Source organism: Streptomyces sp. NPDC014734, from assembly GCF_043083325.1.
GTDB lineage: Bacteria > Actinomycetota > Actinomycetes > Streptomycetales > Streptomycetaceae > Streptomyces.
Map to the genome: position 1 here is coordinate 33,314 of NZ_JBIBYN010000002.1, position 57,671 is coordinate 90,984.

A 57,671-nucleotide genomic window follows, 5' to 3' on the forward strand; every position below is an offset into this window, starting at 1 on the left:
CAACGACGGACGGTCGTTGTCCCGACGGAAACCACCGGACGAACGGTCATCACGACGCTGGAAACCACGGTCCCCACCACGGTCGTCACGACGGTCACCACCGCGGTCGTCGCGACGGTCACGGTTGAACGACGGACGGTCGTTGTCCCGACGGAAACCACCGGACGAACGGTCATCACGACGCTGGAAACCACGGTCCCCGCCACGGTCGTCACGACGGTCGTTGCCACCGCGGTATCCACCGCGGTCGCCGCCGCGGTTGTCGCGGCGCTCGAAGTTTCCGCGGTCGTCGCGGCGGTCGTCCCGGGCCGCGGGCTGCTCGGGCACGGAGACGGCGGCCTCGACCGCGGCCTCCGCCTCGGCGACAACCTCGGCGACGGCGACCTCGGGGTCCTCGCCACGCTCACGCGCGGCACGGGCGACGAGACGGTCCGCCTCCTCGCGCAGCTCACCGGCGCGACGCTGGACGCGCTCCAGCTGCTTGGTCAGCTCGGCGACCTCGCGCTCGGCCTGCTTGGCGGCGTTGGCGGCGGAGTCGGCCTGGACCTCGGTCAGCGAACGGGCGCCGGTGATCTCGGCGACCTCCGGGTCGAAGGCACCCGCGCCGCCCACGATGTGACGGGAGGCGTCGACGCCCGCGTCCTCCATGAGGCGGAAGATCTGACGGCGCTGGTGCGGCAGCGCCAGCGAGACCACGACACCGGACTTGCCGGCGCGGGCGGTACGGCCCGAGCGGTGCAGGTAGTCCTTGTGGTCACCGGCCGGGTCCACGTTCAGCACCAGGTCGATCCCGTCGACGTGAATGCCTCGGGCGGCGACGTCGGTCGCGACGAGCGCGTTGACGTAACCGTCCTTGAAGTCGGCGAGCACCCGGGTACGGGCGCCCTGCGTCATGCCGCCGTGCAGCGCGTCCGCCTTGACGCCCGCCTCGACGAGCTGCTCGGCGATGCGGTCGGCCCCCAGCTGGGTGCGGACGAAGATGATGGTGCGGCCCTTGCGGGCGGCGATGGCGGAGGTGACCGGCGCCTTGTCCTTCGGCTTCACGACGAGGACGTGGTGCGTCATGGTCGTGACGTTGCCCTGGGCACTGTCGACCTCGTGGCTCACCGGGTTGTCCAGGTAGCGCTTGACCAGCGTGCCGATCTCGTTCTCCATCGTCGCGGAGAAGAGCATGCGCTGGCCGCCGGCCGGAACCTGGTCGAGCAGCTCGGTGACCTCGGGCAGGAAGCCCAGGTCGGACATCTGGTCGGCCTCGTCGAGGACGGCGACCTGGACGTTCTCCAGGGAGCAGGCGCCCCGGTTGATGATGTCGCGCAGTCGGCCCGGGGTGGCGACGAGGATGTCGACACCACGCTCCAGCGCGTAGATCTGGTTGCCCATCGACGTACCGCCGCAGACGACCTTCATCCTCAGGCCGAGCACGTCGCCGTACGGCTGAAGGGCGTCCGCCACCTGCATGGCGAGCTCACGGGTCGGGGTGAGGATGACCGCGCGGGGCTTCTTCTTCTCGGTGTGGCCGTCGGCAAGGGCGGCCAGGGTCGGCAGACCGAAGGAGAGCGTCTTGCCGGAGCCGGTACGGCCGCGGCCCAGGATGTCCTTGCCGGCCAGGGCGTCCGGGATGGTCGCGGCCTGGATCGGGAAGGGCTCGGTCACACCGTTCTGCGCGAGCTTGCGGACGATGCCGTCGGGCAGCCCCAGATCGCCGAAGGTGACCTTCGGCTCGGCCTTCTCCTCGGCCTCGGCCTCTTCGTCGGTGGAGACGGAGTCGGTCCGCTCCCCGCGAGGGGCGTCGTCCTTCACGGAGTCGCCGAGGTCCGCGGCGGACGTGGACCCGGTGGAGGACGTGGGGTCGGTGGACTCCACGGACCTCGTCGGCTCGGCCACGACGGTTGCCGCGACCTCGACCAGCTCGTCGTTCTCGGACATGACGGTGCGGTCAGAACTGGAAATTGACATGCGAAATGCGAAACCTTCCGGAGTCTCGGCACGCGCCCGTAACTCCGTGATTCGCAATTTCGACCGCCTCAATGCGGTCCAGCCACGGCAAGGGAGAGTACGCGCCACACGGCGCGCTTCTGTTTCGGCGCCGGGCAATGGGATCAAACGATCTACCACCATACGCACTCACCCCCACCTTGCGCAAACCGGCCCCACCCGGCCGCTGGTCTCCCCCCGATCAAGCGGGCTCCACCTGCGGCGATGCCTCCGGTGTCCGCAGCGCCGCCGGACCGCCCGGCAGGCTCATCGCGTAGGCGCGGAACTCGGCCGCGGGCGAGGCGGACGGCTGCGGTGACGGGCCCGCGGGCCCCTCGGGATCCGGGGAGGCCGGGGGCTCGGGGGCGGGCGGCTCGGACGGCGACGGCGACTCGGGCCGCTGCGGAGTCCCCGGGCCCGGCTCCACGGCCGAGGGCTCCGGCCTCCCGCCGCCGTGTCCCGGGCCCGGGACACCCGGCTCCGCCGGCTCGCCCGCCTCGCCGTGTTCCGTCCGGGGATGCGCCTCGGACGGAACCGAGGACGCCTTCGACTCACCGGGGTCGGGGGACTCGGCCGCCTCCCGTTCGGAGTGCGCCTCGGCACGGCCGCCGCCCGACCGGACGGTGCCCGTGCCGGACACGGTGCCTCCGTCCGGTACGGCCGCGCTCCCCCTCGGCTCGGCCGTCGGCGTCCTCGGCGGTTTGTCGCCGTCGTCGCCGACGCTCATGCAGCCTGCGGACGCGGCGGCCGTCACTGCGACGACGGCCGCCCATCGGACGGGAACGGACAACTGGCGCACGGACAGCACCTCCGGGGCACGGGGAGAGGCGAAGCGGGGAAGCGACGTGATGACGTACCCAACTCCCGTTGCCCCGCCGGGGACACGCCCGATCCGGTCCGCGCGCCTCCAGCGCCGCCCTCCGCTCCCGCTCACGCCCCCGGCTCTCCCGGGCAGATCTCCCCCGGCGAACCGGCGGACCGGCGGACCGGAAGGCCGGCGAACTGGCGGACCGGCGGACCGGGGGACCACCAGAAGGACCGGAGTACCGGCGCGGGATCATCCGTAGCCGAGTGCGTGCAGCCTCTCGTCGTCGATGCCGAAGTGGTGGGCTATCTCGTGAACGACCGTGATCTCGGTCTCCGCGACGACGTCCTCGCGCGACTCGCACATCCGCAGTGTCGGCCCGCGGTAGATGGTGATCCGGTCCGGCAGCACCCCCGCGTACCACTCGCCGCGCTCGGTCAGCGGCGTTCCTTCGTACAGGCCGAGCAGTTCCGGATCGGCTGGATCCGGTTCGTCCTCGACGAACACCGCGACGTTGTCCATCAGCCGTGTCAGTTCCGGCGGAATCCGGTCCAACGCCTCGGCGACCAGTTCCTCGAACTCCTCGCGCGTCATCTCCAGCACCCCGCCATTGTCCCGTACGCCCGCCCGGGCCGCCCCGGGCCGCCCCGATGCGAACGAACGGCCCGAACACCCCTCCGCCGACCTCGCCGTAAACCGTTTTGGCGATACCCGCCGCCATCCCATATGCTTCTCACGTCCCCGACGCGCTGGAAAGCGCGCAGGTGGGCCCTTAGCCCTCATCGTCTAGTGGCCCAGGACGCCGCCCTTTCAAGGCGGTAGCACGGGTTCGAATCCCGTTGGGGGCACGCTTTACCGTGTGCGAGACTTGTCTCGCACATTAGCTTGGTCCTGTGGAGCAGTTTGGAGTGCTCGCCACCCTGTCAAGGTGGAGGCCGCGGGTTCAAATCCCGTCAGGACCGCTGCAGCCCTTGTGAGCTGCGTGGCTGGGTAGCTCAGTTGGTACGAGCGATCGCCTGAAAAGCGATAGGTCGCCGGTTCGATCCCGGCCCCAGCCACCACCCGAAGGCCCCGTCCGGTGGACGGGGCCTTCGTCGTATCAGGTCTCTTCCCGGTCCACCGCGTTCGCATCGGCGACGACGGCGGTGTCCGCCGCATCGTTCGAACCGTGCGGAGCGCTCTGGCCGTTCGGGGCGTTCGAACCGCTCCCACCGGGCGTGCCCCTGCCACGCCACGCCCGTACCGCCAGGACCAGCAGCACCACCGCGACCACGGCCACCAGGGCCGTCGCGTCCGGCACGTGCTCCCCGACCCGCTGGGCCCACTGCTCGACGGCGAACGATTCGTCCACGCCCAGCAACCCGGGCAGCGCGGTCGTCCCGTCGTACACCAGGAACAGGACACCGAGTCCGATGAAGAAGAGCCCGGACAGCAGCGTCGTGGTGTGCAGTTCGAAACGGCCGAGCCGGAAGGCACGGCCGCGCAGCCAGGCGCGGCGGCCCAGGTCGAAGCGTTCCCAGAGCAGGGCGAGAAGGAAGAGCGGGACCGCCATGCCCAGGGCGTAGACGGCGAGCAGCAGTCCGCCGTAGACCGGGCTGCCGCTGACCGCGGCCACGGTGAGGACGCTGCCGAGGATGGGCCCCGCGCAGAAACCGGCCAGTCCGTATACCGCGCCCAGCGCGTACACCGACACGGCGGTGGTCGGGCGGATCCGGCCGCTGAGGGCGGCGATCCGGCGCGAGGCGAAGCCCAGGCCGACGATCTGCGCGATGCCCAGCGCGATGATCAGCCATCCCGCGCCGAGGACGAGCGCGTCGCGGTGGCTGTAGAAGAGCCGTCCGGCGTACGAGCCGGCGGCGCCGAGCGGGACCAGGGTGGTGGCGAGGCCCGCGTAGAAGATGCCGGTGCGGGCCAGAAGGCGCGAGGTGGAGTCGATGGAGTACGCGAAGAAGGCCGGCAGCAACAGGGCACTGCACGGACTGACCAGGGCGAGCAGGCCTCCGAGGAAGGCCGCGAAGTAGCCGATGTCAGCCGTCATTTCGGGCCGCCCCTGCGCCGTCGGACTTGCTGCCGTCCGGCTCGGCACCATCGGCCGCGGTGCCGGCCCCGGGGCCGGCCTTCCCGGTTCCGGTGCCGGTTTCGCCCTTGCCGGCGCCGGCCGTTCCGGTGCCGTTCCTCGCGTCCTCGGTGGCCCGGGCCTTCTCCGCCGCCGTCTCGATGGCCCGGGTGAAGGTGTCCGTCGACTGGGCCCCCGCGATCGGGCGGCCGTTGATCAGGAACGACGGGGTGGAGGTCGCTCCGATGCCGTACCCCTGTTCCTGGTCCTTGCTCACCGCGGCGGAGGCGGCCGGGCTGTCCGCGTCACGGACGAACCGGTCGAGGTCCGCGACGCCGGCCTGCTGGGCGAGCTCCTTCAGCCGGGCCTTGCCGAACCCCTTCTCCTTGGCCCCGTCGGCGTACGCGGCACGGTGGAACTGCCAGAAGCGGCCCTGTTGTCCGGCCGCCCACGCCGCCCGGGCGGCGGCTTCCGATTCGGCGCCGAAGATCGGGAAGTTGCGCCATTCGATGCGCAGGGTGCCGTTGTCGACGTACTTCTTCACCAGGGCGGGCTCGGTGTCGCGGGCGAACTTGCCGCAGTAGCCGCACTTGAAATCGGCGTACTCGATGAGGACGACGGGCGCGTCCGCCCGGCCCTGGGCGAGCGCGTCACCGGCGTCGCGGCGGGCGAGCTTCTCCAGCTCGGGGTAGACACCGGCGTCCGGTTCCGCCGTGACGTCGGCGGCCGACGAGGAGGCGGACGACGAGGAGCCCGAGTGGTCGGGGGCGGTGGCCCGGTAGGAGACGAAACCGAGCGCCGCCGCGGCGAGCACGACTCCGGCCCCGTACAGCAACGGCTTCCTGGACGACGGCGTGCGCGACGACGCCCCGGACGCGGGAACGGATGTGGCGGTGCGCTTGGGCTTGGACGTGGCCGTGGGCTTGGGCTTGGGCTTGGGCTTGGACATGCGGGACTCCGTACTGGTGGTGCGGAAGAAGGAAGGAGAAGGGGTGAGGACAGCCGGTCGGGCAGCCTCTACACCCTCAGTACGGAGAGCTCCGTCAGACTGGGCGCGGCGGCCGCCGGGCCCCGCGGTTCCATCCGGACGGGCGGGTGGAACAGGGCCGGTCCGGTGACGGCGGGCAGCCCCCACCCGGCGAGACCGGGTGCCTGGTCGTGGGCCGTACGGGCCCGTCCCGGCAGGGCGGGCTCGCCGTCCTCGTGCTTCCTGCTCTTGCCGCAGCCCGGGACCGAGTGCGGGTCCGGGGCTGTGGCCAGGGCCGGGACCGGGACGTAATGCCGTACCGCCGTCAGGGCCGGGGCCTGGACGTCCGGCCGCACGGTGTCGGCCGCGGTGGCCCCGTCGGCCACTCCAGCCGCACCGGACCTTTCAGCCCCGTCAGCCCTGTCAGCCCCGTTGACCGCACCGGGCCTTTCAGTCCCGTCAGTCCCGTCAGCCCCGTTGACCGCACCGGGTCTTTCAGTCCCGTCAGTCCCGTCAGTCCCGTCAGTCCCGTCAGTCCCGGCGGACGGTCCGATGGGACCCTCGCTCGCGAACGCCACCGCCGTCGCACGCGCACCACCGGCCGACCCCATCGTCCCCGGTCCGCAGAACAGCCCCAGCACCACCCCGAGCACCGCCAGCAGGCAGCACCACTGCGTACGGGACACGGACACGGCGACCGGCCTTCCGGGAAAGGAGCGGCGGACAGGGACGGCGGACAGGGCAACAAACGGTGCAACGAGAACGGTGCGACAAGCGGGACAACGGGTGGGCGACAAGTGGAACGGACGAGCCCGGCCAACGGCGGGCGACGAACCTGGTGCTGCGGACGGACGACGGTTGGCCGGCTGCCCGAAATGGTACGTGCTGTGATCCCGCGCATCCGTGCGGTGCCTCCGGAGTGACCCGGACCGCACGAAATGGGTTCGCCGTTCCTCGGGCCCGGGTGAGATCCTGGGGTCCGTATGTCTACTTCCTTCGCCGATCTCCAGTCCCGGCTCGAAGAGCTCTCGCTCCGTGATGCGCACCGGCTCGGCCGCCGCCTCGAAGGGGCGCGCCGCATCCGCAAGCCCGAGGCCCGGCAGGCCGTACTGGACGAGATCGCCACCGAGGCCGGAAGGGCCGCCGAGCGACTCGCGCTGCGCGCCGAGCGGGTGCCCGCCGTGTCGTATCCGGAACAGCTCCCGGTCAGTCAGAAGAAGGACGAGATCCTGGAGGCGATACGCGACCACCAGGTCGTGATCGTCGCCGGGGAGACGGGCTCGGGCAAGACCACGCAGATCCCGAAGATCTGCATGGAGCTGGGGCGCGGCGTCCGGGGCATGATCGGGCACACCCAGCCGCGCCGGATCGCGGCCCGCACGGTCGCGGAACGCGTCGCCGAGGAGCTGAACACGCCGCTGGGCGAGACGGTCGGCTGGAAGGTCCGCTTCACCGACCAGGTGAACCCCGACGCGACGTTCGTGAAGCTGATGACGGACGGCATCCTGCTCGCCGAGATCCAGACGGACCGCGAGCTGCGCGCCTATGACACGATCATCATCGACGAGGCCCACGAGCGTTCGCTGAACATCGACTTCCTGCTCGGCTACCTGGCGCGGCTGCTGCCCCGGCGACCGGACCTGAAGGTCGTCATCACCTCGGCGACGATCGATCCCGAGCGGTTCGCCCGCCACTTCGGCGAGGCCCCGATCGTCGAGGTCAGCGGGCGCACGTACCCGGTGGAGGTGCGCTACCGCCCGCTGCTGGAGGAGGACGGCGACGACGCCGACCGGGACCAGATCACCGCGATCTGCGACGCCGTCGACGAGCTCCACTCCGAGGGCCCCGGCGACGTCCTGGTCTTCCTCTCCGGCGAGCGCGAGATCCGCGACACCGCGGACGCGCTGAACAAGAGGAACCTCCGCCACACCGAGGTACTCCCCCTCTACGCCCGTCTCTCGCACGCCGAGCAGCACCGTGTCTTCCAGCGCCACACCGGTCGGCGGATCGTGCTGGCGACGAACGTCGCCGAGACCTCGCTGACCGTCCCCGGCATCAAGTACGTGATCGACCCCGGCACCGCCCGGATCTCCCGCTACAGCCACCGCACCAAGGTCCAGCGACTGCCGATCGAGCCGGTCTCGCAGGCCAGCGCCAACCAGCGCAAGGGCCGCTGCGGCCGTACCTCGGACGGCATCTGCATCCGTCTGTACTCCGAGGACGACTTCCTGACCCGTCCGGAGTTCACCGACCCCGAGATCCTGCGGACCAACCTCGCCTCCGTCATCCTCCAGATGACCGCGGCCGGCCTCGGTGACATCGAGAAGTTCCCCTTCATCGACCCGCCGGACCACCGCAACATCCGCGACGGCATCCAGCTCCTCCAGGAGCTCGGCGCTCTGGAGCGGGGCGACCAGCGCTCTCCCGACGGGCATCCCGGCGAGCAGCCGGAGGAAGGCGTCGGCGAGAGGCCCGCGGAGGGCGCCGGGGAGAGGCCCCGGGACAGGTCCGGGAAGAGACCCGCGGAGAAGTCCGCCGGCGGGCCCGCCGGGAAGAAGGGGCAGCGGCTCACCCCGCTCGGCCGGAAGCTCTCTCAGCTTCCCGTCGACCCGCGCCTGGCCCGCATGGTCATCGAGGCCGAGCGCAACGGCTGCGTCCGCGAGGTCATGGTCATCGCCGCCGCGCTCTCCATCCAGGACCCGCGCGAGCGGCCCTCCGAGAAGCAGACCCAGGCCGACCAGCAGCACGCCCGTTTCAAGGACGAGACCTCCGACTTCCTGGCCTTCCTGAACCTGTGGCGGTACATCCGCGAACAGCAGAAGGAGCGCGGCTCCTCCAGCTTCCGCCGGATGTGCAAGCAGGAGTACCTGAACTTCCTGCGCATCCGCGAATGGCAGGACATCTACGCGCAGCTGCGCACGGTCGCCAAGCAGATGGGCATCGAGGTCAAGGAGTCCTCGGCGGACACGGACGTGCCCGAGCAGTCGGTGCACGTCTCGCTGCTGTCCGGGCTGCTCTCGCACATCGGTCTGAAGGACACGGACAAGAACGAGTACCTGGGCGCCCGCAGCGCCAAGTTCGCGATCTTCCCCGGGTCGGCGCTCTTCAAGAAGCAGCCGCGGTTCGTGATGTCGGCCGAGCTGGTCGAGACGTCACGGCTGTGGGCCCGGGTCAACGCCAAGGTCGAGCCGGAGTGGATCGAGCCGCTGGCCCAGCACCTGCTGAAGCGCACCTACAGCGAGCCGCACTGGGAGAAGGACCAGGCGGCGGTGATGGCGTTCGAGCGCGTCACGCTGTACGGGGTTCCGATCGTCGCCCAGCGCAAGATCAATTTCGGCCGTATCGACGCCGAGACCTCCCGCGACCTGTTCATCCGCAACGCCCTTGTCGAGGGCGACTGGCGGACGCACCACCAGTTCTTCCACGACAACCGCAAGCTGCTCGGCGAGGTCGAGGAGCTGGAGCACCGCGCCCGGCGCCGCGACATCCTCGTGGACGACGAGACCCTCTTCGACTTCTACGACCAGCGCATCCCCGCGCACGTGGTCTCCGGTGCGCACTTCGACTCCTGGTGGAAGCACAAGCGCCGGGACGAGCCGGACGCGCTGGACTTCGAGCGCTCGATGCTCATCAACGAGAAGGCCGGGGCCGTCACCAAGGACGACTACCCGGACTCCTGGCGGCAGGGGCAGCTCAAGTTCCGGGTGACGTACCAGTTCGAGCCCGGTGCCGACGCGGACGGCGTGACCGTCCACATTCCGCTCCAGGTGCTCAACCAGGTCACCGACGAGGGCTTCGACTGGCAGATCCCGGGCCTGCGCGAGGACGTGGTCACCGAGCTGATCCGGTCGCTCCCCAAGCCGATACGCCGGCACTACGTCCCCGCGCCGAACTACGCGGAGAAGTTCCTGGACCGGGCGGTCCCGTCCGCCTCCGGCGGCCCGGTGCCACCGCAGGAACCGCTGACGGTCACGCTGGCGCGCGAGCTCCAGCGGATGGTCGGCGTGCCGGTCACCGCGGCCGACTTCGACCTGAGCCGCATCCCGGACCACCTGCGGATCACCTTCCGGATCGTCGACGAACGGCGCCGCAAGGTGGCCGAGGACAAGGACCTGGAGGCGCTGAGGCTCCAACTCCGCCCCAGGGCCCGTCAGGCGCTCTCCAAGGCCGCCGCGGCCGGTGCGGGCCCCTCGGGCGAGTCCATCGAGCGTTCGGGCCTCACGGACTGGACGATCGGCACACTGAACCGGGTCTTCGAGACGCGGCGGGCCGGACAGCCGGTGAAGGCCTATCCGGCCCTGGTGGACCAGGGCGACAGCGTCGCCGTTCGCCTCTTCGACACCGAGGCCGAGCAGCAGCGGGCGATGTGGCTCGGCACCCGGAAACTGATCATGCTGAACGTGCCGGTGAACCCGGCGAAGTTCGCCTCCGACAAGCTGACGAACCAGCAGAAGCTCGCGCTGTCCCGCAATCCGCACGGCTCCATCCAGGCGCTCTTCGAGGACTGCGCCACTGCCGCCGCCGACCGGCTGATCGGCGCACACGGCGGCCCCGCCTGGGACGAGGAGTCGTTCCGGAAGCTGTACGACAAGGTCCGCGCCGACCTGGTGGCGCTGACCGAGCACGCGGTCAAGCAGGTGCAGCAGGTGCTGGCCGCCTGGCAGTCCTGCGAGCGGCGGCTGAAGGCGACCAACAGCCTGGTTCTGGTGGACAACGTCACCGATGTGCGCGACCAGCTCGCGGCCCTGATGCCGTCGGGCTTCGTCACGTCCACCGGGCTGCGCAGGCTGCCCGACCTGATGCGCTATCTGGTCGCCGCGGACCGCAGGCTCCAGCAGATGCCGACGGCCGCCCAGCGGGACACCACGCGCATGGAGAAGGTCCACGAGATGCAGGACGAGTACGCCTGGCTGCTGGAACAGCTGCCGCAGGGCAGGCCCGTTCCGCAGGAGGTCCTGGACATCCGCTGGATGATCGAGGAGCTCCGGGTCAGCTACTTCGCCCACGCCCTGGGAACGGCATACCCGGTCTCCGACAAGCGCATCGTGAAGGCGATCGACGCCGCGGCACCCTGAATCGGGGGCGCCCCGCGGCCTTCCCGGGGCTCTCCGGGGCCTCCTCGGCGGGCGTTGGGCGCGTGACGGTGCGGCCACCTTCGGTGAAGTCGACCGCACCCTCCGACCTGCTGTACAGTCTGTCTTCGCAGCCAGCCGCAAGGCGAAGCAGCGAAAACCTGGTCCTGTGGAGCAGTTTGGAGTGCTCGCCACCCTGTCAAGGTGGAGGCCGCGGGTTCAAATCCCGTCAGGACCGCAGTGAAGAAAGCCCGGATCCAATGGATCCGGGCTTTCGCGCGTCTCGGCCCGAAGCAACCGCCGACGCGCGAGCGGGCGACAACGCGCGAACTCCGCCACCAGCAGCAGCACGCGGCAAGCGGCGCACAGCAAGCGGCAGCGGCGCACGGGAACCGGCACCCGACCTCCGCCACGCGGCAGTCGGGCGGACACTCGCCCGGTACGCCGTCAGCGGGCCGCGCCCGTCCACGACGAGGGCCGCACGCCCCTTTCCCCTCGCCGGGCAGGCGACCCGCACGCCCGGCCGCCGCCGCACGACCGACCGGCCGCCGCCGCACGACCGACCGGCCGCCGCCGCACGACCGACCGACCGACCGACCGACCGACCGGCGAACGGCAACCACCGCGGACGGCAACCGCCTCCGCCGGCCGCCCCCGTGCCCGGCGACCGCCGTTCCGGACCGCCGCGCCGCCTTTTGCCACGGCCCCGCCCCCGCTCCCCACGAGGGCGACCCGCCATCGACCCGCAGGAACCCCCAGGGACCCCGCTCCGGGGGCGCCCACGGGCCACGGAGCGCTTCGACGCCCCGAAACCGTCCGCCGCGCGCACGAGGCGTCAGAGAGGCGCCCAGGACCTCCGGGGGGCAACCGTCCGGGAAGCGAGGCAGGGACGAAAGTCCCTTGCCCGAGTGACCAACGGCGCACCATTCCGTGTTCCGCGAGTGGCAGGGTCGTACTTGGCAAGACTCGAACCGTGTGACGGGAGTCACTGAAGAAGTTTTATGAAGTGGTGACTTTACACCCTTCCTACAACTGGCGAATTTAATATGTGCAATTGCACCACCCTGACGGGAGCACCGAAGGAGGACCGCGAACGCGGTGCGGAATCCACTCGGGAGCTGGTGCGGGATACCCCGGCCTTCCGGATCCCTCCCCCCGGGACAGCGCGGAACGATTCCGTCCGGATAGGGTGAGCCACCCCGGACGGAGCCGCCGGAGCCAACCGGACGCCCGGTTTCCAACGCTCCTCCGGACCCCCGGGACAGCGCACGAAAAAGCGCGCTCCCGCCCCGGTGGAGGACCTCGGGGCGGGAGCGCGTCAAAACAAGATCGTGCCGGACCCGGCGGAGTGCGGCACGATCGCACGACGTACCCGTATCGCACAGGTGCGGCGCCCGTTGGGGCAGGCGCCCGTCATGTGGAGCTATGGGTGGGCATGTGCGGGTTGGGGGACCCAAAAGCCCAGTTGTTGCGCGACGACAGGGGTGTCAGGCCTCGCTGCGCTGCTGCGGAATACCCGCAAGTAGTGCGCGGACCTCTGCCTCGCGATACCGGCGGTGTCCACCGAGTGTGCGGATGGACGTGAGCTTGCCCGCCTTTGCCCAGCGGGTAACCGTCTTCGGGTCCACGCGGAACATCGTGGCAACCTCAGCCGGGGTCAGCAGCGGCTCGGCATCAGGTGTGCGAGCGGTCATGAGCGGCCTCCTCGGGAGAACCGAACCATCTCGGTTCTTTCCTCTAAATTCTGCACCTTGACCCACGTTGCCCGAAATGGCGGACGCGGGCCGAGTCGGTTATAGGACGAACGGCTTGTCCTCGGCACTACAACTACACCATCCGTCCAGCCACGTCGGCCAAACCGATGGAATTGCCCTCCCAGGTGTTCATCAGCGACGGAAGCCGATGGACCATGCCATAGCGGACAGTCACACCGCCGTGACGATCAGTCACAGAGCGATCAGGAGTCACCAGACCCCCCATAGCGTGCAATACTGAGCAATCCGCCCTTAGTTGGACGGATGGAGTCCTCCCGGGACTCCTTGTCCTATTTTGGCACGAGGAGTAGGGAACGGCGCAAGAGCCCCGTTAGTGCTATCCGTCACGCTTGAGGCAAAGGCCCGGTTCGGGACGTAGGTCCTGTCGCCTTCTGGAGTACGCTTCCGCCTCTTCATTCCCACGTGTCGCACAGCACACGGGTTCAGAATTCCCACGTGTCGCATCAGCACACGGGGTCTGACGCGAACAAGACCCCGGTCAGTTCGCGAACTGACGGTCTCTTACCGCCCGCCAGCGCTCCGCCAGCCGACCGTACGCCTCACTCGCCCGGTCGGCGTCCCCGGCCCGCAGCGCCTCCAGCCCCTCGGCCACGTCGGCGGCCGAACGGTCGGCGGCGAGCCGCTCCGCCGGCAGCGCGTGCACCAGGCCGGCGTAGTCGAGTTCCACCAGTGCCCTCGGGTGGAACTCCTCCAGCCAACGCCCCACCTCCACGAGCCCCTCGGTCAGCGGGCCCTCGTCCACCGACTCGCGCAGCGTCCGCAGGCCCCGCGCCAGTCGGCGCCGGGCCTGGACCATCGGCGTCCGGTAACGCAGCACCGGCGGCCCGCCCTCCCCGCCCGCCTCCGCGAACTCCCGCTCCTCGTCGGAGAAGAGCACGAACCAGCGCACCGGAACCTGCCACAGCGCGGTGATGATCCAGGGCCTCGCGTCCGGATTGCGCTCCGCCCACCGCTCGTGGTCCGCGAGTACCTGGCCGCGCACCACCGGAGGCAGCACCGCGTCGAGCACCGCTCCGGGGAACATCTCCGCCAGCCCGTCCAGGGCCAGCCAGCCGCGCAGCCTCGTCCGCCACGGGCAGACACACGTCACGCCGTCCGCCTCGGCGACGAACGCGTCCCCGCTCTCGTGCGCCGGCACCGCGACCGGTGGCGTGGCCACCAGGTCCGCGAGCGAACGGCGCAGTTCGTCCTGGGCCGTGGGCAGGTGCGGGCGCCCGGCGTAACGGGCCCAGTGGCTCCGTTCCGGCTCCGGGAAGGCGGCGAGCGGTTCGTACACCCGGAGGTAGGACGCGTAGGGGACGAGCAGCGAAGACACCACCGACATGCAGCGAATCGTGTCATGCCCCTACGCCGCCGGGGGGTGATCCTCGGCACCCGGCCGGATCTACCTCCGCGTAGGACTTACGCTCATGCCGTCGGACCCGCCTGCCGGCCGGTCCACGGCCCTCCCCACCTTCAGGAGGGTCCTCCGCCGCTTCGTACTTGGGAGTCACCACAGTGACCGATGTGACAGACGGCGTCCTGCACACCCTGTTCCGCTCGGATCAGGGGGGACACGAGCAAGTCGTGCTCTGCCAGGACCGTGCCAGCGGCCTCAAGGCCGTGATCGCCATCCACTCGACCGCCCTGGGCCCGGCCCTCGGCGGCACCCGCTTCTACCCGTACGCCTCCGAGGAGGAGGCCGTCGCGGACGCGCTGAACCTGTCGCGCGGTATGTCCTACAAGAACGCCATGGCCGGACTCGACCACGGCGGCGGCAAGGCCGTGATCATCGGCGACCCCGAGCGCATCAAGTCCGAGGAACTGCTGCTGGCCTACGGCCGGTTCGTGGCCTCGCTCGGCGGTCGCTACGTGACGGCCTGCGATGTCGGCACGTACGTCTCCGACATGGACGTCGTCGCCCGCGAATGCCGCTGGACCACCGGCCGCTCCCCCGAGAACGGCGGCGCCGGCGACTCCTCCGTGCTCACCTCGTTCGGTGTCTTCCAGGGCATGCGGGCCTCCGCGCAGCACCTCTGGGGCGACCCGACGCTCCGTGGCCGAAAAGTAGCGGTGGCCGGGGTCGGCAAGGTCGGCCATTACCTGGTCGAGCACCTCCTCTCGGACGGCGCCGAGGTCGTGATCACGGATGTCCGCGAGGAATCGGTCCGCCGGATCACCGAGAAGCACCCCGAGGTCGCCGTCGCAGCGGACACCGAGGCCCTGATCCGCACCGAGGGCCTGGACATCTACGCCCCGTGCGCGCTCGGCGGCGCCCTGAACGACGCGTCCGTCGCCGCGCTCACCGCCCGGGTGGTGTGCGGTGCGGCCAACAACCAGCTCGCGCACCCCGGGGTGGAGAAGGACCTCTCGGACCGGTCGATCCTGTACGCACCCGACTACGTGGTGAACGCGGGCGGTGTCATCCAGGTGGCGGACGAACTGCACGGGTTCGACTTCGAGCGGTGCAGGGCCAAGGCGACGGAGATCTTCGACACCACGCTGGCCATATTCGCACGTGCGAAGGCGGATGGTATTCCGCCCGCGGCCGCGGCCGACCGGATCGCCGAGCAGCGAATGGCCGAAGCGCGCCGGAGCTGACCGTGACGGGGGCGTCACACGGCACCCCCGTCACACACGGGCCCGCGACCCGCCGTCCGGCGAGAGAAGACTCACGCCGGACGGCGGGTCGTATGCCGAGAAGAGGTTAAAATCGCAGTTGACCAGCGAGGACAGGGCGTCTCGCCGGTCCTCTTCCGGGGCGTGTGATGCGGGCGGCGTACCGTATGGCCGCGGAAGCAGGTACCGTTAAAGCCCTACGGGCACGGTCTCTCCGATGAGAGTCCGTCCTGAAACATGAACGCGTGTCAAGACTCTGGGGCCGTCGAGCCCCGTCACCGAGGGGGTCGAGCCATGGGGCGCGGCCGGGCAAAGGCCAAGCAGACAAAGGTCGCCCGCCAGCTGAAATACAGCACCGGCGGGACTGACCTGTCGCGTCTGGCCAATGAGCTGGGCGCATCGTCTTCAAGTCAGCCACCGAACGCTGAGCCGTTCGAGGACGAGGAAGACGACCCGTACGCACAGTACGCGGATCTGTACAACGACGACGAGGACGAGGACGAGGACGGCAAGTCCGGTCCTGCGTCAAAGCGCCGCGGCGCTTGACCTCGCGCTGACACATCAACCCGGTCCGGGCCCGCCCCGGACCGGGTTCTGTGCTGTCCCGATCCGGTCCGCTCGTTCGGCGTTGGCGAGGAGACGCGTCTCCTCGCCGCACCTGCTGGGCTTCGCCGCGGCCACGGGCCCTCACCGCACCCATGGGTCCTCGCCCCACTCCGCAGACCTTCGCCGCATCCCGTGGTGGGCGGGGCGAAGAGGTGGCCGGGGCGCCCCGGCCACTCGTCCGCTCCCGCACCGGTAGCTGTGAACGGGAAGGTTCGCCGGGAAGCTCGCGGCGTCCGGTGTGGTGCGTCGCGAGCCGGTGAACCTTCCCGGTCGCAGCACCAGTGCCGCTCCCGGCACTAGCGTGCGTAGTCACCCACCAGCTCCGCGCCGGAGGCCCGCTCCCCGCGCTCGGTGATCTCACCCGCCACCCAGGACTCGACGCCCCGGTCGGCCAGCGTCGTCAGGGCCGCGTCCACGGACTCGGCGGGGACGACCGCGATCATGCCGACGCCCATGTTCAGCGTCTTCTCCAGCTCCAGCCGCTCGACCCCACCGGTCCTGCCGACCAGGTCGAAGACCGCGCCGGGCGTCCAGGTGGAGCGGTCGACCGTGGCGTGCAGCCCGTCGGGGATGACCCGGGCCAGGTTGTTGGCGAGGCCGCCGCCGGTGACGTGGCTGAAGCCGTGCACCTCGGTCGTGCGGGTGAGGGCCAGGCAGTCCAGCGAGTAGATCCTGGTGGGTTCCAGGAGTTCCTCGCCGAGCGTGCGGCCGAACTCCTCGACCTGGCGGTCGAGCGACCAGCCGGCCCGGTCGAAGACCACATGGCGGACGAGCGAGTACCCGTTGGAGTGAAGGCCGGAGGATGCCATGGCGATCACCACGTCACCCTTGCGGATGCGTTCCGGGCCGAGGAGGCGGTCGGCCTCGACCACGCCTGTACCGGCGCCCGCGACGTCGAAGTCGTCCGGGCCCAGCAGGCCCGGGTGCTCGGCGGTCTCGCCGCCGACCAGGGCACAGCCCGCCAGGACGCAGCCCTCGGCGATGCCCTTCACGATGGCCGCGACCCGCTCGGGGTGCACCTTGCCGACGCAGATGTAGTCCGTCATGAAGAGCGGCTCGGCACCGCAGACGACCAGGTCGTCGACGACCATGCCGACGAGATCGTGGCCGATGGTGTCGTACACGCCCATCTTGCGGGCGAGGTCGACCTTGGTGCCGACGCCGTCGGTGGCGGAGGCGAGCAGCGGACGCTCGTAGCGCTTGAGTGCCGAGGCGTCGAAGAGGCCGGCGAAGCCGCCGAGGCCGCCGAGGCCCTCGACCTCGGGGCGGCGGGTCTTCTTCACCCACTCCTTCATCAGCTCGACGGCGCGGTCGCCGGCCTCGATGTCGACGCCCGCTGCCGCGTAGGAAGCACCTGTTGTCTCAGACATGGCCTGGGATCTTTCGTGTGGAGATACGGGGCTGGTGGGCCTGGGGTACGGCCGGAACGTCACGGCCGACGCAGGGCGTCGGACGCGGCGGTCGCCGCAGGGCCTGCCGCCAGCTCGGTCTCCAGCAGTTGCTTGCCGAGCAGCTCCGGATCCGGGAGTTCCATCGGGTACTCGCCGTCGAAACAGGCGCGGCAGAGATCCGGCTTGGCGATCGTCGTCGCCTCCACCATCGCGTCGAGCGAGATGTAGGCGAGCGAGTCCGCGCCCATCGAGGTGCCGATCTCCTCGACCGACATGCCGTTCGCGATCAGCTCGGCACGGGTGGCGAAGTCGATGCCGAAGAAGCAGGGCCACTTCACCGGCGGGGACGAGATCCGGATGTGGATCTCGGCGGCGCCCGCCTCGCGCAGCATCCGGACCAGCGCGCGCTGGGTGTTGCCGCGGACGATCGAGTCGTCGACGACCACCAGGCGCTTGCCCTTGATGACTTCCTTCAGGGGGTTCAGCTTGAGGCGGATGCCGAGCTGGCGGATCGTCTGCGACGGCTGGATGAAGGTCCGTCCGACGTACGCGTTCTTGACCAGACCGGCGCCGAACGGGATGCCGCTCGCCTCCGCGTAGCCGATCGCCGCGGGGGTGCCGGACTCCGGCGTCGCTATGACCAGATCGGCCTCGACGGGCGCCTCGGCGGCCAGCCTGCGCCCCATCTCCACCCGGGAGAGGTAGACGTTGCGCCCGGCGATGTCGGTGTCGGGCCGGGCCAGGTAGACGTACTCGAAGACACAGCCCTTGGGCTTCGCTTCCGCGAAGCGCGAGGTGCGCAGCCCGTTCTCGTCGATGGCGACCATCTCACCCGGCTCGATCTCGCGGACGAAGCTGGCGCCGCAGATGTCGAGGGCGGCGGACTCCGAGGCGACCACCCAGCCGCGCTCCAGGCGGCCGAGCACCAGCGGGCGGATGCCCTGCGGGTCGCGAGCGGCGTAGAGGGTGTGCTCGTCCATGAAGACGAGGGAGAAGGCGCCCCTCACATCGGGGAGCACCTTCGCGGCGGCCTCCTCGATGGTGAGCGGCTTGCCGTCGTCGTCGGTCTGGCCGGCGAGCAGCGCGGTCACCAGATCGGTGTCGTTCGTCGCGGCGACCTGGGTGGCACGGCCGTCCTTGCGAGGCAGGTCGGCGACCATTTCGGCGAGCTGGGCCGTATTGACCAGATTGCCGTTGTGGCCCAGGGCGATCGAGCCGTGCGCGGTGGCACGGAACGTCGGCTGCGCGTTCTCCCACACCGAGGCGCCGGTGGTGGAGTAGCGGGCATGACCGACCGCGATATGGCCCTGGAGGGATCCCAGAGACGTTTCGTCGAAGACCTGCGAGACCAGTCCCATGTCCTTGAAGACCAGGATCTGGGACCCGTTGCTCACTGCGATGCCCGCGGACTCCTGTCCACGGTGCTGCAGGGCATACAGTCCGAAATAGGTGAGCTTGGCGACCTCTTCGCCCGGAGCCCAGACGCCGAAGACGCCGCAAGCGTCCTGGGGGCCTTTCTCTCCGGGGAGCAGGTCGTGGTTGAGTCGTCCATCACCACGGGGCACGCAACCGAGTGTAGGCGAGGTCGACCACTGGTCCGAATTCGGGATCGCGGATCGGGGCACTGCGGACGTGCTTCCGGAGGCGGCGCGGGGGCCGACTCCGGCGACTCCATGGAGTGACGAATTCCGCTTAATGGCCCGCCCTGGATGTACTGCGGATCGGCTGCGGAACGGCTGCGGAACGCCCGTGGAGGGGTCCCGAAACGGGGAACAGGGCGGGCACGGGGCCGCGACGGCCCGGATCGGCGGCCGGGGACCGAATGATTCCGGCCATTCGTCGTGCCGGGACGGCCGGACCGGACGGTGGCGCTCGGTGAACTGGTCACCGCCCCCGCGCACGTTCCGGCCGAACAGCTGTTTCGTGGCGAGCCTCACATCGAGGACGCCCGGTATGAGGCTTCTCCACACCTGCGGCGGCGCGGCGGGCGCCAGGCAGTGGACGGCGGGCAGTGAACGGCGGGCGCTGGGCGTTCAGCGCATCAGGGGCAGCAGGGAGGCGAGATCGGCGCGCTCGCCACTGGCGGCGACCTTCGCCTCGTCGACCGCCCGCGCCCAGTCCGTGCGTCCGGTGGCGAGCCGCATCCAGGTGAGCGGGTCGGTCTCCACGACATTGGGCGGCGTACCGCGGGTGTGCCTGGGGCCCTGGACGCACTGGACGACCGCGAACGGCGGGACGCGCACCTCGACCGATCCGCCGGGGGCCTTCTCCGCGAGGGAGTCGGCGAGCAGCCGGGTGCAGGCGGCGAGCGCCTGCCTGTCGTACGGGACGGCGGCCCCGGTCGCCTCGTTCAGGTCGTCGGTGTGCGCGACGAGTTCGATGGTCCGGGTGACCAGGAAGTCCGCCAGCCTCATGGCACCGGCCCGGGTCGTCAGCAACCGCTCCCCGGGGGCATCCGTGACACGTTCCCGGAACCGTGCGGCGACCTCCCCGTACAGCGTGTCGAGGTCCGTGCGGTCCGCGGCCCGCGCCCTGGTGTCGGCGTCGATCGCGGCGGCCCGGTCCGCGAGTGAGAACGGCCACCGCAGGAGGCTCGGGCCGGACTCGGACTCGGCGGGTTCGGGCAGTTCCAGGCCGTGGCTGACGTGGGAGAGCGCCATGGCGAGGTGGACGGCCAGTTCGCGCACGGTCCAGTCCCCGAGCCGGGTCGGCAGCGCGAGTTGTTCGGGCGTCAGTGCGCGGACGGCCGCGTGGACGTTGGCGAACTGGGCCAGAACGGCGTCGCGGGTCCGGGCGGGGTCGTAGTGGCGGGCGCGTTTGCGGGACGGCGGCATGCCCGGGAGCCTACGACCTCGTTCACGACGGTCGGCACGGCGCGGTGGAGCGGAGTGGGGTGGAGCGGGGTGGGGTGGAGCGGGGTGGAGCCCGGTGGAACGCGACGCGGGGGGAGTGGGGAGTGGGTAGTGGGCGCAACGAACGGGGCGTGGTGGTGCCGGACCAGACGGCGGGCGCTCCCGGCTCAGGGCCGGATGGCGAAGTCTCCGAGCCCCTGGTCGAGCAGGCCGAAACCGCGCTCGGCGAGCGCGGCGGCGGCCGGCGCCACCTCGTCCGCCGGCTCGCCCGCCAGCAGCCGGCCCTGGTTCGACGCGATCAGGGTGTTCCGGGTGGCGATCAGCTGGGCGGCCGCGATCCGGGCGACCGGCGGTTCCTCCCCCTCCTCGACCAGGACCTCGGCGAGCAGGTCGAAGGAGCGCAGCGCGAGCGCCTGGGCCCGGAGAAGCAGCGACGGGGTCTCCTGGATCAGCCTGCGCAACGCCAGCACCACGGGCGCGTCGCTCAGCCCCACGGAGGGGTCGCGCGCCTCGACGGCGGACAGGAACTGGCGGCGCACCGCGGCGGACACGGACTCGCCGGGAGCCCGCTCCCGCACCACCCGGGCGACATCGCCGATGTGCTCCTCCATGGGGGCGAGGACCAGGTCCTCCTTGCTCGCGAAGTAGTTGAAGACGGTCATCTTCGAGACCTCGGCCGCCTCGGCGATCTCGGCGACCGAGACCTTGTCGAAACCGCGCTCGGAAAAGAGCTCGGTGGCCGCGGCCAGCAGGCGCCTTCGCGTCTGTGCCTTCTTCCGTTCGCGCAGGCTCATCCCCTCGGTCATGGCGGCACTGTACCAGGATGAACATTAATACCGGATATAATCTTTACCCAGTACATTTATGGGCAGGGCGGCATCGCCGCCCGCTCCCGCACGTACGCCGACAGCACGGGCCGCACGTGAGGCGGACGGCGGCACCGGCGCGCATGTACACGCACGGTGGTGAGACGCGTGCGGTCCCGCCCGGTAGACCGGACGGGACCGCACCACGCGGAACCAGTACGCGCCCATCAGGGCACCGGCACCTCAGCCGAGCAGACCCGGGATGGTCTCCTCGTGCGCGGCGCGCAGCTCGCTCAGCGGAATGCCGAACTCGCCCTGGACCTCGATCTCCTCGCCGTCCACGACACCGATCCTGGCGACGGGCAGACCCCGCGCCCCGCACATGTCGTTGAAGCGGAGCTCCTCGCTGCGCGGCACGGAGACGACCGCGCGCCCCGCCGACTCGGAGAAGAGGAAGGTGAACACGTCGAGACCGTCCGGCACGACAAGCCGGGCACCCTTCCCGCCGCGCAGGCAGGACTCGGTGACCGCCTGGATCAGACCGCCGTCGGAGAGGTCGTGCGCGGCGTCGATCATGCCGTCGCGGGAGGCCGAGATCAGGATCTCGCCGAGCAGCTTCTCGCGCCCCAGGTCGACCTTGGGCGGCATGCCGCCGAGGTGGCCGTGGACGACCTCGGACCAGGCCGAGCCGCCGAACTCCTCGCGCGTCTCGCCCAGCAGGTAGAGGAGCTGCCCCTCCTGCCCGAAGGCGACCGGCGTACGCCGGGTGACGTCGTCGATCACACCGAGCACCGCCACGACCGGAGTCGGGTGGATCGCCGTCTCGCCGGTCTGGTTGTACAGCGACACGTTGCCGCCGGTGACCGGGGTGCCCAGCTCCAGGCAGCCGTCCGCGAGGCCACGGGTCGCCTCGGCGAACTGCCACATGACGTCCGGGTCCTCGGGCGAACCGAAGTTCAGGCAGTCCGAGATCGCGAGCGGCTTGGCGCCGGTGGCGGCGACGTTGCGGTACGCCTCCGCCAGCGCGAGCTGCGCGCCGGTGTACGGGTCGAGCTTGGCGTACCGGCCGTTGCCGTCCGTCGCCATGGCCACGCCCAGGTTCGACTCCTCGTCGATCCGGACCATGCCGGCGTCCTCGGGCATCGCGAGAACGGTGTTGCCCTGCACGAACCGGTCGTACTGGTCCGTGATCCAGGACTTCGACGCCTGGTTCGGGGAGGAGACCAGCTTGAGGACCTGCTCGCGCAGCTCGGCACCGTTCGCCGGGCGGGCCAGCTTCCCGGCGTCGTCCGCCTGGAGCGCGTCCTGCCAGGACGGACGGGCGAACGGACGGTGGTACGTCGGGCCCTCGTGGGCGACGGACCGCGGCGGCACGTCCACGATCTGCTCGCCGTGCCAGAAGATCTCCAGCTGCGAGCCCTCGGTCACCTCACCGATGACGGTGGCGATGACGTCCCACTTCTCGCAGATCTCCAGGAAACGATCGACGTGCTGCGGCTCGACGATCGCGCACATGCGCTCCTGCGACTCGCTCATGAGGATTTCCTCGGGCGAGAGGGAGGAGTCGCGCAGCGGCACGGTGTCCAGTTCGACGCGCATGCCGCCGGAACCGGCGGAGGCAAGCTCGGACGTGGCGCAGGAGAGCCCGGCGCCGCCGAGGTCCTGGATGCCCGCGACGAGCTTCTCCCGGAAGATCTCCAGGGTGCACTCGATGAGGAGCTTCTCCTGGAACGGGTCGCCGACCTGGACCGCGGGGCGCTTGGCCGGGCCCGTCGACTCGAAGGTCTCCGAGGCGAGCACGGAGACGCCGCCGATGCCGTCACCGCCGGTGCGGGCACCGTAGAGGATCACCTTGTTGCCGGGGCCGGACGCCTTGGCGAGGTGGATGTCCTCGTGCTTCATCACACCGATGCAGCCGGCGTTGACCAGCGGGTTGCCCTGGTAGCAGGCGTCGAAGACGACCTCGCCGCCGATGTTCGGCAGGCCCAGGCAGTTGCCGTAGCCGCCGATGCCCGCGACGACGCCCGGCAGGACGCGCTTCGTGTCGGGGTGGTCGGCAGCGCCGAACCGCAGCGGGTCGACGACGGCGACCGGACGGGCACCCATGGCGAGGATGTCGCGGACGATGCCGCCGACGCCGGTGGCCGCGCCCTGGTAGGGCTCGATGTACGAGGGATGGTTGTGCGACTCGACCTTGAAGGTGACCGCGTATCCCTGGCCGACGTCGACCACGCCGGCGTTCTCGCCGATGCCGACGAGCATCGCGTCGTTGGCGGGGACCTTCTCGCCGAACTGCTTGAGGTGGACCTTGCTGCTCTTGTAGGAGCAGTGCTCGGACCACATCACGGAGTACATGGCGAGCTCGGCACCGGTGGGACGGCGGCCCAGGATCTCGCGGATCCGGGCGTACTCGTCCTCCTTGAGGCCGAGCTCCTTCCAGGGCTGCTCGACGTCCGGGGTCCCGGCCGCGTGCTTGACCGTATCCAGGCTCATGCGTTGACCAGCTTCTTGATGATCGAGGTGAAGAAACCGAGACCGTCGGTGCGGCCGGTTCCGATCAGCGGCTCGACGGCGTGCTCCGGGTGCGGCATCAGGCCGACGACGTTGCCCGCGGCGTTGGTGATGCCGGCGATGTCGCGCAGCGAGCCGTTCGGGTTCATGTCCAGGTAGCGGAAGGCGACCCGGCCCTCCGCCTCCAGCTCGTCGAGCACGCGCTCGTCGGCGACGTACCGCCCGTCCATGTTCTTGAGCGGTACGGAGATCTCCTGGCCCGCGGAGTAGTCCGAGGTCCAGGCGGTCTCCGCGTTCTCGACCCGGAGCTTCTGGTCGCGGCAGATGAAGTGCAGGTGGTTGTTGCGCAGCATCGCGCCGGGCAACAGGTGCGCCTCGGTCAGGATCTGGAAGCCGTTGCAGATGCCGAGGACCGGCATCCCCGCACGGGCCTGGTCGATGATCGTCTCCATGACCGGCGAGAAGCGGGAGATGGCTCCGGCCCGCAGATAGTCGCCGTAGGAGAAGCCCCCCGCCAGAATGACCGCGTCGACCTGGTGTAGGTCCTTGTCGCGGTGCCACAGCGGCACGGGCTCGGCGCCGGCGACCCGTACGGCCCTCAGGCTGTCCTGGTCGTCGAGCGTGCCGGGAAAGGTGACGACCCCGATCCGGGTGTTGCCACGGCCCGAAGGGCCTCCCTCACGGGTGGTGGCGGGAGACGGGCGGGAAGTCACTTCGACTCCTCGGCCTTCTCCACCTTCACCGTGAAGTCCTCGATGACGGTGTTGGCGAGGAAAGTCTCGGCCATCTCGTGAATGCGGGCGAGGGCGGCGTCGTCAACCGGTCCCTCGACCTCCAGCTCGAAACGCTTTCCCTGACGTACGTCCGCGATTCCCTCGAAGCCGAGACGGGGCAGTGCGCGCTGCACCGCCTGTCCCTGCGGGTCGAGGATCTCGGGCTTGAGCATGACGTCGACTACGACGCGTGCCACTGGCACTCCCGTGTGGTGTGGTGCGACTGGTTCTCCGGAGGGCTCCCCTGACCTCCGCAGCTTCACTCAGCCTACCTGGCCGGAAATTCTACGCGGGTAGATATCAACCGTCCGGATCACGGCGAGATATCGGACTCGGTACGCGGCCGGGAAAAATCTACGAAAAAATTCATCACCGCAGACACACATAGAAGGCTGACACGCGGAGACAATTGACCGGACTTCACAATACGGCGTCAACCGCTGTACAAATGATTACCAGGGAATGCAGCATTGCCCCTAAACCGTCGACACCCGGTCGACTCGCATCCGCGCCCACAGCCGGAAGGCCGACATCGGAGCATGTCAGACGTGCCGATGCCGTAGGAAAGGATCGATATCCGTGGCTCAGCGCGTAGTGGTCACGCTCTCCGACGACATCGACGGAGGAGCGGCGACGGAAACGGTCGCCTTCGCCCTGGACGGGAAGTCGTACGAGATCGACCTCAATGCATCCAATGCAAAGAAACTGCGCAAGGCCCTGGCGCCGTACATGTCGGCGGGCCGTAAGCAGACAAATCACAGCAAGCGCGGCAGGACTCCCACGTCGTACCGGCACACCTCGCTCGAACCCGACCCGGCGGCAGTACGCGCCTGGGCCCGGTCGCACCGAATGGAGGTGCCGGCCCGCGGCCGGATCCCGAAGAAGGTCTACGAGGCGTTCCGCGCCGCCCGTTGAGCGGTCCGCCGAGCAGTCCCGACGGCGCCGGGCCGGGACCCGCCGGGACCCGCCGGGACCCGCCGGGGCAAACCTCCGGACGAACCTCCGGGGGGCCTGAACGGGGTACGGACGGTGTGCGGACGAGGTGCGGACGAGGACCCGACGGCGGCTTCCCGGACCCCCGGACGACACCCGGAGGCCACCGACTTGCGCTGCACCCCTGCAGGTCGGCTAAAGTCTGGAGCACGCCGAAGGGCAAGGCCGCAAAGCCAAACCCCAAGCAGCGTGCGGGTGTAGTTCAGTAGTAGAACATCCCCCTTCCAGGGGGAAGGCGCAGTGTGCAATTCCTGTCACCCGCTCTGCATCGCTCTTACCGATCATTACGACGTTCGGGTAGAGTGGTGCTCGCACCGCTCGAAAGAACTCCTCCTGGGAGTACAATCGACGGCAGCAATGCGGACGTGGCTCAGTTGGTAGAGCATCACCTTGCCAAGGTGAGGGTCGCGAGTTCGAATCTCGTCGTCCGCTCTTGATGAGAATGAAGGCCCTGATCGATATCGGTCGGGGCCTTCGTCGTATACACGCGTCTCTGCTCTCCCCCTTCTTGATCGTCCCCTTCCTCCCCTGCTCCGCCTTCTCACTGTTCTCTTCCTCTCCTGCTCTTCCTCTCCTGCTCTTCCCCCTCGGCTCTTTCCCCTCGGCTCTTTCCCCTCGGCTCTTTCCCCTCGGCTCTTTCTCCTCTCGGCCGACTGTTCCTTCGGCCGAACCGTCCCCTTGAGCCGACTCGCACCATGACGTTTGTCATGAGCAGTGGTGACAGCTCGCACTGCCTGCGGCGGCGGACCGACGGAAATCTGTAGGCATGAGCAGCGACGACAATCCCGGCGACCGCACGGGCGGCGCCGTGGCGGACATCACAACCGGTTCGGCGCCGGATCCGGCCTACGGCTCCTCCCCCGACCTCGACCACGCCCCCACGACCACGACCGATTCCGCGACTGCGACCGCGACTGCGACTGCTTCTGCGACTGCGACCGCTTCTGCGGTCATGACCGGCTCTGCGGCCGCGGCCTCCCACGATCTCGCGCACGATTCCGTCATCGAGGCGAACGGGGTGAGGCGACGCTATGCGGGCGGGTTCGAGGCCGTCACCGGCGTCTCGTTCTCGGTCGCGCGCGGTGAGCTCTTCGCCCTGCTCGGCACGAACGGCGCCGGAAAGACGTCCACCGTCGAGCTCCTGGAGGGACTGGCCCCGCCCGACGGCGGCACCGTACGGGTGCTCGGCCATGACCCGTACCGCATGCGTGCCGCCGTCCGGCCGCGGATCGGGGTGATGCTCCAGGAGGGCGGCTTCCCGCCCGAACTCACGGTCTCCGAGACCCTTCGGATGTGGGCGGGCTGCACCAGCGGGGCGCGGCCGACCGGCGAGGCCCTGGAGCTCGTCGGGCTCTCCCACCGAGCACGCGTGCGGGTCAAACAGCTCTCCGGCGGGGAACGACGCCGCCTCGATCTCGCACTGGCTCTGCTCGGCCGGCCCGAGGTGCTGTTCCTGGACGAGCCGACCACCGGGCTCGACGCCGAGGGCCGGCGCGACACCTGGGAGTTGGTGCGTGAGCTTCGGGACGCCGGCACCACCGTCCTGCTCACCACGCACTACCTGGAGGAGGCCGAAGCGCTCGCCGATCGGCTGGCGATCATGCACCGTGGGCGGATCGTGACGGCCGGCACCCCCGCAGAGGTGACGGCGGCCCGCCCCGCCCGTATCCGCTTCGAACTCCCCGAGGGTGTCCCGGCGGCCCGGCTCCCGCTGCGGCTGCGGGCCGCGGCCGAGGAGGGCAGGGTCGAGATCCGCACCCACCGGCTCCAGGATTCGCTGACCGAACTGCTGGTCTGGGCAGGGGAATCGAACGTGGAGCTGCACGGACTCGACGCCCGGTCCGCCTCGCTGGAAGAGGCATTCCTCGACATCGCGCAGAACGCGTCGGAACCGGACACCCGAAAGGCGGACGTCGCATGACCGACACCACCACGCCCCGCGCGACCGGCACGCCCCGCACGACCGGCGCATCCATGACCGGCCCGACGGCCATGACCAGTCCGACGGCCGGTCCGGCAGGCGCGGAACCGAAAAGGGGCACGACGGTCGCAGGACGACTGCGGGCCCTCGGCCGCGCCGAGCTCACCCTTCTCGCCAGGAACCGGACCGCTGTCTTCGTGGCGCTTCTGGTGCCGCTGGCGATGGTCGTGGCGATGAAGACGTCGCTGGACCGGATCGACCTGGGCGGAACCGGGCTGACCGTGGCGGGGGCGGCGCTCACCGGGGGCATCGGCATGGTCCTGATGCAGGTCGTGTACATGAACCTGGTCGCCGCGTATGTGGCACGGCGCGAGGAGCTGGTCCTGAAACGGCTGCGCACCGGCGAGGTCACCGACCGGGAGATCCTCGCCGGAACGGCTCTGCCGTCGGCCGCGCTGGCACTGGCGCAGACCGTTCTGGTGGTCCTGGCCGGTGCGGTGTTCTTCGGTCTCGGCGTGCCGCAGCGCCCGGAACTGCTGGTCATCGGACTGGTGCTGGGAGTGGTGTTGCTGTCCGCGCTGGCCGCCGTCACCTCCGTGGTGACCCGGACCGTGCAGACCGCGCAGATCACCACGATGCCCCTGTTCCTCGTCTCGATGATGGGCTCGGGCCTCTTCGTGCCGCTGGAGATCCTGCCGGACCGGGTGGCGTCGGTGTGCGAACTGCTTCCGGTGACCGGTGTGATGACCCTCGTACGGGCCGGGTGGCTCGGCAGCGCGGACGGGTACGACATGCTCGGGGCCGGTCTCAACGCACTGGCCTGGACCGTTCTCGCCGTGTTTGCTGTGCAGCGGTGGTTCCGCTGGGAGCCCCGACGCTGAGGAGGGCGTGGGCATGGGCACGAGCAGCACCGGGGTCACGGGCGGGGACACGGCCCTCGTGCCGAGGAGATGTCGTGGCTGAACGAGGACGTACCGCGCGGGCGCGCATGCGGCGGCGCAGGACGGGCTGGCGCGGACGCAGCGGGTTCGACAAGGTCAATCTGTACACGCGCGGCACCTTGTACGCACTGGTGTGGTTCGCCATGGTGATCCAGATCCTGATGTCCGTGACCCGGCCCGTGCGCGAGGCGGCACCCGCCGCACTGATCGCCTCGGCGGTCCTGCTGGCCGTCGCGCACGGGATCTGCGGAACGATGCTGACCGCCAGGGGGCTGGTGTACTACCTGGGCCGGGGCGCCGTGGACTGGCACCTCATCGCCGTCGGCGGGGTGCTGCTGGTGGCGAACCTGACAGCGGTGCTGGCTCTCGCCCGGTACACCGGCATGCACGAGTTCCCCGAGCCCTCGTACGTGTTCAGCGCCTGCGTGGTGCCCTTCACCTGTGCGCTCGTGCTCGTCGTGCCCAGGTGGGTGTCGGTGCTCCAGCAGGCCGCCGTCGCCGTCGGTACGGGCACGGCCGTGTGGCTGCTCGGCGGTGGCCCGGGGCTGACCATCGGTCTGGCCCTCTCCACGGCGTTCGTGGGCGCGCTGATGTCGGGCACCACCCGGACGTCCGCCTGGTCGCTGGGCGTGATGTGGAAACTGCACGAGGCACGCGATGTGGAGGCGCGGCTGGCCGTGGCCGAGGAGCGGCTGAGGTTCGGGCGGGACATGCACGACGTGCTGGGCCGCAACCTCGCCGTGATCGCGCTGAAGAGCGAGCTGGCGGTGGAACTGGCCCAGCGCGGCAAACCGGCGGCGATGGACCAGATGGTCGAGGTGCAACGGATCGCGCGGGCCTCCCAGCAGGAGGTGCGCGATGTCGTACGGGGGTACCGGAAAGCCGACCTGAGTACGGAACTCGCGGGCGCCCGAGGGGTGTTGGAAGCAGCCGGGATCAGGTGCGAGGTGGTCGGCGACGGAGGCGGCGAGCTGCCCGTCTCCGTGCAGTCGGCGCTGGGCTGGGTGGTGCGGGAGGCGGCGACCAATGTGCTGCGGCACGGCGACCCCCGGTACTGCACGATCCGGCTGCGCGCATCCGCGGACGTCGCGGTGCTGGATGTGGAGAACGACGGGGCGCCGCCTCCCACCGACGGGCCCCGCTCCGTCGACGGGTCGGGGGGCTCCGGGTTGACCGGGTTGCGGGAGCGGCTTCGCGCGCTCGACGGCTCGCTGGACGCGGGCCCGGCGGAGAAGGGACTGTTCCGGCTCACGGCGACGATCCCCCTGCCGACCGGAACCGTCGCGGGCACAGATACGGACATCGACAGGAACACCGACGCGGGTATCGACACGGGTGTCGACGCGGGTATCGACACGGGCGTCGGCGCAGGTACCGGCACAGGTACCGGCACAGGCGTCGATGTGGGCGTCGATGTGGGTACGCCGTCCGGCCCGGAGCCCCGGGGGACCTGGGGGACCTGGGGGACCTGGGGGACCTGGGGGACTCGGGGTTCCCGGGAGGCTCGGAGGTCCCAGGTTGCCCAGGGGTCCCGGGAGGCTTGGGGGTCCCAGATTGCCCAGGGGTCCCGGGAGGCCTCCGACGATGTCGGCCCGGGGCGCGCGTCACGGCCCCGCCCACCCTCGCGTACGCCGCCGCCCGGCACCGATGCCCCAGCGGCGTCGGACGCGACATCATGTACGCCTCTTCAGGAGAAGTGACCATGGCAGCTGTACGGGTACTCCTCGCCGACGACGAGCATCTGATCCGTGGCGCACTGGCCGCGCTGCTCGCGCTGGAGGACGATCTCGTGGTCGTCGCGGAGGCGGCGACCGGCCCGGAGGCACTGGCCATGGCGCGGGCCCATCGCCCCGATGTGGCGGTCCTCGACCTGGAGATGCCGGGCGCCGACGGTGTGAGAGTCGCCACATCCCTGCGGGCCGAACTGCCCGGCTGCCGCACGATGATCGTGACGAGTCACGGTCGCCCGGGACACCTGAAACGCGCACTCGCGGCCGGCGTCCGGGCCTTCGTGCCGAAGACCGTCAGCGCGCGTCAGCTTGCCGGGATCATTCGCACCGTTCACGCCGGAAACCGTTACGTGGACCCGGAGTTGGCGGCCGACGCGATCTCTGCGGGGGACTCGCCGCTCACCGCGCGCGAGGCCGAAGTGCTGGAGCTGGCGGCCGACGGGGCGCCGGTCGCGGAGATCGCGGAGCGGGCGTCGCTGTCGCAGGGAACGGTACGCAACTACCTCTCGGCGGCCGTCTCGAAGCTCGGTGCGGAGAACCGTCATGCCGCGGCGCGTCTCGCACGCGAGCGGGGATGGGTATAGTGGTGCCTGCGCTTCGGCGCTTGCGGACGTAGCTCAGTTGGTAGAGCGCAACCTTGCCAAGGTTGAGGTCGCCAGTTCGAACCTGGTCGTCCGCTCGGTTCAGCAAGAAGCCCCGGCCTTTCGGCCGGGGCTTCTTCGTGTTTCCGGTCTCCCGGGCCGACTGCTACCAGCGGGTGCCGGTGAGGAGTTCGTACGCCTCCAGGTACTTCGCCCGGGTCACGTCCACGATCTCCTGCGGCAGGGCCGGGGGCGGCTGCTCGCTCCTGCGGTCCCAGCCGGAGGCCGGCGAGGTCAGCCAGTCGCGCACGAACTGCTTGTCGTACGAGGGCTGGGCCCTGCCCGGCTCCCAGGTGGCCGCGGGCCAGAAGCGCGAGGAGTCCGGGGTCAGCACCTCGTCCGCGAGGATCAGTTCCTCACCGCCGTCGGCCGTGGGAGCGAAACCGAACTCGAACTTCGTGTCGGCCAGGATGATCCCACGCTCGCGTGCGATGTCGCGGGCCCTGCCGTACACGTCGAGCGTGACGCGGCGCAGCCGCTCGGCGGTCTCCGCGCCGACCTGTCGGGCCGCCTCCTCGTAGCTGACGTTCTCGTCGTGGTCGCCGACCGCCGCCTTGGTGGCGGGGGTGAAGATCGGCTCCGGGAGTTCGGAGCCGTCGACGAGGCCCTCGGGGAGCGGGAGACCGCAGACCGTGCGGGAGGCCTCGTACTCGACGAGACCGGAGCCGGTGAGGTAGCCGCGGGCGACGCATTCGACCGGGACCATCCGCAGCGATCTGCAGATCAGGGTGCGGCCCGCCCAGTCGGCGGGGGCTCCGGCGGGGAGTTCCGTGGACAGGACGTGGTTCGGCACGAGGTCGGCGAGCTGGTCGAACCACCACAGCGACAGCCTGGTGAGCACGCGGCCCTTGTCCGGGATCTCGGTCGGCAGGACCCAGTCGTACGCGGACATCCGGTCGCTGGCGACCATGACGAGGTCGCCCGCCTCGTTCCGGTACAGGTCGCGCACCTTGCCGGTGTGGAGGTGGGTGAGCCCCGGGACCTGCACTGGTTCGGGCTTTTCTACAAATCCGGACACGCTGCCTCCGCGTAGGTTGATCCAGGAGTCGTTCCGATTCTCCCGTATCGGGGGCGGTGGGGTGGGAGCGGGGGCTTCAGTCCCGTTTGCAGATGCGGTCCAGGAGGTTGGCCGTGGCGCGCTGAATACGGGGATCCACATGGCCGGGGCGGTCCAGGGCCGGGGACCAGGCGAAGGTACCGGAGGCGAAGACGAGGGCGCCGGACGGCGCCCGGTACAGGGAGGTCTCCTGGTGGCGGGGGGCGCCCTCGCTGTCCTGGTACGGGGAGTGGGCGAGCAGGATGCGGCTCTCGTGGTCGGGGAGCGCGATGCGCGGGAAGTAGCGGTCGGCCTCGCCCGCGACCAGTCCGTCGATCTCGTCCCCCTCACGGGCGCCCGTCGCCTCCCACAGCCAGTGCTCGGCGTTCCGTACGACCAGGGGGTGCGGGTCCGGGACCCGGCCCGCGTACTGGATGCCGAGCAACTGCTGCTCGGCCCGGTCGATCTCGCGCCAGAGCGCGGGGCGCCCCGGGCTTCGACGCTTGCGGCAGGTGAGCAGCCGGTCCGGAACGCCGGACGGCGACGGAGCGAGGCTTACCTGCCAGTACATGGTGTTGGCGGAGAGGAAGACGAGCGAGGTGCCGCCGTCGCGGGCGCTCTCCACGGCGTTGCGCATGGGAACCGACCAGTACTCGTCGTGGCCGGGGAAGACCAGGCCCCGGTAGCGGCTCGGGTCGACCCGGCCCGCGTGCAGGTCGCGGGTGTCGGCGTACGCGACGTCGTAGCCGTACCGTTCGGCCCAGCGGATGAAGTCGTAGGCGTGACCGACGTGGAGCGGCAGGCCCGCACCCGCGTACGGGCGGTCGAAGGACACCGTGACGGCGGCGTCCTGCTCCCCCAGGAGACGGCCCTGCTCGTCCCAGGCGTGGTACAGGCTGGCGCCGGTGTGACCGTCCTCCGGGTAGAGGTTGTACGCCTGCCAGGTGATGTCGGGCAGGACCAGCAGCAGATCGGCCGGGTGGTCGTCACGAACCGTGAACGGGACGTGTGAGCGGTGCCCGTCGGCCGTGGTGAGCACGGCGACGTAGGCGCCGATGGACCAGTACGTCGGGATCTGCAGCCGCCACGACTGCCACCAGTGATGGCAGGAGACCGTGCGGTCGGCGGTGAGCGGGGCGGGCTGGACGATGCCGGAGAGCCGCGGGCTCGTGGTGATCTTGGCAGCCCCGTCGCCCCCGTAGTGGCCGATGCGGTAGATGTCCACGGAGAACTGCTGGGGCGGATCCACGGTGATGTGGAAGTCGATCGCCTCGCCGGGGGCGGCGGCGCCCGTCGAGATGAAGCCCTTGATCTGGCGGTGCACGTCGTCGGCCGTGCGGGTTCCGCCGTCGGAGGAGCGGGCGAGGGTGGGATCCGCGTACCAGGGAACGACATGTCCGGTGTCGTCGAAGTAGTTCTCACTGCCACGCAGCCAGGGCAGAGGCCCCTGGCCGAAGGGATCGGAGACGGCATGCGCCAGGGCACCCGACTCCCATCGACGAATCTGCTCCGCCCCCATACCGCTCCCCTCCCTCGGTCCCCCGCGACAGCAGTGATGCAGTCGTCGACCGGTGATCGCCGATGCCGTTCGCCGGGGTGATCATCGGCGTCGGCCGCTTGCGGCCGTGCGCCATCGGTGCACCGACAGCGACGCGCCGACTGTCAGCGTCGATCCACAGCACATCACATAACGCATGCACTCCGTCACCGTTCGTCGCGAATTGACGTGAACGGAACGTACCCTTCCGGACATTGGGGTGTCGAGGGGCACGGCCGTGTTGCCTCCGTCGACGACCGCGCCGCCCGCCCTCGACAACCGCGTCGCTCCTCCCTCGGCGACCGCGCCGCCCCTCCCTCGGCAGCCGTGTCACCCTTCCCTCGGCAGCCGTGTCACCCTTCCTCGACGACCACGCCGCCCCTCCTTCGGCGACCGCGTCGCCCCCTTCGTCCGCGCGTCGGCCCCTCGTGCGTCGGCCCCTCGTGCGTCGGCCTCTGCGCGTCGGCCCCGCGCACCGCGTCTCGACCCCCGGCGCGACGTCGGCTCGTGCGCGGATGCCTCTGCTCCGAGCGGGCCGGACGGGTCTGATGAGTCGGACAGGTCCGACGGGTCCGACGGGTCCAAGGGGTTCGACGGGTCCTACGGGTCCGACAGGTCCGACAGGTCTGACGGGTCCGACGGGTCCGACGGGTCCGACGGGTCCGAGGGTGGTGCCGAGAGGTCGGACGGATCGGACAGTGGTGCCGAGAGGATCGAGTGAGTCGGACAGATGTGCCCGGTGGATCAGACGAGTCGGACTGGCTTGTCCGTACGCACGCCGACCGACGCCAGCCAGGAACGCAGCGGTCCCGCGTCGCCGTCCTCGATCAGGGTGAGAACGGGGACTGCCAGATCGGCCCGGCGCTCGCCGTCGACCAGCAGAGCCGGGCCGTCGAGCCAGTCCAGTCCGGGGGTCGCACCCGCCGTGTCGACGGCGGCGCAACAGACCATCGCCGCCACATGATCGGCGAGCAGTTCGGTTCCCGTGCGGGGCGGCAGGAGAGGAAAGATCGGAAGGGGAACGGGTCCCCAGAAACCAAGCACGTCTCCGCCCACGTTGACGGCGCCCGGAGCGCCCGGCGCATCGCCGTGCGGCGCGCTGCGCCGTTCCGCCGCCTCCCGGGCCACTTCGGCGCTGATCCCGGCCGCGAGCTCCTCGCCGCCCCCGCTCCGGCCCGCCAGATGCTCGACGACGCGGGCCAGCGTGGGCACCTCGGAGTCGGTGGGAAACGCGATGCCGCCGGAACCTGAACCTGAACCGTAGGAGACGGCATCGCCGGTGCTGCCGACGCCATCGGTACTGCCATCTCTGCCGGAACTGCCGTCTCTGGCAGTACCGGCAGAGCTGCTGATGCTGTCAGTGAAATGCGCGGGTGCCGTCCGCATCGAGTCGAGAACGCGGTGCAGACGAGTCGCCTCGGTGCGCCATTTCCGGTCGACCACTTCTTCCGGGTACTGCTGCCAGTCGACCGGCGACCAATCCGGTCCGGGCTTCGCCGGACCGCCGTGGAAAAGCCGGGCAGCCAGCAGGGATGTCGCCTCGTCGGCCGCGCCCGGCTCCTCCAGGAGGTCGCAGGCGGGACGCTCGCCGAGCCGTGAGGCGAAGCCGTCGGCGAGCCGGTCGCGCCGGGAGAGTTCCGTGAGGGCGGACACGACGCCCGCGTCCAGTCCGGAGGGCCAGCGGCCCATCTGCCAGGCCGGCAGCGCGACCCGCGTGAGCAGCCGGTCCCATCCGGCGTATGCGAGGCCCACCTGCTCCTGGGCGACAATCCGGAGGCCGTAGTCCACGCCCTGTGCACGGACGGACGCGGCGGCGGCGACGCCTCGTTCCATCTCCGCGGCGTGGCTCCGGCAGCTGCGCAGCAGCAGCCGGGCGATCCAGCCGACGAAGGCGCGCGGCGCCCCGCGTACCCCGGGCAGCGGCCCGGGCAGCGGTGCGGCCGCGTCGGCGACCACTCCGTCGAGTCCTCGGACGAAGCGACGCGCCGCAGCTATGTCGGGGTGCGCGGAGGGCCCGGTGCCGGCGACGACCGGGGCGAGCACCGCTCGTAGCTCCGCCACTCGCATCCACCACAGGAAGGGCGAACCGATGACCAGCACGGGCGAAGCCTGTGCTCGACGTCCTCCCCGCCCCCCGGGAGGCGCACCCTGACCCGCTCGCCCCGTTCCGTCGGCGCCACCGGCACCACGCCCGTGCCCGTCCCCGGCACCGGGGACGGGCTGCGCCGAGGGGTGTGTACGGTCCTCCAGCCAGCTGTCGCAATCGGGGGTGAGAGCTATCGCCGAAGGAGCGGGAACCCCGAGCCGGTCGGCAAGATCCCTCACCAGCCGGTAGAGGTCGGGGGCGGCTTCCTCGGCGAGCGGAACGGTCGGGCTGACCGCCGGCCTGGTCCGCACGATCGCGACGGCGACAGCGGCCGCGATCAGCAGCACAACGATCGCGCAGGCGGTGACGGTCCAACGCGCCACGTCCCAACCGCTGCCGACGGCATGGCCCTGCGCACCCGCGACGAGCAGCACGACGGCGACCGCCGTCGGCAGAATGGCAGCCGCGGTCGCTCTGTTGCGGATACGCAGCAGAGCGAGGGCTTGGGCGCGCGCACTCTGCGCACCCGGCTCCTCACTTGTACCGATACCGGACACGGCCGGACGTCACCCCCTCTGCCCCCGCGGCGGTGTTGTTCACTCCCCCACTGTGGCACCCGTCACTGACATCGCAATGTCAGTGGGCCAAGTGCCGGAATGCTTGCGCCGCACCCTAGTTGGGACGTCGGCAAGCGTCATCCGGATGGCTCAGTCGCCACTCGATGGAATGGCTTTGGGCAAAGGTGCTGACGCGCCGCCGTTCCTGGAGGCAGTGGCGCGTCGGCCAAGGACTGTCCCGTGACGAGGCGAAGCCAGGAACGAGCAAGGGGCGAAGCCGGGAACGAGCACGGATCGGAGCCGGGAACGGGCACGGGGCGAAGCCGGGAACGGGCACGGGGCGAAGCCGGGAACGCGCACGGGGCGAAGCCGGGAGCGGGTCGGAACCTGTCCCCGGTCATGAATCAACCCATGACCGGCCCATGACCGCCCCGGCCCCGTCTCCCGCTCTGCTCCTGCGGGCGGGCCCGTCGACCTCTGCCGACGGATCCGTCCGGATCAGACCTCCGCGGCCTTCCGGGCAATGTCCGTACGGAACTGCGAGCCGTCGAGCCGGATCCGGGCCGCCGCCGCGTAGGCGCGCTCCCGGGCGACCGCGAGGTCCTTTCCGGTTGCCGTCACGGACAGCACCCGACCGCCCGCGCTGACGACCCTGTCGCCCTCCTTCCGGGTACCGGCGTGCAGGACGTACGCATGCGGGGCATCCTGCGCCGCCACGTCGTCGAGCCCTCCGATCGGGTCTCCCGTCCGCGGCGTACCCGGGTAGTTGTGCGAGGCGATGACCACGGTGACAGCGGCCTCGTCGCTCCACTTGAGGGGCGGCAGTTCGTCGAGAGTGCCGTTGGCGGAAGCCAGCAGCACCCCGGCGAGCGGGGTCTTCAGACGGGCCAGGACCACCTGGGTCTCGGGATCACCGAAACGGGCGTTGAACTCGATCACCCGGACACCGCGCGAGGTGATCGCGAGACCCGCGTACAGCAGGCCGGAGAACGGAGTGCCGCGACGGCGGAGCTCATCGACGGTCGGCTGGAGCACCGACTCCATGACCTCGTCGACCAGCTTGGGGTCGGCCCACGGAAGCGGGGAGTACGCGCCCATGCCGCCGGTGTTCGGGCCCTCGTCGCCGTCCAGGGCGCGCTTGAAGTCCTGCGCGGGCCTCAGGGGCAGCACGGTGGTGCCGTCCGTGATCGCGAACAGGCTGACCTCGGGGCCGTCGAGGAACTCCTCGATGACCACGCGGTCGCAGGCCAGGGCATGGGCACGGGCCGCCTCGACGTCCTCGGTGACGACGACACCCTTTCCGGCCGCGAGACCGTCGTCCTTGACGACGTACGGGGCACCGAAGGCGTCGAGGGCCTCATCGATCTCGGCAGGGGTGGTACAGACGTAGCTGCGGGCGGTCGGGACGCCGGCGCCCGCCATCACGTCCTTGGCGAACGCCTTGGAGCCCTCCAGCAGTGCCGCCTCACCGGAGGGGCCGAAGCAGGGGAGGCCCGCGGCGCGCACGGCGTCGGCGACACCGGCGACGAGCGGCGCCTCCGGACCGACGACCACCAGTTCGGCGCCCAGGTCGGTGGCGAGGCGCGCGACGGCGTCGCCGTCGAGGATGTCGACCGGGTGGAGTTCCGCCACCTCCGCGATGCCGGCGTTGCCGGGAGCGCAGTACAGAGCGGTGACGTCGGGGTCGAGGGAGAGAGAGCGGCACAGGGCGTGTTCGCGGGCGCCGCCGCCGATGACGAGGACCTTCACACGGTGCAGCCTAGCCGCCGGGGCGTGGCGGCCTTGACGTACGCCAGTCCCTGGACACCCGCCCACGGACGCCGGCACCCGGACCCCCCGCGCGTGAACGGCCGACCCACGAACACCACGGTCCGCGAACACCGCCCCCGTACGCCGACCCGCGAACACCCACTCGTGCTCACCGGTCCGCGAACACCGCCTCTTTCCACCGGCCCGCGAACACCACCCCTGCACACCCACCCGTTCACGTCGGCACGTTCACGTCGGCACGTTCACGTCGGCACGTTCACGTCGGCACGTTCACGTCGGCCTGTTCGCGTCAGCCCGTGGACAGGCCGGGGCCGCGGCGCGGACGGACGGCCGCCCGCGCGTCTACTCGTTGGTGAACTCCTCCAGCACCGTGGCACCCAGCTCCCGGACGATCAGGTCGTGCCCGGAGAGCGCCGAGTCGACGAGGTCCGGATCGTCCGCCTCGGGGACGTCGTCCTCGGGCGCGACCGAACGCGGAGGTTCGGGCGCGGCGGAGCGGGGCTGCGACGCGGCGTAGGAGGACGGGGCCGACGCCGCGACGGGTGCCGCGCTCGGTTGCGGCGCCGATGGGGACGGGGCGGCGGGCCGGGGCTCGTAACTCTGCTGCGGCGCGGGCGCGGCGGCCGGGCGCTGCGCCGCGGGCGGGACGGCGGCGGACCGTCCGCCACCGCTCTGCGGCGGCGCGCCCGCGCCGCCCGAGGGGTCGACGATCGCCTCGATCTTCCACTGCGCGTTGAACCGTTCGGCGAGAGCCTGCTTCAGCACGTCCTCGCTGCCGCTGCTCGTGAAGTTGTCGCGCGCGCCCGCGTTCAGGAAGCCGAGTTGCAGTGTGGTGCCGTCGAAGCCCGTGACCTGGGCGTTCTGGCTGAGCAGGATCCAGGTGAAGCGGCGACGGTTCTTCACCGCCTCCAGGATGTCCGGCCACATGTTCCGCACCTGGCCGGCGCCCTGTGTCATGCCCGCCCCCTGTGCCGCTCCCGGGCCCGGCTCGACGGCGGGCGCCGGTGCCTCGGGGGCGGTCCGGGCCGGTGCGGTCTGGGGTGCGGGCGACTGGCCGGGGGCGGAAGCGGTCGGCCAGCCACCGGGGCGGCGGCCGGATTCCGGCGCGGCGGTGGGCCAGGCACCGGGGCGCTGACCACCCGCGGGAGCCCCACCGGGCGGTGCGGCCGACGGCTGCGGGGCAGCGGGCGCCGTCGACTGCGCGGGAGGTACGGGCGGTGCGGGAGGTGCGGGCGGCGCCTCGGCGGGCGCGGACGCCTCTCCGCGCGCAGCGGCTCGCGCGGCAGCAGGCCCGCCCCCCGGCTGTACGGCCGGTGCGACCGGGGCGGGGGCGTGCGCCAGGGCCTCCGGCCCCGGCACGTACCCCATGGCGGGCCCCGGCCCGGCAGTCGCGAAGGACGCGCCGCGCTCCAGCCGGTCCAGCCGGGCCTGGAGGGAACGTTCGTCGTCGAAGGCCGCGGGCAGCAGCACCCGAGCACAGATCAGCTCGGCCTGGAGGCGCGGCGCCGTCGCCCCGCGCATCTCCGTCAGCCCCTCGTTGACCAGGTCGGCGGCGCGGCTCAGCTCGGCGGCGCCGAAGACGGACGCCTGTGCCTGCATCCGCTCGACGACATCCGCGGGCGCGTCGATCAGTCCCTTCTCCCCGGCATCCGGCACGGCGGCCAGAATCACCAGGTCACGCAGCCGCTCCAGCAGATCGGCGACGAAACGGCGCGGGTCGTTGCCGCCCTCGACCACCCGGTCCACGACCTCGAACGCCGCCGCCCCGTCACCGGCCGCGAAGGCGTCCACGACGGAGTCGAGCAACGAGCCGTCCGTGTAACCGAGCAGCGCGGTCGCCATGGCGTATGTCACACCGTCGTCGGCAGCACCCGCCAGCAGCTGGTCCATCACCGACATCGAGTCACGCACGGACCCGGCACCGGCCCGCACGACGAGCGGCAGCACCCCGTCCTCGACGGGGATGCCCTCCTTGCCGCAGACCTCCGCGAGATAGTCGCGCAGGGTGCCGGGCGGAACCAGGCGGAACGGGTAGTGGTGGGTGCGCGACCGGATGGTGCCGATGACCTTCTCGGGCTCGGTGGTCGCGAAGATGAACTTGAGGTGCTCCGGCGGCTCCTCGACCACCTTCAGCAGGGCGTTGAACCCCGCCGACGTGACCATGTGCGCCTCGTCGATGATGTAGATCTTGTAACGACTCGACGCGGGCCCGAAGAACGCCTTCTCCCGCAGATCACGGGCGTCGTCCACGCCACCGTGCGATGCGGCGTCGATCTCGATCACATCGATCGATCCCGGCCCGTTGCGCGCGAGGTCCCGGCAGGACTGGCACTCCCCGCACGGCGTGGGCGTCGGCCCCTGCTCGCAGTTCAGGCAGCGGGCCAGGATGCGTGCGCTGGTCGTCTTGCCGCAGCCGCGCGGTCCGCTGAACAGGTACGCGTGATTGACCCGGTTGTTCCGCAGGGCCTGCTGCAGCGGGTCAGTGACATGCTCCTGCCCAATGACCTCGGCGAACGACTCGGGGCGGTAGCGGCGGTACAGCGCAAGGGACGACACACATACGAGGTTATCCGGGCGCACCGACAACCGGCCCCGCCCGACCGAACCCGCACCCGCCTCGCCCGCGCCCCACCGGGAAACGCCCGCCGGAAACACAAGGGCCCCCCACGCACCCGCCAGAGCCAACCTACCCTTGCTGCCTTCCGGCCCTGGGGGAGTTCAGTCAGATAGCGCCACGTGAGGGGCTGAAGCCCACCTTAGCCGATCCCCACCCCTCCCGGTCCACTCCCCTCCCTCCCGATCCGCCCCGATCGAGCCCGCCGCGGATCTTGAACGGAACAGGTTCGCGAGCACTCCCCAACGTCTTGTATTGTTTGCGGCGGAGGATTCGCCTAGTGGCCTAGGGCGCACGCTTGGAAAGCGTGTTGGGGGCAACCCCTCACGAGTTCGAATCTCGTATCCTCCGCCATTGCTCTCACCGGGCAATACGTCGAAGGCCCCCGCAGCTTGCTGCGGGGGCCTTCGACGTTGGTGGTCTCAGTTTTGGTCTCAGTTGGCCTCGCGCCCGGATCGTGGACCCTCCCATCACGGTGGCCACCCGGGAGGAACGGGCGAGGCAGGTACGTAGCAGCAGGTCACTGTCGAGGTTCTCCGTCGTCTTCACGGGGACTCCGTCAAGATGGACAACGTCATCTCCACACCGCAAGGGATCGCTGCATGGCCTCGAACTCGACGCCCCGACACCAGGGCCGTCTCGAACTGACCTGGACCGACAAGGACAAGACGCTCTTGTCGACCGGGGACGGCAAGTACGACTACACCTTCGTCGACCCGACGGACTACCGGGTCTCCGAGGTTCGTCTCCTCCACGAGGTCGAACGGGTCGAGGCGCCGACGCCGGACAATCGGCCGGAGGAACTGCCACAGCCGACCACCGACAACCTCCTGATCACCGGCGACGCGATGCACGCGCTGGATGCCCTTGCCAAGATCCCGACGTACTCCGAGAAGTACGCCGGGAAGGTCAAGCTGGTCTACATCGACCCGCCCTTCAACACCGGCCAGGCGTTCACCCAGTACGAGGACAACATCACGCACTCGATCTGGCTCACGCTCCTCCGGGACCGGATCCGGCAGATCAGGCCGTTGCTCGCGAAAGAGGCGTCTGTGTGGGTACACCTCGACCACATGGAGTCGCACCGATGCCGCGTCGTCCTCGACGAGGAGCTCGGGGAGAACAACTTCGTCGCTGAGGTCGCCTGGCAGAAGGCGGACTCGCCACGGAACGACACCAGGCTGCTGTCGACCTCGCAGGACACGATCCTGGTCTATCGAAGTTCCGAGTCTTGGATCCCGAACAGGATGCCCAGGCTTGCCGCCTCGAATACAAGCCGGTACCAGCAGCGCGACGGGGACCCTGTCCCGTGGCGTGACGGGGATGCAACCGCCGGCAAGGCATCAACGAACCATCCGATGGTTTACGCGATCCAGCACCCTGTCACGGGGGGCCTGATGTATCCGACTGCGGGCCGCTGCTGGGGCAAAGCGCAGTCGTGGATGTTGGAGCAGATGTCGGAGTACGCGCCCTACGAACTGCGTGACATCGGCGACGAAGCGGAGCGCGCACGCATCTGCGGGACGACACCAGAGAAGGTCAAAGCCAGTGTGCCGGCGATCATGCTGGCGGTGTCCGTCGAGGAGGCTGTCAAGCACGCTCGCGCCCGCTACGACGCTGGCAACTGGCCCGAAATCGTCATGCTCGGCCTGCGGGAACGCATCCAGCGCAAGAAGCATCTCGAGGACAACGGCCGAGTTCCCGAGACGCTTTGGCTGGGCAGTGAGGTCGGAGGCAGCCTGCGCGGGAAAATCGAGATCAAGGCCCTTTTCCCCGACGAGCATCCGTTTGCGACTCCGAAACCGGAGCGCCTTCTGGCCCGCGTCATCCACATCGCGTCGAATCCTGGCGACATCGTCCTGGACTGCTTCGCCGGATCAGGTACCACCGCGGCCGTCGCACACAAGATGGGGCGCCGTTGGGTTACCAGCGAGCTTCTGCCAGAAACCGTGACCCGATACACGCTGCCTCGCCTCACCAAGGTCGTCAACGGAGAGGATCCTGGGGGCATCACCACCATCACCGAGCGAGTCTCTGCCGTGAGCGATGGAGAAGACGAGGAGCACGGCCTGCCTAACGGTATGTCCCCTGAAGAAGCCCAGGAGTTCAACCGGCTCCTCACCAAGGTGACCAAGGGCGTCGACACGGATCTCGACGCCCCCACCATCAAGGTCCTGAAGGCGGCCACCAAGACCAAGGACGTCACGACGGACAACTGGCACGGAGGAGGAAGCTTCACCCACCTCCAGGTCGGCGAGTCCATGTTCGTCGAGATGGCGGGGATGGTCCTGCTTGCCGACTGGGCCACTCAGGGCGCCCTGGCAGAGGTCATGTGCGCCCAGCTGTCGGTTCCCTACGAGCCGGACGGCATCTTCGCCGGCAAGCAGGGCCGCGTCAGGTACGTCGTTATCGACGGCATGGTCGGCCCAGGAACGATCGCCTCCATCGTCGACAGGCTCGCCGAGGGCGAAATGGTCGAGGTGTGGGCTACCCAGATCCAAGACGATGCGGCCGAGGCTCTGAAGGACTCCCGCAGCGGCTCTCGACTCGAACTGATCCCCGATAAGGTCCTCGACAACTACCGTCGCAAGTCGGCCCGCAAGTCGCCGTTCGGCGCGGGTCGTTCCATGCCCTCGCCCCGAGAAGCGGACGATTCGGCTGAGACCGCGGTCGCTGCCGCCGCAACCGAAAGGGAGAGCGCCTGATGGGCGTGTTGCAGTTTCAGCCTGACCTCCTGGACCAGGTCGCCCACCGTCTCACCCTGCGTGAACCGAACCGCAAGGCGATCGAGTCGGTGTTGCTTCGCACTTCCGACCACTACGACGTACAGGAGAAGACCGAGCCATACGAATGCATCGTGGATTCGGCCACCGGCGTCGGGAAGACCTACGTCATGGCTGGCCTGATGGAGTACCTGGCTGGGGCCGAGACACCGGCGCGCAACTTCCTGCTGCTAGCGCCCGGCAGGACGATTCGCGATAAGTCGGTCCTCAACTTCACTGCCGGCAACGCGAAGTCGCTCCGCCGCATGCTCAGGTCCGCCCCGTACGTCATCACGGCCGACAACTTCAACACGCCGGCCACCCGGGCCGCGATCGACGACCCAACGGTCACGAAGCTCTACATCTTCACCGTTCAGGCGCTGACCTCCGCCACGGGCGACGGTCGCGCTACGCACGTCCCCTTGGAAAACCTGGGCACGTCCTTCTTCGACTATCTCGCGCAACTCGATGACCTCGTGATCCTGGCGGACGAGCACCACTGCTACCGCGGCCCGGCGTTCTCCCGGACTATTCGGGACCTCAAGCCCCAACTCGTGGTTGGCATGACCGCAACTCCCGTGAGGGCGGACGAGCCCCTCGTCGCGTTCCGCTACCCGCTGGCAGCGGCGATCGCCGACCGGCTCGTGAAGACCCCCGTTATGGTGGCTCGTCGCGATGACCGCTCGGACATCGGGACGAAACTGCTCGACGGTGTCAATCTGTTGCGCTACAAGGGCCAGGCCGCCGATGCCCATTGCGATGAAAACGATCTGCCCCGAGTCAACCCCGTGATGCTGGTCATCGCCCGGAACATCGAAGAAGCCGTAGAGTTTCGAAATGTCCTCGACACTGCCTCCTTCGACGGTGGCTCCTGGGTCGGGAAGACACTGCTGATCCACTCGAAACTTACCGGTGATGCCAAGGAGAAGGCACTGGCCGATCTCCAAGCCGTAGAGGACCCCGACTCGCCGATCCGCATTATCATCAGCGTCGGCATGCTGAAGGAAGGCTGGGACGTCAAGAACGTATACGTGATTGCGTCCATGAGGGCGTCGGTCTCGGAGGTCATGACCGAGCAGACCCTCGGTCGCGGTATGCGTCTTCCGTTCGGGGACTACACGAACGTCGAGATCCTCGACACGCTCGAAATCCTGGCCCACGAGAAGTACGGCCAGCTGCTCGAGAAGCGGAAGGTCCTCAACGAGGCATTCATCGACTACGGCACCTACGCCGAAGTTCGGCGACTTGCCGACGGCAGCTCTGTGGTGCGCCAGAAAACAGTCGAGAGCAATGCGGTCGTCATCGGTCTGCCCGGTCAGAGCGACCCGGTGGAACTCGGTGACGACGGAGGCAGCGGGCGAAGCTCTGAGAGGGCTTCGTCCTCGGGGGCCAACACAACGACTCCTGCTCCGGCCGCCTCCGATACGCCTGGCGTTGTGGACGTGGAGACCCGGACGCGTGCGGCAGCAGAGGCCGCTGCCAACAATTCCGGGATCGTCGAGTACGCCCCCCTGCCCGACAGACCTCCCATCTTGATCCCCCTGTTGATCTCGGTTTCTCAACCCGCCACGGTCAGCCTGAATGACATCACCGACTACGCTCCGTTCGAGCGGCTTGGCTGCACCCTCACGATGGACTATTCCGATGAGCTGAAGCGGACCAAGATCGTTGCTTCTCATGACGGCCGTACTGCCATAGTGAGCACCGAAACAGCCGCTGACACGGTGGTCTCCGCGCTGCCGCTCGATATCCCCCTCTCGGATACACGAAACTCATTGATTCATCGCGTTATGTCCGTCAAGGGTGTTCCGAACCGTCCACTGGAGCTCGGCGCGGCTCAGCGCATCGTCGACCGCCTCATCGGGGCAATGGGCGACAAAGCGACCGAGCACCTCTCCGCTTTCGTTGAACGGTGCGGCCAGCGTCTCGCCGCTGAGGTTGCGAAGACACTCCGAGAGGCAAGTCAGGCCGCCCAGGTCTCCTACGCCGATGACGTAGAGATCGTCCCGCTCAGCAAGACGCGCGTGACGCGCAAGCGCCAGATGGCCGGCCATGCCGATGGTTCCTTCGAAAAAACGATCGCGTTCAACGGCTGGAGCAAGAACCTCTACAGCCATGCCTGGTTCGACACTGCGCCGGAGTTCAAGGCAGCCAACGCCATCGAGGGTGGGAAGCACGTGATCGTGTGGGCACGTCTGCACATAAAGGATGTGCCCATTACTTGGACGTCGGAGGGACGGAACTACAACCCCGACTTCGTCGTCATCGAAGAGGTGGATGGAAAGCACATCGGCTGGCTGGTGGAGACGAAGGCTGACAAGGATATGACTTCTGAGGAAGTCATCGCCAAACGCCGGGCGGCCCGCCGGTGGGCCAACACCGCAAATTCCTCTCCCGACGTCGACGTGTTCTGGAAGTACCTCCTCGTGGGGGAGCAGGATGTCGAGGACGCGCAGGGATCATGGGAGTTTTTGAAGGGTTTCGGCCAGTAATAGGCCGGGCTGCCCAGCCCAAAGTAGCGCGTGACGAGAATTCTCCGTTGCCGGTGCGGCCCTAGAGATCTGGGCCCCACCGGCAGGTTCAGACAGCTGGATCGCCGTGCCGCCCAGGGTGCCGCGCCCGGTCCACGGCCTGTGCGCACGCCTCCACGTAGGCAGACGAGACCGCGTCCTCGTCCGTACCACGCACGTGGGCCTCGATCTCCTGGCCGGGCCGACGCGAAGTGTGCCAGCGCATCGGCAGGTCGGTGTACAGGTCGGGCTCGAAGTCCCACGCCCATGTCGACCATCGGGCAGGACTCCCGACGTTGAGTCGTTCACCTCCCGTCAGGAACACGGCATGAGCGTGGTGCACCATCCGGCGGTCGGGAATCTCGTGGCGGATGAGCTGGGCTCCGCCTCTCGCCTCCCAGTGTTCCCGCCTCATCTCCTCGACCTGTGCCGCCTGGCCGGGCCGGTCCTCGCTCCACTGGGCAACCACTTGCTCCGCGTGCTGGCGGGCGGCGAAGGCCAGGCGTCGGCCGCCGAGGTCGGCGAGGTAGACCGCTGAGTCGACCGAGGCAGGGCCGGAGCGCACGGCGGTACGGGAGCCAGTCTCCTCCGCGACGTCCGCAGGCGCGGCCCAGAGCAGGGCTCCGATTTTGGCGGCGGTCTGCTGCAGGACGGGGCCGGTCATGTGCTGGTAGCGACGCCGCATCCGAGCAGACTTTCCGGGCTCCCAGCCCATGATGCTGTCGACGACGGCGTCGGAAATCCCGAGGATCAGCAGGACCGTGGCCGCGGTGTGACGGGCGTCGTGAAGGCGGCCGTCGCGAACTCCGGCAGCCTTCAGCAGGTCCTTCCACCTGTGGAAGTCGGTGTTCGGGTTCAAGGGTTCGCCGATGGGTGAGGTGAAGACGTACCCCTTCTCCGTCCAGAGGTCGCGGGCCATGGTTCGCTCACGGGCCTGGTCCTCCTTGTGCCGGTGCAGGAGCTGGAGGAGCTCTTCGGGGACGGCGCGGGACTTGGCGTTCTTCGTCTCGCGGCGAGTGTTGATCTTCTGGGGGCAGTAGCCGGGCTTGCGTCCGCAGCGGTCGCCGCAGCCGTGCTTGTAGCGGGGCCGCAGGCGGCCGCGGCGTACGCGGATGACGCCGAGCTCGAAGTCGACGTCGTCCCACTGCATGCCGAGGACCTCGCCCTGGCGCAGGCCGAGGGCGAGCGCAATGACCCAGCGGGCGGTGTTGCGGTGCTTGGCGGCCTCGGCGAGCAGGTGCTGGACCTCTTCGACCGTGTATGGCTCGACCTCCTCCTCTTCGACCTTGGGGGCCTTGGCGATGGAGGCCGGGTTCGAGGTGAGGTGTTGGCGACGCACGGCTTCGTTCAGCGCCGTGCGGATCGTGCGGTGAGCCTGGTGGGCGGTGCCGGCGGCGCTGCCGTTGTCCTGCATCTTCTTGTAGAAGCGTTCCAGGTGCTCGAGCTCCAGCTTCTCCAGGCGGTGGGCGCCCAGGCCGGGGACGAGGTGGTGGTAGACCGCCACGCGGTAGCCGTCGATCGTGTTCTCCGAGACGTGCGCGGCGGCGATGTTCTCGACCCAGTGGGTGAGCCACGTCTTCACGGTCCACGACTGGCCGGCCTTGCGGACGGCGCCCTTGTCACGCTGGCGCTCCAGCTCGCGGACGACCTTGGTGACCTCTGCTCGGGTCTTGCGGCTGACGTGGCGCCGGTCCGGGGTGCCGTCGTCCTTGACGCCGACGGTGACGCGACCGTGCCAGCGGCCGTCCTTACCGAGGTAGATGGACGAGGCGCCATTGGGCTGGCGGGACTTCGGTGCGGAGGCGCGCGTCATGCGGCGGCCCCGAAGTCGGTCGCCGACAGGCGGCGGGCGAGGAAGTCGTTCACCGCCTCCGCTGGGATGCGGCGCAAGCTTCCGATCTTGACCGAGGCGATCTCACCGGAGGAGACGTACTCGTACAGCTTGGTGCGGCCGATGCCGATCCGGCGGGCGGCCTCGGCGACGGTGAGGGCTACCAGTGTCATGTCCCCGGTGGATCGCCGCTCGGCCATCAGGGTGCGTAGGGCGTCTTCGGGTACGTCCAGGAGCTGGGCTATCTGGGAAACGGGCAGGGCGGGCTGCGGCATGGGGTACTCCTCCCGCCGGCTTCGCGGCGACGCGGGAGCGGCAACTCCCGGCGGCCTGGCCGGTGGCGTCGTTCAGGGATGGATGGGTCGGTGGATGGTTATCGGCGGCGGAGGTCGCCGCGAGTGATGCTCCTCGGCGTTCGTAGCGCCGTGGGAAGGAGCAGCGGCTGACTAGTCGCCAGCAGGTGGCTGGCCTTGGTTTCGCAGGTGAGCCCGGGACGGGTGAATGCTCCTCTGCAGGGCCCGCTCTTCGAGCCTGAGGAGTTCGTCGACCTGCCCTCTGTACTCGGGCCCCTTGTCCCCGTAGGCGTCGAGTTCCCTCTGGATCTCGCTCAGGTCCATCTGGTTCCGGTCGATGGCTGCTCGCATGTGGCGGTACTCCAGTGTCATCTGGACGTACTCACGTGCGAGCTGGCGGATGCGGGGCGTGGCCAGTTCGCCTGGCGGTCCGGTCAGGTCCTGCATGGTGAGGTCGAAGACCTTGCAGAAGCCGAGTGCCTCGTCGAGGTTGACCCTGCGACGGGGCTTGCCGCTCTCGATGCGCCAGATCGCGGACTGGTTGATCGGATGGCCGACGGCGGCCATCTCCTCTGCGAGCTTCACCGTGCTCCAACCGCGGACCTCGCGTTCCAGCTTGATGCGTGTGGCGACGTGATCCTCCGGCACCGGGCGACCGGGGCCGGCGCGCTCCGCGCCTTTCTCACTGCTCACTCGCACCCCCTTCACGCGACATCGGGTCCACCGGGGCCAGCGTCCACAACTAAACATCGTTGCGGAGTGAAATGCAAGGCGTTGCGTTGCCGAAAATCTCGGCTATGGTCGTGTTCCGCCGTACAGCGGTGGACGAATCCGCACACGCAAGCGGCCCCGGTGCTACGAACACCGGGGCCGAAGTAGAGGCTCCACCGCACAACCATCCATCCCTGAACGATCGAAACCCGAGGCCGGGGTTGCCGCCCCGTAATGGCCTGCCGGGTGAAGGAGCTCCATGCCCCAGGGTACGACCCTGCCATCCCAGATGCCATCCCGCTTCGGTGAGGGCTCCATGCCGATGGAGCCTCCGTTCAACCTGGACGCCGAGTGCGCGGTTCTCGGCGCCTGTATGCATAAAGCCGACATCATCGACGCGCTCCGGCCCATCCTCGGGGACGACGCCTTCTACCGGCCCGCGCACGAGACCATCTGGCGCGCGCTTCTCGCCCAGCACCGCGAGGACAGGCCGACCGACCCGATCGTCCTCACCGAGCTGCTCCGACAGCAAGGTGACCTGCAACGCGTGGGCGGTCCCGCCTATGTCTCCCAGCTCGCCAACGTGCCCTACGGCACCGGTAGCGCGGAGTACCACGCGGAGATCGTCCGCGAGAAGGCCGACCTGCGCCGCCTGGTGACCTCCGCCCTACGCACCCTCCAGCGGGCCCAGGAGCCCAGCGCGGATCCCGAGGCAATCCGCAGCGAGGCCGAAGCGGACGTACGCGCCGAACGCGAGCGCGCGCTCGCCTCGGGGCAGGGGCGCTTGTCGCGCTTCGCCACAGACGGGTGGTCGTTCGTCAAAGAGAGCGGCGCGGATACCGAGCCGCTGTGGGGCACGCGCGAGAAGACCGTCTGGGCTCCCGGCGAGAGTTTGATGATCGTCGGCGCACCGGGCGTCGGCAAGACCACCCTGGCCCACCAGGTGATTTTCGCCCGCCTCGGCCTTCAGGAGACCGTCCTGGAGATGCCCGTCGCCCCCAGCCGACGCGTGCTCTACCTGGCGATGGACCGCCCCAAGCAGATCGCCAAAGCCATGGCCCGCCGCGTCTTCCCCACCGACGAGAAGATCCTGCGCGAGCGGCTCGTGGTCTGGGAGGGCCCGCTGCCGGCCACCCTCGACAAGGAGCCCGACCTCCTCGCCGACCTCGCCGCCGCCCACCAGGCCGACACCATCGTGATCGACAGCCTCAAGGATGCGGTCAGCACGATGGTCGACGACAGCCTCGCGGTCGCCTTCCACAACGCCCGTATGCGCGCCCTGCGCAACGGAGTGGAGATCCTGGAGCTGCACCACCAGCGCAAGGCCACCGCAGACGCCCCACGTGGCCAGCGCCCCAACCTGGACCAGGTCTACGGTTCCACCTGGATCACCGCTGGCGCAGGCAGCGTCCTGTTCGTCACCGGCCGCGCAGGCGACCCGGCGGTCACCCTGCATCACCTCAAGACCCCTACCGGCGAAGTCGGCCCGCTGGACGTCACCCACGACCACGTGCGCGGCACCACAACCGTCGACCCCACCAAGGACCCCGCCGTCCTGCTGCGCAACGCCCCAGGCGGGCTGACCGCACGCGACCTGGCGACCATCCTCATCGGCGGCGGCGATCCCGAACGAGCCGACATCGAGAAGGCGCGGCGCCACCTCGGCCGCCTCGTCGACAGCGGCCTGGCTACCAAGGCCGACGGCATCGCCGGAGGTGTCGGAGGCGGTCAGCAGGCCCGCTACTACGCCTCCGCCCGCCACCTCACCTCCGTCGGCTGACCCCCTCACCAGCCCCCTCGAAGCGTTCACGCGACCGTACACGCGGCTCCCACGCCCGCACACCCTCGTGAACCGCTCACAGCCCACACGCTCAACGCAAAACCGCAGGTAGAGCGATCACGCGAGCGTCCACGCCGTACACGGTCCCAAGCGATCACGCGCGGGGCCCCCTTTGGAAGGGGGCCCCGCGTGTACGCCCCCTCCGTGAACGCCGTGATCGACTTCCCAGCCCTCCCTCGGAGTAGATCCGCACATGCCGCCCGCAATATCCGAAACACTCGCCACCACCTCGCTCCCGTACGCCGACAGCCTGCTCCTGCCCGCGGCCGTCCTGGCCGTCGCCGCCGGCGCTCTGCTCGCGGGCCTGAGGGCCCGACGCGGCCGGTACCTCCCCCGCAATCGGAAGCGGCGTCTCTCGGCTGCCGTCGTCACCGCCACCGTGGCGGCGCTCGTGTGCACCGCCTACAGTGCGGACACCAGCTGGCGGTTCGCCACCCACTACCTCGACATGCGCAACACCGCCGAGCGCGCCGCGATGTTCGCCGCCGCGGAACTCGCCCTGTTCTCGATGGCGCTGATGGCCCGGCAAAACCTGCACGGGTCGAGGCAGGCGGCCGGCCTGCCCGGGGTCCTCGTCTGGGTGATCACCGCTATGCAGACCATCCCCGCCTACGCCGAAGCCGGACCGGTCGGCGGCACAGTACGCGCCTTCACCGGCCCGGTGATGGCAGCCGTGCTGTGGCACCTGGCCATGGGCATCGAGCTCCGCCAGCGCACTCCCGACGCCACTTCCTGCGGACTCGCCGCCGTCCTCACACGGCAGGCCCGCGAGCGGCTGCTCGCCCGTCTGCGGATCGTCGAGCAGTACCAGGGCGCCGCTCAGATCATCAGCGACCGGGCCACACAGCGGGCAGTCACCCTCGCCGCCCGCCTTGCCGAGATGACGCCCGGGCAGCGGACCAAACGGGCAGGCCGGCGTACCGTGCGTCGTCTGTCCAAGGCCCTCGCCCGCTCCGGCATCGACGCCGACCCACTCCGCAACGAACAGCTGCTGCGTCAGCTCGCCACCCGCCGCCAAGCAGCCGCCCTGGCCACCATCGACCTGCCCGAGCGCTGGGCCACGCTCGTCGGGCAGCCGGTCGACCTGCCCGCAGCACGGCCCGGTTCCTATCGGGCAGAAGCCGACGCACTGGCGGACTGCGGCGGGCGGGCAGAAGACCGCGCCCGCCCGCACCCATCAGATCTGGTCGATGGGAAACCCTGCCCGGATTCCCGCCCGAGTCCCATTGCCCGCTCCGGCCCGATGACCCGCCTGCGAGAAGCAGTTCCGCCGCCCACGGGCAGTGCCTCACACAGCCCATCGGCCAAGTACCACCCGCCGAAGGCGAAACAGTCCGGCCGCAAGTCCAGCGCCTCCGACGAAGTCATCCTCGACTTCACCCGCCGCATGTACGAGGAGACCGGCCGCGTCGGACGCGACCGAGTAGAGGACGCCGTGCGCGACGCTGGCTACAGCGTCTCCAGCAACGACGCAGGCCGAGTCGTCCGCGAGTTCAAGTCCCAGCTCGGGGCCACGCGCACGGATGTCTGATTCCGAGACCGCAGCAATGGCCTGAAACGGAGATACCAGTGCACGTTCCCCACCACGAACCCGCCGCGTCCCAGCAGCAGCCGACCACCACCCCAGCAACAGGCGGAGCAAGTTGTCCCGGGAGCAATGCTCCCGGAGCTCCCGCCCCAGGGGTGGCGGGACCGGTCCTGCGCCAGGGGGCACCGAACCGGCAGGCTGCGGCCGAGGGCGGACCGCAGCCTGGAGGGGGGCAGCAGGCCGAATCCCTTTCGCGGCGGCGTCAGCGCGCCCGCCAGACAAAGCCCCGCAAACGCCTACACCAGCCCAGTTGCCGCATGAACGACGCCGAGTACAAGCGCTTCACCGACGCAGCAGCTACGTGCCAGATGACCAACGCCGCCTTCCTCGCCTACGCCGTCGACAAGGCCGCCCGCGACCTGACCCGCACCGCTGCCGAGATCGCCACCGAACGGGAAGTCCTCAGCGAGGTGTTCGCCGCGCGCCGACATCTGGGCCGCATCCACGGCCTGTTCAACCAGGTCACCAAGGCCCTCAACTCCGGTGCCGACGCACCCCACCTCGACGCCACCGCCCAGGCCGTCCTGAGCGCGGCCCGCCGGATGGAGGATGCCGCCGATGCTCTGCTCGCCCACCGGGACGGCGGTGCCCCGGCGTGATCCCCCGCATCCACAAGCGCGGCAGCGAGACGATCGGCCTGATCCGCTATCTGTACGGTCCCGGCACCCACGAAGAGCACACCGACCCGCACCTGGTGACGGCTTTCGACCCGCTCACTCCCGACCCCGGCCGCGACCCGCAGGCCACCTACGGGCAGCTTCAGCGGCTGCTCGACCAGCCCGTCAACGCCCTGCCCGCCGACCGACGCCCCAAGAAGCACGTGTGGCACCTGTCCGTACGTGCCAGCCCCGAAGACCCGATGCTGTCCGACGACGCCTGGGCAGCCATCGCCCGCCGCATGGTCGCCGCCACCGGCATCGCCCCCGACGGCGACGATGCCGCCTGCCGGTGGGCAGCCGTCCGGCACGCCGACGACCACATCCACATCATCGCCACCCTGGTCCGCGACGACGGCCCACGGCCCCGCCTGCACAACGAAGCCCGCCGCGCCCAGACCGAGGCCCGCCTCATCGAAGCGGACTACGGCCTGCGCCGGATCACACCCGGCGATGGCACTGCCGCCAAGCAGCCCACCAGCGCCGAGCGCCACAAGACCGAACGCCGCGGCCGACAGCGCACCCCGCGCGAGGAGCTGCGGGAGGCGGTCCGTCGCTCGGTGGCCGGTGCGGCGGGCGAGGAGGAGTTCTTCGACCGCCTCGGCGCGGCCGGCCTGCTCGTCCGGCGCCGTATCGCGCCGTCGGGCGACACCCTCGGCTACACCGTCGCCCTCCCCGGCGACCGCAACGGCAAGGGCGATCCGGTCTTCTACTCCGGCTCCAAGCTCGCCCCGGACCTCTCCCTACCCCGTATCCGCGAACGCTGGACCCAGAACCCGGACGACCCCACCCAGCAGCCTGCCTTGCCCTCGGTGACCGGGCCCGCGTCCGCCAGGCGGCGCACCACCAGCGCCGCCTGGCGGGCGTTGCTCGTCATCGACCACGGTGACGACGGCGTCATCGCCGCGCAGATCGCCGCCACCGGCGAAGTCCTTGACGCCCTCGCCCAGACCTCCGCTGCCCATACCCGCCACGAACTCCAGGCAGCAGCCACCGCGTTCGAACGCGCCTCCCGTTCCCACGTCCGCGCCGTCCGCAGCCACGACCACGACCTGCGCCGAGCCGCCCGCGGCCTCGTCCACAGCGGCCCGGCCCTCGGCCGAGGTGAAGACGGCGCCACCACCGCGATGGTCATCGACATGCTGATCTTCCTGATCACCGCCACCGCGCACTGGCACGCCAGGAAACAGCACGCCCAGCAGGCCGAAGCCGCCCACCGAGCCGCCGTACACCTTCGCGCCGCCTACCCGGCCGCCGCCGGCCACCCCATGGCCTTGCTCCACCAGCAGGGCAGCCGCCTGGCCCCCTCCTGGCAACGCCACCACGCCACCGCCGTACGCCACGCCCTGCCCGAACTGGCCGACCGCATCCTCGCCGAACCCGGCTGGCCCGCCCTCGCAGCCACCCTCCACGAAGCCCGAACCACAGGCCACAACCCCACCACCCTGCTCACCCAGGCAGCTGCCCTACGAGAACTGGGCACGGCGGAACGCGTGAGCGACGTGCTCGTGTGGCGGTTGCTGCGGATGGCCGACCTCCCCGCTGACCCCCAGAATTCCCAGGACCGGCGCGCCAGCGGCGCCCGCGCCGTCTCAGCGCCAGGACACCCCGCCCACATCGGAACCAGGCCCGCGAACGGTTCCCCGCGACAGCGCTGAACCGTAAAACCGAGCGGTACCGCTTGTCGCTGCTTCGCCATCATGGGCGGATGACGCGCAGCGATGCTGATCTGAACACTCTCCTTCGCCGCCGTACCGCACTGCCGTGGTCAGCCCTTGGCAGGCAGCTCCCGAGCCGCGTAGTAAGCGTGTAGTGCGGCCTCGCTTCCGGAGCCCAGGGCGGTCATGATCCGTTGGAAGCGGGCGGAGCGGAGGTCGCCGGCCACGATGACACGGTGGTGCTGGTCGGTGGGCGGGCAGTATCCGTCCGGGCCACGGGTCAGGTCTCCGGGTGGGGCGGTGGGCGCGTTTCCGATACTGAGGTAGGCGGCGTCCGCCGTGACCGCCCGCCGGGCACCGTCCTGGCCTACCGCTTCCGCTGACACCTGGGCGCCTTCTCCGCAGCTCAGTATCAGGTGCTCAACGGGGAGGAGGGTTACGCGGGAGTCTTCGCGGATCTCTTCGATCTTGTACGCGTCGGCGGCCGGGTACGCCACGAGCAGGCGGGTGCCGGTGGTCGGGTTGGCGCGCAGGAAGGTGCCGATCGGGCGGTCGCCGCCGAGGACGAGGAGGGTGTGGCCTTCGGCATCGTCCGCCTCGGCCTGCCAGAGCGGGGGCAGGTTCAGGCCGTCGGGAGCGGTGATCCACGCGGTGTCGCGGGGCTGGAGGGGGCCGACGCCGGTGGCGACGATGGCGTATGGGGCGGTGAGGCGGGTGCCGGTGTCGACCGTGGCGGTCACCTGGTCGTCGTCGGCGCGGAGTGCGGTGACGTGTCTGCCGAGTTCGAGGCGACACAGCTCCGTGCTCTTCAGTTCCGCGACGATGGAGTCGGCGAGCTCGGTGCCGCTGGTGTAGCCGCCGAGCACGTTGTTCAGGGCCGGGATCCGGTAGAGGTTGCGGCACAGCCGGTCCGGCTCGATCAGGATCGAGCGCATGCCGACGCTGGCGGCCATGCGGGCGGCGGCACAGCCGGCCGGGCCGCCGCCGATGATGATCAGGTCGGTGTCGTACAGCGTTTCGGCCATGGGGCTATTCCAGCACCGGGGCCCCGGCGTACGCAGTGAGTTGGCCGATCACGTGGTCGGTGGTGACGAGTTGGCCGGTTCCGATCAGACGGCGAGCGACGAGGAGGCCGGCGTCGTGGACGTCGAGTCCGGCGTCGCTGGCGCAGGCATCGGTGACGATCCAGGGCGCGTAGCCGTGCTCGAAGGCGTCGGCGGCGGACTTCAGGACGCAGCTTTCGGTGGCGATTCCGCAGAAGACGAGGTCGGTCCAGCCGGACCGGCGGATCAGTTCGACGGCTTCCGGGGTGAGGAGCGTGTACCCGGTCTTGTCGACGACCGCGTGTGCGTGGGCGGCAGCCTCGGCGAGCTCGGGGACTATGTCGGTCTCGGGCGCCTTCTGGAGCCGGTGCCACTGGAAGAAGCGCTCGTAGGGGCTGTCCGGATAGTTGAAGTACCGGGTGAAGATCACGGGTCGTCCGGCGGCGGACCACTGGGCGACCAGGCTGGAGACCGCAGGCACGGCGTGGCGGCTGTGGTGGTTCACGAAGCCGTTCTGCATGTCGATCACGATCAGCGCGGCGCTGCTGATGTCCATCCGGTATCTCTCCTGCCCAGGGTTCTCAGCCGACGCTCTCGCGTAGAGCGTCCTGTGCGGCGCGCAGCCGTTCGGCCAGTCCGCTGGTCTTCATGATGGCCTCCCGCATGAGGACGTGTTGTGCGGTCTCCTGGGCGCGGGCGGTGGTGAGCCGGGAGGTGGCGGCGCGCAGGAAGCGCCAGCCGTACTGCTCGGGCATGGAGGGGTCCTGGCCGTCCTCGATCATCTGCTGGACCTGGTGGGTGAAGCACCACAGGGCCTGGACGGTCAGCTCGCAGGCGACCAGTTCGTCGATGGTGAGGCCGCGCTCGCGGGAGTGGGAGGCGTAGGCGACGCCGGACCAGCCGGCGTAGCCGGTGGAGACTCCCCGTACGCCGAAGGACACGATGTCCGGGTGGTCGAAGCCGCTGGCGAGGAGCGATGCCTCGACCGTGCCGTCCAGGGGTGCGGGCCCGCCCGGGGCGCCGCGGTCGACCAGAACCGAGGGCGTGGACAGCAGGCGCAGGGCGGTGTCGTAGGCGTCTCCGGCCCAGGGCGCGGAGGCAAGCCAGTAAAGGGAGAGGACGTACTCGGGGTTGGGGATGCGGTCGTGGTCCTCCTCCAAGAGGTCGCGGAGCTTGTTCCGCGCCCAGGGCAGGTCGGAGGCGTACGAACGGTAGCGCCAGACAGCGAGGTCGGTGAGCGCGGAAGGCTCGTGCGGTTGGACGAGGTGGAAGACGGCGGCTCCGCACGCGAAGACGTGCAGAACGCAGTCCTGCGCTTCGGGGTGGTCCACGCGGGCCGAGGAGGACTCCAGCCACTGGTCGCCCGCGCTCGGCGTCATATGCGCGCGGAGCCGGCCAGCGCGCTCGACGCCGATGAAGACCGGCAGGAACTTGTGGGAGTCGACTCCGATCCGGCCTGTGACGGGTGGAGCGACGTCGTCCGCTCCGAATGCTGCGGCGAACCGCGCCTTCGCGTCGTCCGGCGCGCGGCCGAGCGCGGTGTCGAGGACGGCCTGGGATTCACCACGGGGCTGGTAACTCGCCCCGCCACCTTCCCAGTTCGACACGGTCCGGTCGCTCACACCCAGGTAGGCGGCGAAGTCCCGCAGGCTCATGCGCAGGGCATCGCGTAACAGCCGGGCTTCCCGGCCGGACCATCGCTGCACCGTGACCACCGTCGTACCCCCTGTCCGTCACCCGGTGGAACGCCCAAACGCCCAGCGTAGCCAGCCGTGTTCAGCAGCGCTGCGGCATTGCTGCAGCACGTCTACGTCACACCCCGTCACCGACCTGCACCATGCTGAGTTCACCGAGCCGGAGAGGCGCCGACCGCGACCAGGCGGCCCTCCGCCCGTTCTCTCCTGTACCACCACCAGAAGGAGCAAACGGCATGACCGACATCGTCAAGCGCAACGCCCGCGCCATCCTCCTCGATGGCGACGAGCTGATCCTGATCAAGCGCACCAAGCCCGGGAGGGAGCCGTACTGGGTGTCGGTCGGCGGAGGGGTCGAGGAGGACGACGCGACCATCGAGGCGGCCCTGCATCGGGAGGTGTTCGAGGAGCTGGGCGGCAAGCTGGAGCGCGCCGAGCTGGTCCACCTGATCACCGACGAGCTGGAGAGCGGCGTCGGCGTGCAGCACATCTTCGCCGCGCGCCTGGAGTCGATGGACCTGGCCGCGCGTACGGGGACGGAGTTCTCCAAGCCGGAGCGGGGCGGGTACGAGGTGGTCCGGGTGCCGTTCACCTCCGAGGCCGTCCGTGAGCTGAACCTGATGCCGCCGGAGCTCGCCGACTTCATCGCCGCGAACACGGACGCGATCGTCTCCGTCCTCGACACCCCGATCCGCGAGGCGTGAGCAATGGCCCAGGTCCCGGACTTCGTCAGCCTCAACGGCCCTGACAACGTGGGCAAGACGACCCACCTGGTGCGGCTGGCCGGGCACTGGGACGGCTTCCAGCCGCTGGGGTCGGTCCACGAGCACGACCCCGAGCCGTGGGCACGGGTGGCGGCCGGCGACTACGCCCGGTGGTGGTTCGAGATGTCCACGACGGTCGAGCTGACCGAGATGCTGCTCGCCGGCCACGCCAAGCGGGCCGCCGCCCGCGAGGCCGGGCGTACTGGCCTGCTGGACCGGGGCCTGCCCATGCTCCTCGCCGTGGCCACCGCGACGTGCGTGGTCAAGGACGGGCTGACGGTCGGCGAGGCGTTCAAGACCGTGACGGGC

Annotated in this window: 42 protein-coding genes, 8 tRNA genes and 1 other RNA gene (1 of these 51 cut by a window edge); 24 read left to right on the forward strand and 27 right to left on the reverse strand. The window is 69.9% G+C overall.

The window, feature by feature from the left end; genetic code table 11:
* From ACF1CT_RS04080 to ACF1CT_RS04090, 3 genes are all read right to left on the reverse strand, one after another.
* On the reverse strand, window positions 1–1,926 hold a 1,926-nt coding region (locus ACF1CT_RS04080; RefSeq protein WP_391782199.1), incomplete at its 3' end, for a DEAD/DEAH box helicase.
* A gap of 250 nt (window positions 1,927–2,176) precedes the next feature.
* The gene (locus tag ACF1CT_RS04085; protein WP_391782200.1) at window positions 2,177–2,773 is read right to left on the reverse strand and encodes a hypothetical protein; all 597 of its coding nucleotides are present in this window, start codon (window positions 2,771–2,773) and stop codon (window positions 2,177–2,179) included.
* Window positions 2,774–3,031: 258 nt separating this feature from the next.
* On the reverse strand, window positions 3,032–3,382 hold the full coding sequence (locus ACF1CT_RS04090; RefSeq protein ID WP_351517974.1) for a metallopeptidase family protein: 351 nt from the start codon (window positions 3,380–3,382) through the stop codon (window positions 3,032–3,034).
* A gap of 172 nt (window positions 3,383–3,554) precedes the next feature.
* Between ACF1CT_RS04090 and ACF1CT_RS04095 the strand changes: the two genes are divergently transcribed.
* The 3 genes from ACF1CT_RS04095 (at window position 3,555) to ACF1CT_RS04105 (ending at window position 3,840) form a co-directional block, all read left to right on the forward strand.
* Window positions 3,555–3,627, forward strand: a tRNA-Glu gene (locus ACF1CT_RS04095).
* Between the two features lie 39 nt (window positions 3,628–3,666).
* Window positions 3,667–3,741: transfer RNA gene (locus ACF1CT_RS04100), tRNA-Asp, on the forward strand.
* Window positions 3,742–3,763: 22 nt separating this feature from the next.
* A tRNA-Phe gene (locus ACF1CT_RS04105) sits at window positions 3,764–3,840 on the forward strand.
* A 38-nt stretch (window positions 3,841–3,878) separates the two neighbouring features.
* Here the strand turns inward: ACF1CT_RS04105 and ACF1CT_RS04110 are convergent.
* The 3 genes from ACF1CT_RS04110 to ACF1CT_RS04120 form a co-directional block, all read right to left on the reverse strand.
* Window positions 3,879–4,817 (reverse strand): cytochrome c biogenesis CcdA family protein, encoded by a 939-nt coding sequence (locus ACF1CT_RS04110; RefSeq protein WP_391782201.1) that lies wholly within the window; start codon window positions 4,815–4,817, stop codon window positions 3,879–3,881.
* On the reverse strand, window positions 4,807–5,784 hold the full coding sequence (locus ACF1CT_RS04115; RefSeq protein WP_391782202.1) for a DsbA family protein: 978 nt from the start codon (window positions 5,782–5,784) through the stop codon (window positions 4,807–4,809). The genes ACF1CT_RS04110 and ACF1CT_RS04115 overlap by 11 nt, the downstream gene beginning before the upstream one ends.
* Window positions 5,785–5,852: 68 nt before the next feature.
* Window positions 5,853–6,188, reverse strand: coding sequence for a hypothetical protein (locus tag ACF1CT_RS04120; protein WP_391782203.1), 336 nt, complete (start codon window positions 6,186–6,188; stop codon window positions 5,853–5,855).
* A 597-nt stretch (window positions 6,189–6,785) separates the two neighbouring features.
* Between ACF1CT_RS04120 and hrpA the strand changes: the two genes are divergently transcribed.
* Window positions 6,786–10,877: an ATP-dependent RNA helicase HrpA gene (hrpA, locus tag ACF1CT_RS04125; RefSeq protein ID WP_391782204.1), complete on the forward strand. Its 4,092-nt coding sequence runs from the start codon at window positions 6,786–6,788 to the stop codon at window positions 10,875–10,877.
* Between the two features lie 160 nt (window positions 10,878–11,037).
* Window positions 11,038–11,112 (forward strand) — tRNA-Asp (locus ACF1CT_RS04130).
* 1,249 nt (window positions 11,113–12,361) lie between these two features.
* On the opposite strand, the gene bldC is transcribed toward ACF1CT_RS04130, so the two are convergent.
* Together bldC and ACF1CT_RS04140 are read right to left on the reverse strand one after the other, a co-directional pair.
* Window positions 12,362–12,568, reverse strand: coding sequence for a developmental transcriptional regulator BldC (bldC, locus tag ACF1CT_RS04135; RefSeq protein WP_003949541.1), 207 nt, complete (start codon window positions 12,566–12,568; stop codon window positions 12,362–12,364).
* 559 nt (window positions 12,569–13,127) lie between these two features.
* Window positions 13,128–13,973, reverse strand: a complete 846-nt coding sequence (locus ACF1CT_RS04140) for a hypothetical protein (protein ID WP_391782205.1) — start codon at window positions 13,971–13,973, stop codon at window positions 13,128–13,130.
* Window positions 13,974–14,146: 173 nt separating this feature from the next.
* Here ACF1CT_RS04140 and ACF1CT_RS04145 point away from each other — a divergent pair, with 173 nt between their 5' ends.
* Entirely contained in the window at window positions 14,147–15,229 is a 1,083-nt protein-coding gene (locus ACF1CT_RS04145; RefSeq protein WP_391782206.1) for a Leu/Phe/Val dehydrogenase, read from the forward strand.
* A 312-nt stretch (window positions 15,230–15,541) separates the two neighbouring features.
* Window positions 15,542–15,793 carry a DUF3073 domain-containing protein gene (locus ACF1CT_RS04150; RefSeq protein WP_391782207.1) on the forward strand — a complete coding sequence of 84 codons (252 nt, stop codon included), beginning with the start codon at window positions 15,542–15,544 and terminating at the stop codon, window positions 15,791–15,793.
* 356 nt (window positions 15,794–16,149) lie between these two features.
* Here ACF1CT_RS04150 and purM read toward each other — a convergent pair whose 3' ends face one another.
* The 7 genes from purM to purS all read right to left on the reverse strand — a co-directional run bounded on the left by purM (window position 16,150) and on the right by purS (window position 24,383).
* The gene (purM, locus tag ACF1CT_RS04155) at window positions 16,150–17,223 is read right to left on the reverse strand and encodes a phosphoribosylformylglycinamidine cyclo-ligase (protein ID WP_391782208.1); all 1,074 of its coding nucleotides are present in this window, start codon (window positions 17,221–17,223) and stop codon (window positions 16,150–16,152) included.
* A 59-nt stretch (window positions 17,224–17,282) separates the two neighbouring features.
* Window positions 17,283–18,809 (reverse strand): amidophosphoribosyltransferase, encoded by a 1,527-nt coding sequence (gene purF / locus ACF1CT_RS04160; RefSeq protein WP_391782209.1) that lies wholly within the window; start codon window positions 18,807–18,809, stop codon window positions 17,283–17,285.
* A gap of 468 nt (window positions 18,810–19,277) precedes the next feature.
* Window positions 19,278–20,078, reverse strand: a complete 801-nt coding sequence (locus tag ACF1CT_RS04165; protein WP_391782210.1) for a sterol carrier family protein — start codon at window positions 20,076–20,078, stop codon at window positions 19,278–19,280.
* Window positions 20,079–20,263: 185 nt separating this feature from the next.
* Window positions 20,264–20,902 carry a TetR/AcrR family transcriptional regulator gene (locus ACF1CT_RS04170; protein WP_391782211.1) on the reverse strand — a complete coding sequence of 213 codons (639 nt, stop codon included), beginning with the start codon at window positions 20,900–20,902 and terminating at the stop codon, window positions 20,264–20,266.
* A 243-nt stretch (window positions 20,903–21,145) separates the two neighbouring features.
* Window positions 21,146–23,395, reverse strand: a complete 2,250-nt coding sequence (gene purL / locus ACF1CT_RS04175; RefSeq protein ID WP_391782212.1) for a phosphoribosylformylglycinamidine synthase subunit PurL — start codon at window positions 23,393–23,395, stop codon at window positions 21,146–21,148.
* On the reverse strand, window positions 23,392–24,060 hold the full coding sequence (gene purQ / locus ACF1CT_RS04180; RefSeq protein WP_391782630.1) for a phosphoribosylformylglycinamidine synthase subunit PurQ: 669 nt from the start codon (window positions 24,058–24,060) through the stop codon (window positions 23,392–23,394). Before purQ ends, purL begins: the two co-directional genes overlap by 4 nt.
* Window positions 24,061–24,122: 62 nt before the next feature.
* On the reverse strand, window positions 24,123–24,383 hold the full coding sequence (purS, locus tag ACF1CT_RS04185) for a phosphoribosylformylglycinamidine synthase subunit PurS (RefSeq protein WP_311311191.1): 261 nt from the start codon (window positions 24,381–24,383) through the stop codon (window positions 24,123–24,125).
* A gap of 382 nt (window positions 24,384–24,765) precedes the next feature.
* Between purS and ACF1CT_RS04190 the strand changes: the two genes are divergently transcribed.
* From ACF1CT_RS04190 to ACF1CT_RS04225, 8 genes are all read left to right on the forward strand, one after another.
* Window positions 24,766–25,101 carry an Lsr2 family protein gene (locus ACF1CT_RS04190; RefSeq protein WP_391782213.1) on the forward strand — a complete coding sequence of 112 codons (336 nt, stop codon included), beginning with the start codon at window positions 24,766–24,768 and terminating at the stop codon, window positions 25,099–25,101.
* A 269-nt stretch (window positions 25,102–25,370) separates the two neighbouring features.
* A tRNA-Gly gene (locus ACF1CT_RS04195) sits at window positions 25,371–25,442 on the forward strand.
* A gap of 96 nt (window positions 25,443–25,538) precedes the next feature.
* Window positions 25,539–25,611: transfer RNA gene (locus tag ACF1CT_RS04200), tRNA-Gly, on the forward strand.
* Between the two features lie 520 nt (window positions 25,612–26,131).
* A complete protein-coding gene (locus tag ACF1CT_RS04205) occupies window positions 26,132–27,100 on the forward strand; it encodes an ABC transporter ATP-binding protein (protein WP_391782214.1) in 969 nt (322 codons plus the stop codon).
* Window positions 27,101–27,171: 71 nt separating this feature from the next.
* On the forward strand, window positions 27,172–27,981 hold the full coding sequence (locus ACF1CT_RS04210; RefSeq protein WP_391782631.1) for an ABC transporter permease: 810 nt from the start codon (window positions 27,172–27,174) through the stop codon (window positions 27,979–27,981).
* A 74-nt stretch (window positions 27,982–28,055) separates the two neighbouring features.
* Entirely contained in the window at window positions 28,056–29,741 is a 1,686-nt protein-coding gene (locus ACF1CT_RS04215) for a sensor histidine kinase (RefSeq protein ID WP_391782215.1), read from the forward strand.
* 2 nt (window positions 29,742–29,743) lie between these two features.
* Window positions 29,744–30,355 (forward strand): response regulator, encoded by a 612-nt coding sequence (locus ACF1CT_RS04220; RefSeq protein WP_391782216.1) that lies wholly within the window; start codon window positions 29,744–29,746, stop codon window positions 30,353–30,355.
* 22 nt (window positions 30,356–30,377) lie between these two features.
* A tRNA-Gly gene (locus ACF1CT_RS04225) sits at window positions 30,378–30,450 on the forward strand.
* 68 nt (window positions 30,451–30,518) lie between these two features.
* On the opposite strand, the gene ACF1CT_RS04230 is transcribed toward ACF1CT_RS04225, so the two are convergent.
* The 6 genes from ACF1CT_RS04230 to ffs all read right to left on the reverse strand — a co-directional run bounded on the left by ACF1CT_RS04230 (window position 30,519) and on the right by ffs (window position 40,147).
* Entirely contained in the window at window positions 30,519–31,430 is a 912-nt protein-coding gene (locus tag ACF1CT_RS04230) for a phosphoribosylaminoimidazolesuccinocarboxamide synthase (protein WP_391782217.1), read from the reverse strand.
* A 76-nt stretch (window positions 31,431–31,506) separates the two neighbouring features.
* Window positions 31,507–32,967 carry a N,N-dimethylformamidase beta subunit family domain-containing protein gene (locus ACF1CT_RS04235; RefSeq protein WP_391782218.1) on the reverse strand — a complete coding sequence of 487 codons (1,461 nt, stop codon included), beginning with the start codon at window positions 32,965–32,967 and terminating at the stop codon, window positions 31,507–31,509.
* A gap of 762 nt (window positions 32,968–33,729) precedes the next feature.
* Window positions 33,730–35,628, reverse strand: coding sequence for a hypothetical protein (locus ACF1CT_RS04240; RefSeq protein WP_391782219.1), 1,899 nt, complete (start codon window positions 35,626–35,628; stop codon window positions 33,730–33,732).
* Between the two features lie 498 nt (window positions 35,629–36,126).
* Window positions 36,127–37,377, reverse strand: a complete 1,251-nt coding sequence (purD, locus tag ACF1CT_RS04245; RefSeq protein ID WP_391782220.1) for a phosphoribosylamine--glycine ligase — start codon at window positions 37,375–37,377, stop codon at window positions 36,127–36,129.
* Window positions 37,378–37,740: 363 nt separating this feature from the next.
* The gene (locus tag ACF1CT_RS04250) at window positions 37,741–39,954 is read right to left on the reverse strand and encodes a DNA polymerase III subunit gamma and tau (protein ID WP_391782221.1); all 2,214 of its coding nucleotides are present in this window, start codon (window positions 39,952–39,954) and stop codon (window positions 37,741–37,743) included.
* 96 nt (window positions 39,955–40,050) lie between these two features.
* An RNA gene (gene ffs, locus ACF1CT_RS04255) (signal recognition particle sRNA small type) lies at window positions 40,051–40,147 on the reverse strand.
* Between the two features lie 131 nt (window positions 40,148–40,278).
* On the opposite strand from ffs, the gene ACF1CT_RS04260 reads away from it, so the two are divergent.
* From ACF1CT_RS04260 to ACF1CT_RS04270, 3 genes are all read left to right on the forward strand, one after another.
* A tRNA-Ser gene (locus ACF1CT_RS04260) sits at window positions 40,279–40,366 on the forward strand.
* Window positions 40,367–40,614: 248 nt separating this feature from the next.
* Window positions 40,615–42,717 (forward strand): site-specific DNA-methyltransferase, encoded by a 2,103-nt coding sequence (locus ACF1CT_RS04265; RefSeq protein ID WP_391782222.1) that lies wholly within the window; start codon window positions 40,615–40,617, stop codon window positions 42,715–42,717.
* On the forward strand, window positions 42,717–45,266 hold the full coding sequence (locus tag ACF1CT_RS04270) for a DEAD/DEAH box helicase family protein (RefSeq protein ID WP_391782223.1): 2,550 nt from the start codon (window positions 42,717–42,719) through the stop codon (window positions 45,264–45,266). Before ACF1CT_RS04265 ends, ACF1CT_RS04270 begins: the two co-directional genes overlap by 1 nt.
* Before the next feature lie 88 nt (window positions 45,267–45,354).
* Here ACF1CT_RS04270 and ACF1CT_RS04275 read toward each other — a convergent pair whose 3' ends face one another.
* The 3 genes from ACF1CT_RS04275 to ACF1CT_RS04285 all read right to left on the reverse strand — a co-directional run bounded on the left by ACF1CT_RS04275 (window position 45,355) and on the right by ACF1CT_RS04285 (window position 48,056).
* Window positions 45,355–47,097 carry a tyrosine-type recombinase/integrase gene (locus ACF1CT_RS04275; protein WP_391782224.1) on the reverse strand — a complete coding sequence of 581 codons (1,743 nt, stop codon included), beginning with the start codon at window positions 47,095–47,097 and terminating at the stop codon, window positions 45,355–45,357.
* On the reverse strand, window positions 47,094–47,390 hold the full coding sequence (locus tag ACF1CT_RS04280; protein ID WP_391782225.1) for a helix-turn-helix domain-containing protein: 297 nt from the start codon (window positions 47,388–47,390) through the stop codon (window positions 47,094–47,096). Before ACF1CT_RS04280 ends, ACF1CT_RS04275 begins: the two co-directional genes overlap by 4 nt.
* A 171-nt stretch (window positions 47,391–47,561) precedes the next feature.
* A complete protein-coding gene (locus ACF1CT_RS04285; RefSeq protein ID WP_362377473.1) occupies window positions 47,562–48,056 on the reverse strand; it encodes a helix-turn-helix transcriptional regulator in 495 nt (164 codons plus the stop codon).
* Between the two features lie 322 nt (window positions 48,057–48,378).
* On the opposite strand from ACF1CT_RS04285, the gene ACF1CT_RS04290 reads away from it, so the two are divergent.
* From ACF1CT_RS04290 to ACF1CT_RS04305, 4 genes are all read left to right on the forward strand, one after another.
* Complete coding sequence (locus tag ACF1CT_RS04290) at window positions 48,379–49,899, forward strand: DnaB-like helicase N-terminal domain-containing protein (RefSeq protein ID WP_391782226.1); 1,521 nt, start codon at window positions 48,379–48,381, stop codon at window positions 49,897–49,899.
* 253 nt (window positions 49,900–50,152) lie between these two features.
* Complete coding sequence (locus tag ACF1CT_RS04295; protein ID WP_391782227.1) at window positions 50,153–51,490, forward strand: hypothetical protein; 1,338 nt, start codon at window positions 50,153–50,155, stop codon at window positions 51,488–51,490.
* Between the two features lie 314 nt (window positions 51,491–51,804).
* On the forward strand, window positions 51,805–52,146 hold the full coding sequence (locus tag ACF1CT_RS04300; protein ID WP_391782228.1) for a plasmid mobilization relaxosome protein MobC: 342 nt from the start codon (window positions 51,805–51,807) through the stop codon (window positions 52,144–52,146).
* Window positions 52,143–53,861 (forward strand): mobilization protein, encoded by a 1,719-nt coding sequence (locus ACF1CT_RS04305; protein ID WP_391782229.1) that lies wholly within the window; start codon window positions 52,143–52,145, stop codon window positions 53,859–53,861. The genes ACF1CT_RS04300 and ACF1CT_RS04305 overlap by 4 nt, the downstream gene beginning before the upstream one ends.
* A gap of 110 nt (window positions 53,862–53,971) precedes the next feature.
* On the opposite strand, the gene ACF1CT_RS04310 is transcribed toward ACF1CT_RS04305, so the two are convergent.
* The 3 genes from ACF1CT_RS04310 to ACF1CT_RS04320 are packed head-to-tail and all read right to left on the reverse strand — an operon-like array spanning window position 53,972 to window position 56,559.
* Window positions 53,972–54,886 (reverse strand): FAD-dependent oxidoreductase, encoded by a 915-nt coding sequence (locus ACF1CT_RS04310; protein WP_391782230.1) that lies wholly within the window; start codon window positions 54,884–54,886, stop codon window positions 53,972–53,974.
* 4 nt (window positions 54,887–54,890) lie between these two features.
* Complete coding sequence (locus ACF1CT_RS04315) at window positions 54,891–55,460, reverse strand: isochorismatase family cysteine hydrolase (RefSeq protein WP_391782231.1); 570 nt, start codon at window positions 55,458–55,460, stop codon at window positions 54,891–54,893.
* Window positions 55,461–55,485: 25 nt separating this feature from the next.
* Window positions 55,486–56,559, reverse strand: coding sequence for a helix-turn-helix domain-containing protein (locus ACF1CT_RS04320; RefSeq protein WP_391782232.1), 1,074 nt, complete (start codon window positions 56,557–56,559; stop codon window positions 55,486–55,488).
* Window positions 56,560–56,834: 275 nt separating this feature from the next.
* Between ACF1CT_RS04320 and ACF1CT_RS04325 the strand changes: the two genes are divergently transcribed.
* A complete protein-coding gene (locus ACF1CT_RS04325; protein WP_391782233.1) occupies window positions 56,835–57,302 on the forward strand; it encodes an NUDIX domain-containing protein in 468 nt (155 codons plus the stop codon).
* 3 nt (window positions 57,303–57,305) lie between these two features.
* Window positions 57,306–57,671: the 5' portion of a hypothetical protein gene (locus ACF1CT_RS04330; protein ID WP_391782234.1), read on the forward strand. 282 nt of this gene lie beyond the right edge of the window; 366 of the gene's 648 nt are visible here — the first part of the coding sequence; its start codon is at window positions 57,306–57,308; the stop codon falls past the right edge of the window.

Coding starts and splice junctions, on each gene's coding strand:
- ACF1CT_RS04110 (WP_391782201.1), bottom strand. CDS start 4,817: ATGACGGCTGACATCGGCTACTTCGCGGCCTTCCTCGGAGGCCTGCTC.
- ACF1CT_RS04115 (WP_391782202.1), bottom strand. CDS start 5,784: ATGTCCAAGCCCAAGCCCAAGCCCAAGCCCACGGCCACGTCCAAGCCC.
- hrpA (WP_391782204.1), top strand. CDS start 6,786: ATGTCTACTTCCTTCGCCGATCTCCAGTCCCGGCTCGAAGAGCTCTCG.
- bldC (WP_003949541.1), bottom strand. CDS start 12,568: ATGACCGCTCGCACACCTGATGCCGAGCCGCTGCTGACCCCGGCTGAG.
- ACF1CT_RS04140 (WP_391782205.1), bottom strand. CDS start 13,973: ATGTCGGTGGTGTCTTCGCTGCTCGTCCCCTACGCGTCCTACCTCCGG.
- ACF1CT_RS04150 (WP_391782207.1), top strand. CDS start 15,542: ATGGGGCGCGGCCGGGCAAAGGCCAAGCAGACAAAGGTCGCCCGCCAG.
- purM (WP_391782208.1), bottom strand. CDS start 17,223: ATGTCTGAGACAACAGGTGCTTCCTACGCGGCAGCGGGCGTCGACATC.
- ACF1CT_RS04165 (WP_391782210.1), bottom strand. CDS start 20,078: ATGCCGCCGTCCCGCAAACGCGCCCGCCACTACGACCCCGCCCGGACC.
- ACF1CT_RS04170 (WP_391782211.1), bottom strand. CDS start 20,902: ATGACCGAGGGGATGAGCCTGCGCGAACGGAAGAAGGCACAGACGCGA.
- purL (WP_391782212.1), bottom strand. CDS start 23,395: ATGAGCCTGGATACGGTCAAGCACGCGGCCGGGACCCCGGACGTCGAG.
- ACF1CT_RS04205 (WP_391782214.1), top strand. CDS start 26,132: ATGACCGGCTCTGCGGCCGCGGCCTCCCACGATCTCGCGCACGATTCC.
- ACF1CT_RS04210 (WP_391782631.1), top strand. CDS start 27,172: ATGACCAGTCCGACGGCCGGTCCGGCAGGCGCGGAACCGAAAAGGGGC.
- ACF1CT_RS04220 (WP_391782216.1), top strand. CDS start 29,744: ATGGCAGCTGTACGGGTACTCCTCGCCGACGACGAGCATCTGATCCGT.
- ACF1CT_RS04235 (WP_391782218.1), bottom strand. CDS start 32,967: ATGGGGGCGGAGCAGATTCGTCGATGGGAGTCGGGTGCCCTGGCGCAT.
- ACF1CT_RS04265 (WP_391782222.1), top strand. CDS start 40,615: ATGGCCTCGAACTCGACGCCCCGACACCAGGGCCGTCTCGAACTGACC.
- ACF1CT_RS04270 (WP_391782223.1), top strand. CDS start 42,717: ATGGGCGTGTTGCAGTTTCAGCCTGACCTCCTGGACCAGGTCGCCCAC.
- ACF1CT_RS04275 (WP_391782224.1), bottom strand. CDS start 47,097: ATGACGCGCGCCTCCGCACCGAAGTCCCGCCAGCCCAATGGCGCCTCG.
- ACF1CT_RS04280 (WP_391782225.1), bottom strand. CDS start 47,390: ATGCCGCAGCCCGCCCTGCCCGTTTCCCAGATAGCCCAGCTCCTGGAC.
- ACF1CT_RS04290 (WP_391782226.1), top strand. CDS start 48,379: ATGCCCCAGGGTACGACCCTGCCATCCCAGATGCCATCCCGCTTCGGT.
- ACF1CT_RS04295 (WP_391782227.1), top strand. CDS start 50,153: ATGCCGCCCGCAATATCCGAAACACTCGCCACCACCTCGCTCCCGTAC.
- ACF1CT_RS04300 (WP_391782228.1), top strand. CDS start 51,805: ATGAACGACGCCGAGTACAAGCGCTTCACCGACGCAGCAGCTACGTGC.
- ACF1CT_RS04310 (WP_391782230.1), bottom strand. CDS start 54,886: ATGGCCGAAACGCTGTACGACACCGACCTGATCATCATCGGCGGCGGC.
- ACF1CT_RS04315 (WP_391782231.1), bottom strand. CDS start 55,460: ATGGACATCAGCAGCGCCGCGCTGATCGTGATCGACATGCAGAACGGC.
- ACF1CT_RS04320 (WP_391782232.1), bottom strand. CDS start 56,559: ATGAGCCTGCGGGACTTCGCCGCCTACCTGGGTGTGAGCGACCGGACC.
- ACF1CT_RS04325 (WP_391782233.1), top strand. CDS start 56,835: ATGACCGACATCGTCAAGCGCAACGCCCGCGCCATCCTCCTCGATGGC.